Origin of the sequence: Vibrio sp. 10N.222.47.A9, assembly GCF_963872585.1 — a bacterium.
In the GTDB taxonomy this organism is placed as follows: Bacteria; Pseudomonadota; Gammaproteobacteria; order Enterobacterales; family Vibrionaceae; genus Vibrio; species Vibrio splendidus.
In genome coordinates this window covers 124986-182656 of sequence record NZ_CAWNBB010000022.1, presented here as the reverse complement: position 1 = coordinate 182656, position 57671 = coordinate 124986, and the positions used below count along the sequence as shown (strand labels likewise).

Annotated in this window: 48 protein-coding genes and 1 other RNA gene (2 of these 49 cut by a window edge); 10 read left to right on the top strand and 39 right to left on the bottom strand. The window is 45.2% G+C overall.

Annotated features, from left to right (window positions below; translation table 11 throughout):
- A protein-coding gene (locus AACT19_RS05900; RefSeq protein WP_017080246.1) for a LysR family transcriptional regulator crosses the window boundary here: on the top strand, positions 1–160 show its 3' end. The gene continues 686 nt to the left of window position 1, outside the view; only the last 160 of its 846 coding nucleotides appear in the window; its start codon lies beyond the left edge, outside the window; it ends in the stop codon at positions 158–160.
- Here AACT19_RS05900 and AACT19_RS05895 read toward each other — a convergent pair.
- The 22 genes from AACT19_RS05895 to rsmI form a co-directional block, all read right to left on the bottom strand.
- Entirely contained in the window at positions 111–890 is a 780-nt protein-coding gene (locus AACT19_RS05895; protein WP_017080245.1) for a TSUP family transporter, read from the bottom strand. The genes AACT19_RS05900 and AACT19_RS05895 overlap by 50 nt on opposite strands.
- Positions 891–1110: 220 nt before the next feature.
- A complete protein-coding gene (gene carB, locus AACT19_RS05890) occupies positions 1111–4341 on the bottom strand; it encodes a carbamoyl-phosphate synthase large subunit (protein ID WP_017077692.1) in 3231 nt (1076 codons plus the stop codon).
- 16 nt (positions 4342–4357) lie between these two features.
- Positions 4358–5530, bottom strand: a complete 1173-nt coding sequence (carA, locus tag AACT19_RS05885; RefSeq protein WP_076645703.1) for a glutamine-hydrolyzing carbamoyl-phosphate synthase small subunit — start codon at positions 5528–5530, stop codon at positions 4358–4360.
- Positions 5531–6033: 503 nt separating this feature from the next.
- Positions 6034–6858, bottom strand: a complete 825-nt coding sequence (gene dapB / locus AACT19_RS05880) for a 4-hydroxy-tetrahydrodipicolinate reductase (RefSeq protein ID WP_004734972.1) — start codon at positions 6856–6858, stop codon at positions 6034–6036.
- A gap of 92 nt (positions 6859–6950) precedes the next feature.
- Complete coding sequence (gene mutT, locus AACT19_RS05875) at positions 6951–7349, bottom strand: 8-oxo-dGTP diphosphatase MutT (protein ID WP_076645701.1); 399 nt, start codon at positions 7347–7349, stop codon at positions 6951–6953.
- A 306-nt stretch (positions 7350–7655) separates the two neighbouring features.
- Positions 7656–10382, bottom strand: a complete 2727-nt coding sequence (gene secA / locus AACT19_RS05870) for a preprotein translocase subunit SecA (protein ID WP_017077687.1) — start codon at positions 10380–10382, stop codon at positions 7656–7658.
- 388 nt (positions 10383–10770) lie between these two features.
- Complete coding sequence (lpxC, locus tag AACT19_RS05865) at positions 10771–11688, bottom strand: UDP-3-O-acyl-N-acetylglucosamine deacetylase (RefSeq protein WP_017080243.1); 918 nt, start codon at positions 11686–11688, stop codon at positions 10771–10773.
- Positions 11689–11784: 96 nt separating this feature from the next.
- Complete coding sequence (gene ftsZ, locus AACT19_RS05860; RefSeq protein ID WP_061024523.1) at positions 11785–13014, bottom strand: cell division protein FtsZ; 1230 nt, start codon at positions 13012–13014, stop codon at positions 11785–11787.
- Positions 13015–13045: 31 nt separating this feature from the next.
- A complete protein-coding gene (gene ftsA, locus AACT19_RS05855; protein ID WP_004729844.1) occupies positions 13046–14314 on the bottom strand; it encodes a cell division protein FtsA in 1269 nt (422 codons plus the stop codon).
- Positions 14307–14999: a cell division protein FtsQ/DivIB gene (locus tag AACT19_RS05850; RefSeq protein WP_004729846.1), complete on the bottom strand. Its 693-nt coding sequence runs from the start codon at positions 14997–14999 to the stop codon at positions 14307–14309. The genes ftsA and AACT19_RS05850 overlap by 8 nt, the downstream gene beginning before the upstream one ends.
- Before the next feature lie 278 nt (positions 15000–15277).
- A complete protein-coding gene (murC, locus tag AACT19_RS05845; protein WP_017084769.1) occupies positions 15278–16738 on the bottom strand; it encodes a UDP-N-acetylmuramate--L-alanine ligase in 1461 nt (486 codons plus the stop codon).
- Between the two features lie 13 nt (positions 16739–16751).
- Positions 16752–17813 carry an undecaprenyldiphospho-muramoylpentapeptide beta-N-acetylglucosaminyltransferase gene (gene murG / locus AACT19_RS05840; protein ID WP_061024519.1) on the bottom strand — a complete coding sequence of 354 codons (1062 nt, stop codon included), beginning with the start codon at positions 17811–17813 and terminating at the stop codon, positions 16752–16754.
- A 12-nt stretch (positions 17814–17825) separates the two neighbouring features.
- Positions 17826–19022, bottom strand: coding sequence for a cell division protein FtsW (gene ftsW / locus AACT19_RS05835; protein ID WP_017091317.1), 1197 nt, complete (start codon positions 19020–19022; stop codon positions 17826–17828).
- 22 nt (positions 19023–19044) lie between these two features.
- A complete protein-coding gene (gene murD / locus AACT19_RS05830) occupies positions 19045–20355 on the bottom strand; it encodes a UDP-N-acetylmuramoyl-L-alanine--D-glutamate ligase (RefSeq protein ID WP_076645698.1) in 1311 nt (436 codons plus the stop codon).
- A gap of 57 nt (positions 20356–20412) precedes the next feature.
- Positions 20413–21495 (bottom strand): phospho-N-acetylmuramoyl-pentapeptide-transferase, encoded by a 1083-nt coding sequence (gene mraY, locus AACT19_RS05825; RefSeq protein WP_004735991.1) that lies wholly within the window; start codon positions 21493–21495, stop codon positions 20413–20415.
- Positions 21492–22865: a UDP-N-acetylmuramoyl-tripeptide--D-alanyl-D-alanine ligase gene (locus tag AACT19_RS05820; RefSeq protein ID WP_076645696.1), complete on the bottom strand. Its 1374-nt coding sequence runs from the start codon at positions 22863–22865 to the stop codon at positions 21492–21494. Before AACT19_RS05820 ends, mraY begins: the two co-directional genes overlap by 4 nt.
- The gene (gene murE, locus AACT19_RS05815; protein WP_076645694.1) at positions 22865–24349 is read right to left on the bottom strand and encodes a UDP-N-acetylmuramoyl-L-alanyl-D-glutamate--2,6-diaminopimelate ligase; all 1485 of its coding nucleotides are present in this window, start codon (positions 24347–24349) and stop codon (positions 22865–22867) included. Before murE ends, AACT19_RS05820 begins: the two co-directional genes overlap by 1 nt.
- A gap of 18 nt (positions 24350–24367) precedes the next feature.
- Positions 24368–26125, bottom strand: a complete 1758-nt coding sequence (locus AACT19_RS05810; RefSeq protein WP_017091313.1) for a peptidoglycan glycosyltransferase FtsI — start codon at positions 26123–26125, stop codon at positions 24368–24370.
- Positions 26122–26439: a cell division protein FtsL gene (gene ftsL, locus AACT19_RS05805; protein ID WP_004735995.1), complete on the bottom strand. Its 318-nt coding sequence runs from the start codon at positions 26437–26439 to the stop codon at positions 26122–26124. Before ftsL ends, AACT19_RS05810 begins: the two co-directional genes overlap by 4 nt.
- Positions 26440–26442: 3 nt before the next feature.
- On the bottom strand, positions 26443–27393 hold the full coding sequence (gene rsmH, locus AACT19_RS05800; RefSeq protein WP_004735996.1) for a 16S rRNA (cytosine(1402)-N(4))-methyltransferase RsmH: 951 nt from the start codon (positions 27391–27393) through the stop codon (positions 26443–26445).
- A gap of 228 nt (positions 27394–27621) precedes the next feature.
- Positions 27622–28061: RNase P RNA component class A (gene rnpB / locus AACT19_RS05795), an RNA gene on the bottom strand.
- 196 nt (positions 28062–28257) lie between these two features.
- On the bottom strand, positions 28258–29124 hold the full coding sequence (gene rsmI, locus AACT19_RS05790) for a 16S rRNA (cytidine(1402)-2'-O)-methyltransferase (protein WP_004735998.1): 867 nt from the start codon (positions 29122–29124) through the stop codon (positions 28258–28260).
- A 61-nt stretch (positions 29125–29185) separates the two neighbouring features.
- Between rsmI and AACT19_RS05785 the strand changes: the two genes are divergently transcribed.
- The 4 genes from AACT19_RS05785 to AACT19_RS05770 are packed head-to-tail and all read left to right on the top strand — an operon-like array spanning position 29186 to position 32603.
- Entirely contained in the window at positions 29186–31003 is a 1818-nt protein-coding gene (locus AACT19_RS05785; protein WP_076645692.1) for a penicillin-binding protein activator, read from the top strand.
- Positions 30990–31388, top strand: a complete 399-nt coding sequence (locus AACT19_RS05780; protein ID WP_017084761.1) for a YraN family protein — start codon at positions 30990–30992, stop codon at positions 31386–31388. Before AACT19_RS05785 ends, AACT19_RS05780 begins: the two co-directional genes overlap by 14 nt.
- Before the next feature lie 2 nt (positions 31389–31390).
- Positions 31391–31981, top strand: a complete 591-nt coding sequence (locus tag AACT19_RS05775; protein WP_004729817.1) for a phosphoheptose isomerase — start codon at positions 31391–31393, stop codon at positions 31979–31981.
- Positions 31982–31997: 16 nt separating this feature from the next.
- A complete protein-coding gene (locus AACT19_RS05770) occupies positions 31998–32603 on the top strand; it encodes a BON domain-containing protein (RefSeq protein WP_076645690.1) in 606 nt (201 codons plus the stop codon).
- A 91-nt stretch (positions 32604–32694) separates the two neighbouring features.
- Here the strand turns inward: AACT19_RS05770 and sspB are convergent, their stop codons facing one another.
- The 8 genes from sspB to zapE form a co-directional block, all read right to left on the bottom strand.
- Positions 32695–33189, bottom strand: a complete 495-nt coding sequence (gene sspB, locus AACT19_RS05765; RefSeq protein WP_017087501.1) for a ClpXP protease specificity-enhancing factor — start codon at positions 33187–33189, stop codon at positions 32695–32697.
- Between the two features lie 6 nt (positions 33190–33195).
- Positions 33196–33831 carry a stringent starvation protein SspA gene (gene sspA, locus AACT19_RS05760; protein WP_010434700.1) on the bottom strand — a complete coding sequence of 212 codons (636 nt, stop codon included), beginning with the start codon at positions 33829–33831 and terminating at the stop codon, positions 33196–33198.
- 97 nt (positions 33832–33928) lie between these two features.
- Positions 33929–34666: a cytochrome c1 gene (locus tag AACT19_RS05755; protein WP_004729828.1), complete on the bottom strand. Its 738-nt coding sequence runs from the start codon at positions 34664–34666 to the stop codon at positions 33929–33931.
- Positions 34663–35928 carry a cytochrome b gene (locus AACT19_RS05750; protein ID WP_004729830.1) on the bottom strand — a complete coding sequence of 422 codons (1266 nt, stop codon included), beginning with the start codon at positions 35926–35928 and terminating at the stop codon, positions 34663–34665. Before AACT19_RS05750 ends, AACT19_RS05755 begins: the two co-directional genes overlap by 4 nt.
- The gene (gene petA / locus AACT19_RS05745) at positions 35928–36518 is read right to left on the bottom strand and encodes a ubiquinol-cytochrome c reductase iron-sulfur subunit (RefSeq protein WP_017072804.1); all 591 of its coding nucleotides are present in this window, start codon (positions 36516–36518) and stop codon (positions 35928–35930) included. Before petA ends, AACT19_RS05750 begins: the two co-directional genes overlap by 1 nt.
- Before the next feature lie 331 nt (positions 36519–36849).
- Entirely contained in the window at positions 36850–37242 is a 393-nt protein-coding gene (rpsI, locus tag AACT19_RS05740; protein ID WP_004740758.1) for a 30S ribosomal protein S9, read from the bottom strand.
- Positions 37243–37257: 15 nt separating this feature from the next.
- Entirely contained in the window at positions 37258–37686 is a 429-nt protein-coding gene (rplM, locus tag AACT19_RS05735; RefSeq protein ID WP_010434689.1) for a 50S ribosomal protein L13, read from the bottom strand.
- Positions 37687–37932: 246 nt separating this feature from the next.
- Entirely contained in the window at positions 37933–39036 is a 1104-nt protein-coding gene (zapE, locus tag AACT19_RS05730; protein ID WP_076645688.1) for a cell division protein ZapE, read from the bottom strand.
- A 219-nt stretch (positions 39037–39255) separates the two neighbouring features.
- On the opposite strand from zapE, the gene zapG reads away from it, so the two are divergent.
- From zapG to degS, 3 genes are all read left to right on the top strand, one after another.
- Positions 39256–39711 (top strand): Z-ring associated protein ZapG, encoded by a 456-nt coding sequence (gene zapG / locus AACT19_RS05725; RefSeq protein WP_004736002.1) that lies wholly within the window; start codon positions 39256–39258, stop codon positions 39709–39711.
- 126 nt (positions 39712–39837) lie between these two features.
- Complete coding sequence (locus AACT19_RS05720; RefSeq protein ID WP_004736003.1) at positions 39838–41193, top strand: Do family serine endopeptidase; 1356 nt, start codon at positions 39838–39840, stop codon at positions 41191–41193.
- Between the two features lie 158 nt (positions 41194–41351).
- Complete coding sequence (degS, locus tag AACT19_RS05715) at positions 41352–42416, top strand: outer membrane-stress sensor serine endopeptidase DegS (protein WP_004736004.1); 1065 nt, start codon at positions 41352–41354, stop codon at positions 42414–42416.
- A gap of 199 nt (positions 42417–42615) precedes the next feature.
- On the opposite strand, the gene parC is transcribed toward degS, so the two are convergent.
- The 6 genes from parC to nudF form a co-directional block, all read right to left on the bottom strand.
- Positions 42616–44874 (bottom strand): DNA topoisomerase IV subunit A, encoded by a 2259-nt coding sequence (gene parC / locus AACT19_RS05710; protein ID WP_017080241.1) that lies wholly within the window; start codon positions 44872–44874, stop codon positions 42616–42618.
- Positions 44875–44877: 3 nt separating this feature from the next.
- Positions 44878–46758 carry a DNA topoisomerase IV subunit B gene (gene parE / locus AACT19_RS05705; RefSeq protein ID WP_017077669.1) on the bottom strand — a complete coding sequence of 627 codons (1881 nt, stop codon included), beginning with the start codon at positions 46756–46758 and terminating at the stop codon, positions 44878–44880.
- Positions 46759–46997: 239 nt separating this feature from the next.
- Positions 46998–47603, bottom strand: a complete 606-nt coding sequence (gene yqiA, locus AACT19_RS05700) for an esterase YqiA (RefSeq protein ID WP_017087495.1) — start codon at positions 47601–47603, stop codon at positions 46998–47000.
- Between the two features lies 1 nt (position 47604).
- Entirely contained in the window at positions 47605–48429 is an 825-nt protein-coding gene (gene cpdA / locus AACT19_RS05695) for a 3',5'-cyclic-AMP phosphodiesterase (protein WP_076645686.1), read from the bottom strand.
- Positions 48430–48488: 59 nt separating this feature from the next.
- Positions 48489–48929 (bottom strand): DUF1249 family protein, encoded by a 441-nt coding sequence (locus tag AACT19_RS05690; protein WP_004736016.1) that lies wholly within the window; start codon positions 48927–48929, stop codon positions 48489–48491.
- Between the two features lie 4 nt (positions 48930–48933).
- Entirely contained in the window at positions 48934–49563 is a 630-nt protein-coding gene (gene nudF, locus AACT19_RS05685) for an ADP-ribose diphosphatase (protein ID WP_017061425.1), read from the bottom strand.
- 227 nt (positions 49564–49790) lie between these two features.
- On the opposite strand from nudF, the gene tolC reads away from it, so the two are divergent.
- Positions 49791–51101 carry an outer membrane channel protein TolC gene (gene tolC, locus AACT19_RS05680; RefSeq protein WP_017067235.1) on the top strand — a complete coding sequence of 437 codons (1311 nt, stop codon included), beginning with the start codon at positions 49791–49793 and terminating at the stop codon, positions 51099–51101.
- Between the two features lie 129 nt (positions 51102–51230).
- Here the strand turns inward: tolC and hldE are convergent, their stop codons facing one another.
- The 3 genes from hldE to AACT19_RS05665 all read right to left on the bottom strand — a co-directional run bounded on the left by hldE (position 51231) and on the right by AACT19_RS05665 (position 57142).
- Positions 51231–52661 (bottom strand): bifunctional D-glycero-beta-D-manno-heptose-7-phosphate kinase/D-glycero-beta-D-manno-heptose 1-phosphate adenylyltransferase HldE, encoded by a 1431-nt coding sequence (gene hldE, locus AACT19_RS05675; RefSeq protein ID WP_017087492.1) that lies wholly within the window; start codon positions 52659–52661, stop codon positions 51231–51233.
- 121 nt (positions 52662–52782) lie between these two features.
- Positions 52783–55632, bottom strand: coding sequence for a bifunctional [glutamate--ammonia ligase]-adenylyl-L-tyrosine phosphorylase/[glutamate--ammonia-ligase] adenylyltransferase (gene glnE / locus AACT19_RS05670; RefSeq protein ID WP_076645684.1), 2850 nt, complete (start codon positions 55630–55632; stop codon positions 52783–52785).
- Between the two features lie 253 nt (positions 55633–55885).
- The gene (locus tag AACT19_RS05665) at positions 55886–57142 is read right to left on the bottom strand and encodes a methyl-accepting chemotaxis protein (protein WP_017084751.1); all 1257 of its coding nucleotides are present in this window, start codon (positions 57140–57142) and stop codon (positions 55886–55888) included.
- Between the two features lie 97 nt (positions 57143–57239).
- Here AACT19_RS05665 and AACT19_RS05660 point away from each other — a divergent pair, with 97 nt between their 5' ends.
- Positions 57240–57671 carry the 5' portion of a potassium channel family protein gene (locus AACT19_RS05660; RefSeq protein WP_076645682.1) on the top strand. 318 nt of this gene lie beyond the right edge of the window, so the window shows 432 of its 750 coding nt (coding positions 1–432); the start codon lies at positions 57240–57242; its stop codon lies off the right edge, out of view.

Here is a 57671-nt window from a genome sequence, read left to right as displayed (position 1 = left end):
AAAAACACTCAATATTGAGCCTCAATACCTGTTTAGTTTTGCCGAATTGAAGGGATTGATTCGACCGATTCATATCTGTGTAAGGCCGAACAGCTATCAGTCTCCACGAGTTAAAATACTGATAGAATCCATTGTTGATGCTGTTCCCAAAGCAGTTTAGACGCCATTAACATCGACATCACGATCACAAGGGGGCGAATCCATTTCTGCCCTTTTGTCACCACGACTTTAGCGCCAAGCTGAGCGCCCATAAAGCCACCAACCGCCATCACTAAGCCTAATTCCCAAATTGGCAAACCAGCCAAAATAAAGAAGATTAAAGCTGCGATATTCGAAGTGAAATTAAGAACCTTAGTACGTGCCGTTGCATCCACTAAAGAGAAATGGCCGATAGCGACAAAACAGACGGTGAAAATGGAACCCGTTCCTGGGCCAAAGAAGCCATCGTAGAAACCAACACCGCCACCAATGCACAAAGCAAACACGGCTTCAGACATCTTTTGCTTACCTTCAGACGCTCTAGTTTGGGGTGCTAATAGGAAATAGAGAGAGATGGCGATAAGCAGTAAGGGGATCATGCTCGTCAATAAGCTCGCATCAATATGCTGCACTAACTCAGCGCCAATCGCAGAACCGATAAAGGTACAGAGAATGGCAAGACGCATCTCTTTTATGTTCACGATACCATTGCGTACGAAATACCAACTGGCAGAGAAACTACCAAAAGAACTTTGAAGTTTGTTGGTGGCCAGTGCCTGCGTTGGTGGTACTCCTGCCGCTAGCAATGCTGGTAGAGTCAATAATCCACCGCCGCCAGCCATTGCATCAATAAAGCCTGCCGCCGTTGCAACTACAAACAAGATAGCCAATATTTCTAGAGTGATTTCCATATACCCAACGCCTTAAATTCTCGTGAAGCGACAACTTACCACCGTGAGCAAACAATCAACAACGAAACACAAGATTGTAACCTATTCCAATTTTTCATCATTTAGCCATCACCAGATTTTAACTATTTAACCGACACCAGATGACAGACATAAAAAAGCCCACTCCGAAGAGTGGGCTTTGAGCATTTATATCCGCTTAGCAGCGATACACGTTAGTCAATTAAGCTAGAGAAGCTTTAACCTGTGCGTGCAGTTCTTGAACTGAAGTTACTGACGTTTTCGCGTCTGCAGTGTGCGCCATACAAGTCGCAAATGCAGCATTTAGCGTAGTCGTGTAGTTCACTTTCTCAGCCAATGCGCCACGACGAAGAACTTTCGAATCTTCAATCGCTTGACGGCCAGCAGCAGTGTTCACGATGTACGTGTACTCGTTGTTCTTGATACGGTCAAGAATGTGAGGACGACCTTCGTGTACCTTGTTTACTAGACGTGGGTTGATACCCGCTTCACCAAGGATAACCGCAGTACCGTGTGTTGCGTCTAGCTGGTAACCAAGCTTAGATAGCTTAGATGCTAGGTCAACAACGCGCTCTTTGTCGCCTTCGCGAACAGAAAGAAGTGCACGGCCGCCTTCTGGGTAGATGTTGCCACAACCCAATTCGGCTTTAGAGTATGCTTCAGCAAACGTTGCACCAACACCCATAACTTCACCAGTAGAGCGCATTTCTGGGCCTAATAGTGGGTCAACACCAGGGAATTTGTTGAACGGAAGAACAACTTCTTTCACTGAGTAGTATGGTGGGATAATTTCTTTCGTAAAGCCTTGAGACTCTAGCGATTGACCCGCCATAACACGAGCTGCAATCTTAGCGACTGCTGCGCCTGTTGCTTTCGATACGAACGGTACTGTACGTGCTGCACGAGGGTTAACCTCGATTAGGTACACTTCGTTGTTCTTAACAGCAAACTGCGTATTCATTAGACCACGAACACCCAACTCGAACGCTAGCTTTTCAACTTGCTCACGCATTACGTCTTGGATTTCTTGGCTTAGCGTGTAAGCAGGAAGAGAACATGCTGAGTCACCTGAGTGAACACCTGCTTGCTCGATGTGCTCCATGATACCCGCAATAACAACGCGCTCACCGTCACAAATCGCATCAACGTCGACTTCAATTGCATCATCTAGGAAGCTATCAAGTAGCACTGGAGATTCGTTTGAAACACTTACAGCTTCGTTGAAGTAGCGACGTAAGTCTTGCTCGTCGTATACGATTTCCATCGCACGACCGCCAAGAACATAAGAAGGACGAACAACTAATGGGAAGCCGATTTCGCGAGATTTCTCTACCGCTTGCTCCATTGTTGTTACTGTCGCGTTTTCTGGTTGTAGAAGACCAAGACGGTCAACAGCAACTTGGAAACGCTCACGGTCTTCTGCACGGTCGATTGCGTCAGGGCTAGTACCAATGATTGGTACGCCAGCAGCTTCAAGCTCACGAGCCAGTTTCAGTGGTGTTTGGCCACCGTACTGAACGATAACGCCTTTTGGCTTCTCAACACGAACGATTGCTAGTACGTCTTCCAGAGTTACTGGTTCAAAGTACAGACGGTCAGACGTATCGTAGTCTGTCGAAACTGTCTCAGGGTTACAGTTAACCATGATTGTTTCGTAGCCATCTTCACGTAGTGCTAAAGATGCATGTACACAACAGTAATCGAATTCAATACCTTGGCCGATACGGTTTGGACCGCCGCCTAAGATCATGATTTTCTCTTTGTCTGTTGGGTTCGATTCACATTCGTCATCGTAAGATGAGTACATGTAAGCCGTATCAGAAGAGAACTCAGCCGCACACGTATCTACGCGCTTGTAGACTGGGTGAATATCGTATTGGTCACGTAGACGACGAATTTCACTTTCAGCCACACCTAGAATCTTAGACAGGCGAGCATCAGCAAAACCTTTACGCTTAAGCTTCATTAGCTCGTCTTTATTCAGACCAGCAAAGCCTTTCGCTTTAAGTTCTTGCTCTAGTTTTACGATGTCTTCGATTTGAACTAGGAACCAACGGTCAATTTGCGTTAGGTTGAATACACCATCAACTGACATACCAGCACGGAAAGCGTCTGCGATGTACCAAATACGGTCAGAACCAGCTTCTTTAAGCTCATGGCGAATCGTCGTTAGAGCGTCAGGTGCGTCTAGGTCAACCATTTCGTCAAAACCAGTTGCGCCAACTTCTAGACCGCGAAGTGCTTTCTGTAGAGATTCTTGTTGGTTACGGCCGATAGCCATAACTTCACCAACCGACTTCATTTGCGTCGTTAGACGGTCGTTAGCACCTGCAAATTTCTCGAAGTTAAAACGAGGAATCTTAGTTACTACGTAGTCGATTGTTGGTTCGAATGATGCTGGTGTTGCGCCGCCAGTGATGTCATTCATTAGCTCGTCTAGCGTAAAGCCAACAGCCAGTTTCGCTGCAATCTTAGCGATTGGGAAACCTGTTGCTTTAGAAGCAAGTGCAGAAGAACGAGATACACGTGGGTTCATCTCGATGATAACCATACGGCCATCTTTCGGGTTGATACCAAACTGTACGTTTGAACCACCTGTTTCAACACCAATCTCACGCAGTACCGCTAGAGAAGCGTTACGCATTAGTTGGTATTCTTTGTCTGTCAGCGTTTGAGCCGGAGCCACTGTGATCGAGTCACCAGTGTGAATACCCATTGGGTCAAAGTTTTCAATCGCACATACGATGATGCAGTTGTCGTTCTTGTCGCGAACCACTTCCATCTCGTACTCTTTCCAACCGATAAGTGATTCATCGATAAGAAGTTCGTTAGTTGGAGATAGGTCCAAACCACGACGACAGATTTCTTCAAATTCTTCTTTGTTATAAGCGATACCACCACCTGTACCACCCATCGTAAACGATGGACGAATGATACAAGGGAAACCAACCATTTCTTGAACTTTGTAAGCTTCTTCCATCGTTTTCGCTGTATCAGCCGTTGGACACTCAAGACCAATCGATTTCATTGCTTTATCAAAACGAGAGCGGTCTTCAGCTTTATCGATAGCGTCAGCCGTTGCGCCAATCATCTCTACGCCGAACTCTTCAAGTACGCCGTATTTTTCTAAATCTAACGCACAGTTAAGTGCAGTTTGGCCGCCCATTGTCGGTAGAACTGCATCTGGCTTCTCTTTAGCGATGATGTTACGAACCACTTCCCATTGGATAGGTTCGATGTAAGTCGCATCAGCCATGTCTGGGTCAGTCATGATTGTCGCTGGGTTCGAGTTTACAAGAATAACTCGGTAACCTTCTTCGCGAAGTGCTTTACAAGCTTGAGCACCAGAGTAATCAAACTCACATGCTTGACCGATAACAATCGGACCAGCACCTAGAATTAGAACACTTTTAATGTCAGTACGTTTTGGCATTATCTACTACTCCGGATTACGCTTTGTCTTGTTTGTTTGCAACAGACTGGTTAATTAATTCAATGAAGTGGTCGAATAGCGGTGCCGCATCTTCTGGACCTGGGCTTGCTTCTGGGTGACCTTGGAAGCTAAATGCTGGCTTATCTGTACGGTGGATACCTTGTAGAGAACCATCAAATAGAGACTTATGAGTCGCTCGTAATGTCTCTGGAAGCGTATCTTCGTCAGCAGCAAAGCCGTGGTTTTGTGAAGTAATCATCACAACATCACGATCTAAATCTTTAACCGGGTGGTTTGCACCGTGGTGACCAAACTTCATCTTCACTGTCTTAGCGCCTGACGCAAGAGCAAGAATCTGGTGACCTAGACAGATACCAAAGATTGGTAAACCTTTTTCTAGGAACACTTTTGTTGCTTCAATTGCGTAAGTACATGGTTCTGGGTCACCAGGGCCATTTGAAAGGAAAACACCATCAGGGTTCATAGCGAGTACTTCTTCTGCTGAAGTTTCAGCAGGAACAACCGTTAGGCGGCAGCCGCGGTCAACAAGCATTCGTAAGATGTTTCGTTTTGCGCCGAAGTCATAAGCAACAACGTGGTATGGCAATTCAGAGTCTGCTTTCGCTTCAGGAAGTCCACCCGTAAGCGTCCACGAACCTTGTTTCCATTGATACGCTTCTTTTGTTGTAACTTCTTTCGCAAGGTCCATACCTTTCAGGCCAGGGAATTCTTTTGCTTTAGCTAGAGCCAAAGCTTCGTCTAAATTTCCATCGTTTACTGAAGAGCCAGCTACGATACAACCGTTTTGAGCACCTTTTTCACGAAGAATACGCGTCAGCTTACGAGTATCGATATCAGCGATACCAACAACGTTTTGCGACTTAAGGTAATCAGAAAGGGATTGTTCATTACGGAAATTAGAAGCGATTAGAGGGAGATCGCGAATCACAAGGCCTTGAGCATGGATTGAAGAAGATTCTTCATCTTCGGAATTGGTTCCGGTATTGCCAATGTGAGGGTAAGTAAGGGTAACGATTTGCTGAGAATAGGAAGGATCAGTGAGGATTTCTTGGTACCCCGTCATCGAGGTATTAAAAACGACTTCACCAACTGCAGAACCTACAGCGCCAATGGCTTCACCGTGAAATACTGTCCCATCTTCTAGGACGAGTAGTGCTGACTTCTTCAAGACAACCTCCAGAAATAAAAATGCATTAAAATTGATTTAATTTGCAAATCTACCTTCCTGCAACACCAAAAACTGCGTGTTTATGGAAATTAGACAAATTGGCGGTATTTTAGTGATCTGCGTGATACGTGTCAACATTTAACGCAAAAGAAATTAAACATTTGTAAGAACTAATTCAATTTCCTTTACCAAAGCTTCAAAAGTTCAACTTTCATACTCAATTAATAGGAATATTACGATTTTCTAATTTTCACCCGTCATTTTAGCTAACCATAGAGTGCCAAAAATATCAGCAACAAAACGCAATCGATAAATACCAAGAGAAAACATGATAATTTAAAGATCTAAAACAAAAAACACACTAAAGCCTGCATAAATAGCATAAAAATAGAGGGAAAATGGCGATAAGAAGAAAGTAGAAGGAAGATTGTAGAAGAGAGATTATTAAGGAAAAGCCACCAAATAAAGAAAGCGCCGGCAATTGCCAGCGCATAAATATCTATTTACAGGTCATTCAAACCAAGCACATCCGTCATGGTATAAAAGCCTGCTGGCTTATCATTTAGCCAAACAGCTGCCTTTATCGCACCATTAGCAAAGGTCATTCTATCCGTTGCTTTATGGGTAATTTCAACGCGCTCACCAATATCAGCAAACATTGCGGTATGCTCGCCAATGATGTCACCGGCACGAATCGTCGCAAAGCCGATCTCATCTTTGGTACGCTCGCCAGTAATACCTTCACGTGACCATACAGCGACATCGTTTAGATCATTGCCCATCGCACCAGCAATCGCTTCGCCCATACCAATCGCAGTGCCTGACGGCGCATCGACTTTATGGCGATGGTGAGCCTCAACGATCTCAACATCACAATAATCGCCCATCACTTTAGCGGCCTTTTCTAGCAGCTTGAACACTAGGTTTACACCAACGCTGTAGTTAGGAGCCATTACGATAGGCATCTCTTTTGACGCCGCATCAATCACCTGTTTCTCTTCTTCAGAGAAACCTGTCGTACCGATAATTAGCTTCTTTCCGTGACGTTTACAAAGTTCAATATTCGCTAATGTGCTCACAGGTGCGGTAAAGTCGACGATCACGTCAAACTCTTCAATCGCTTTCGAAAGGTCATCGACTAGAGCTACATCAAAACGGCCTTCACCGCATAACTCGCCAACATCAACACCGACCAAAGATGACTCTGGGCGCTCTGAACCAGCGCCAACGCTTGCTTCTGAATTTTGGTGAGCGGCTTTCACCAAGTTACGACCCATACGGCCAGCTGCTCCTGCAATTGCAATTCTTACCACTGCGAATATCTCCATTGTTTTGGTTACCGTCACTGCTCATCTGTCGCAGCAACGTTCATTCGATTAATCTCTTTAAACTAACAACAATCTCAAACTCAGGCTAGCAATTACGAAAACTCTTTTATTACTCGCTCTAAAATGGGCAAATTCGCTTCAGGGAATGCGTATTGGCTCAATGATTCAAGATCGACCCATTCACCTTGTTGCCCTTCTTTACCATAAGGCTGTTGCTCGAAATCAGTCACAAGAATGAAATCAAACTTAAGCGACTTGTCACTGTAATCAAATTCAAGGTGCTCAAACAGAGACTGCTCTGTCACCTTGATGCCAATCTCTTCATCAAGTTCACGAGCCATCGCCTGCTCAATGGTTTCGCCCGCTTCTACTTTACCACCAGGGAATTCCCAGAAACCGCCTTTGTGCTTGTCGTCTGGGCGTTTAGTGATAAAGACCTGTGACTTATCTTGGTTAAAGATAATGCCCGCTACAATATGGACTCTTTTCATTGATGGTGTTCCTTTCATGTCCCCATCGTCATTCCCTACAATGAGGAACGAATTAGATAGGGAATCTGCTCTTCTGTTAGTTCGAAAGATCCCCGACTCGCTCGTACCTCACTCTCGAGGATGACGCTATCAAAACCTTATTATTTACATACAAAAAGAGCCGCCTAAGCGACTCTTTTTAATATCAATAAGTTTTATGAAGCTAAGCTGTGACGTGGTGAGTGCAAGGAGGTGGCACGGAGCTTACGTTAGTAAGTGAGTACCTCCGACACTGCAATCATCCGTTACAGCAACGATTCACCAAACTTAGTCAATTTTACCGTGACACTGCTTATACTTTTTACCGCTTCCACATGGGCATGGTTCGTTACGACCCACTTTACGCTCATCGCGTACTACCGTTTGTGGAGATGCCGCATCCGCTTCATCGTCAGCTAGCTGGTTTTCAGCCGTTGCATGTTGTGCTTGTGCACGACGCGCTGCTTGTTCAGCTTGAGCTTGACGTTGAGCTTCCATCTTTTCAACTTCTTCTTGTTGCTGAACGCGAACTTTAGAAAGGATGGTCACAACGTCTGTTTTCAGTACATCTAGTAGGCCTTCAAACAGTTCAAACGACTCGCGCTTGTACTCTTGTTTCGGGTTCTTCTGAGCATAACCACGTAAGTGGATACCTTGGCGAAGGTGATCCATCGCAGCCAAGTGCTCTTTCCAAAGACCGTCTAGCGTTTGTAGCATCACAGACTTCTCGAAGTTACGCAGTACTTGAGCACCAACCACTTCTTCTTTCTGTTTGTACGAATCTACCGCCATACCAAGAATACGCTCACGCAATGCTTCTTCATAAAGCTTGTCGTCTTCGTCTAACCAACCTTGAATATCAAAGTCTAGGTCGAAGTCATTCTTCAGACGATCTTGCAGACCCGCGATATCCCACATGTCTTCAAGAGATTGAGGAGCGATGTATTCATCAATGACTGACGCCAGTACATCTTCACGGTTGTGTTCGATCATCTCGCTGATGTCATCAGAACTCATCAGTTCATCACGTAGCTCATAAACAACCTTACGTTGGTCATTGGCTACATCATCGTACTCAAGAAGCTGCTTACGGATGTCGAAGTTACGACCTTCCACTTTACGTTGAGCTTTTTCAATTGAGCGAGATAACATCTTAGATTCAATTGCTTCGCCTTCGTCCATACCACTTTGGATAAGACCAGCCATACGATCAGACGTAAAGATACGTAGTAGAGAGTCTTCCATTGATAGGTAGAAACGAGAAGAACCTGCATCACCTTGACGACCAGAACGACCACGTAGCTGGTTATCGATACGGCGAGATTCATGACGCTCAGTACCAATGATGTGCAGACCACCTGACTCAAGAACTGTATCGTGGACAACTCTCCAGTCAGCTTTGATCTTGTCGATCTGCTCTTTCGTTGGATTATCTAGCTTCTCAATTTGTGCCTGCCAGCTACCACCTAACACGATATCGGTACCACGACCTGCCATGTTAGTTGCGATAGTTACCGCACTCGGCATACCAGCTTGCGCAACGATCTCAGCTTCCATCTCATGGAACTTAGCATTTAGTACGTTGTGCTTAATTTTTGCTTTTTTCAGTGCGTTAGACAGCAGTTCAGATTTCTCGATAGAAACCGTACCAACCAGTGATGGCTGACCAGCCGCAACACGGTCTTTGATGTCTTCAATGATCGCATTGAACTTGTCTTCTTCAGTACGATAAACCACATCTGGCATATCGTTACGAACCATAGGCTTGTTGGTTGGGATAACCACCGTTTCTAGGCCGTAGATAGACTGGAACTCGAAAGCTTCAGTATCAGCAGTACCTGTCATGCCTGACAGTTTTTCGTACAGTCGGAAGAAGTTCTGGAATGTAATCGATGCTAGCGTTTGGTTTTCATTTTGAATCTTCACACCTTCTTTAGCTTCAACAGCTTGGTGTAAACCTTCAGACCAACGACGACCTGGCATAGTACGACCAGTATGTTCATCAACGATAACCACTTCGCCTTCTTCAGTAACGATGTAGTCGACGTTTTTCTCAAACAATACGTGTGCACGAAGCGCAGCATTCACATGGTGTAATAGGCTGATATTGGTTGGAGAGTAAAGTGTGTCACCCTCTTCCATCAAGCCGTTTTTGACCATTAGTTCTTCTACAAATTCTTGACCGTTTTCAGTCAGGTGAACCTGTTTTGATTTTTCGTCCATGGTGTAGTGACCTTCACCACGGTACTCTTCTGAATCTTCTTTATCTTGACGCTCTAGAGAAGGAATTAGAGTGTTAATGCGCGTATAAAGGTCAGAACTATCTTCAGCTGGGCCAGAGATAATTAACGGAGTACGAGCTTCATCAATTAAGATTGAGTCAACCTCATCGACTACAGCGAAGAAGCGCTCACGTTGAACTCGGTCTTCAGCACGGAAAGCCATGTTGTCACGAAGGTAATCAAAACCAAACTCGTTGTTTGTTCCGTATAGGATGTCAGCTTGGTACGCTTCTTTTTTCTCTGGCGGAGCCATGTTTGCCACATTCACGCCAACCGTCATGCCAAGGAATTCAAATAATGGACGGTTTGTTTCCGCATCACGCTTCGCTAGGTAATCGTTCACCGTTATTACGTGAACACCTTTGCTTGGTAGCGCGTTTAGATAAGCTGGTAGGGTTGCGGTAAGTGTCTTACCTTCACCAGTACGCATCTCTGCAATTTGGCCAGCATTTAGAACCATGCCACCAATCATTTGCACGTCAAAGTGACGCATGCCGTAAACACGCTTAGACGCTTCACGTACCGTAGCGAAAGCTTCAGGTAGAAGTTGATCTAACGATTCACCTTTATCTAAGCGCTCACGAAACTCAACCGTTTTTGCTTTTAGCTCTTCATCAGAAAGTGCTTCAAACGTTGGTTCGTAGTTATTAATTTCTTTTACAATTTTTCTAAGGCGGCGCAGTGTTCTGTCATTGCGACTGCCAATTACCTTTGTCAGCAGCTTAGTAATCATGTGCTTGGAATCTCTTCGTTCTCAGATCGTCCGCGATCTATTTTAAATGCCGTCAGTCTCTACTAGCTATGAACTAGTCTTCAGTTACTAACCAAGGATACTGAGATAAATCTAGTATCTTTGATATTGTACTTGAGAGTAGAGTTTTCAAGGCTTGAGTTAAAATTAATGCCCTTTAGTGTAAGTAATTTTCACACTAACGACCATTTAGAACACCATTTGTTTGATGTGCTTGGAACTTTTCTTTCTAATTGCTGATGGATTAAGCAGACAGCAGCCCATTAGCCAGCAATTTCCGGAGGTTAACGACACTGTATCTGGAAAATAGATACAAAAAAACCAGGCCAATGGCCTGGTTTTTGAAATCTTATATTGTTGTAAACAACAATTACGCTAGAACCATACCCGGTTCTGCGAAAGCAACTGGAGAGCCAGCTTCTTCTTCGAATGTTGCCCATTCCCAAGCTTCGGCGTCAGCAAGAACTGCGCGTAAAAGTTGGTTATTTAGGCCGTGACCTGATTTGTATGCACGGAACTCACCAATAATAGCGTGTCCACACATGTAAAGGTCACCAATCGCATCCAATACTTTATGAGTTACAAACTCATTGTCAAAACGAAGGCCTTCTTCATTAAGAATTCGGTATTCGTCCAGTACGATAGCATTATCAAAGCTACCGCCAAGTACTAGGTTTTGAGACTGAAGGTACTCAATATCGCGCATGAAACCGAAAGTACGAGCGCGAGAAATCTGCTTCACAAAACCTTGTGATGAGAAATCAAACAACAAACGTTGCTCATCGGATTCAATTGCAGGGTGGTTAAAGTCGATCTCAAAGTCCATACGGAAGCCGTTAAATGGAACAAACTCTGCCCACTTATCGCCATCTTCAAAACGGATAGGCTTTTTGATTCGAATAAAACGTTTCGCTGCATTCAGTGTTTCTACACCCGCTTGCTGTAGCAAGTATACGAATGGGCTTGCGCTACCATCCATAATTGGAATTTCTGGAGCATCGACTTCAACAATAATGTTGTCGATACCCATTCCAGCTAGAGCTGCGTTAAGGTGTTCCACTGTAGAGATACGTATGCCTTCGTCATTAACAAGAGCAGTACATAACATAGTGTCACGAACTGATGCTGGATCAGCTGGGAAATCTACAGGTGGATTGACATCTGTACGACGATAAACAATACCTGTATTTGCAGCTGCCGGGCGAAGAGTAAGTGTGACTTTACGACCAGAGTGGAGACCCACACCAGTTGTTTTCACAATTTCTTTCAGAGTACGTTGTCTGATCATCTGCTTGCCTCGTTATCAGTGCTACAAATCACGGTCAGTATTTACCAACCGCGAATTTTACCATTAATTCGACGATAGTCAAATTTTGGGTATTTGTTAATCAGCCTGACGTCGTAAAAATGCTGGAATATCTAAATATCCGCTCTCTTTCTCAGCTTTAGGTGCTGCACTCTGGCTAGCGCCTGTACCCGAAGAAACAGGTGACGTTGTTGGCTGTGGTTTAACTTGAGGTTTTACCTCAGTTTTTTCCTGCAATGGTTGTGCCACTTTCTCTTCCACTTTTGCTGCTGTTTGAACAGCAACTTGAGGTTGAGGCGTTGACGCTACTTTTGCTTTACCACCAGCAACTAGAGTAATGTCTGGTTTTTTCTCTGTGCCGATACCTGTTGCAACAACAGTTACACGGATTTCATCCGTCATATCAGGATCTAGAGAGGTACCAATAACAACCGTTGCGTTATCAGAAGCGAATGCCTTAACTGTATTACCCACAGTTTCGAATTCATCTAAACGCATATCTAGGCCTGCAGTGATGTTCACAAGAACGCCACGCGCGCCAGCTAGGTCGATGTCTTCTAGTAATGGGCTAGAAATTGCCGTTTCAGCAGCTTCTTCAGCACGGTCTTCACCTTTTGCGATACCACTACCCATCATTGCATGACCCATTTCCGACATCACAGTGCGAACATCCGCGAAATCGACGTTAATCATACCAGGGCGAGTAATTAGCTCAGCGATACCTTGTACAGCGTTTTTAAGTACATCATTTGCACTTGCGAAAGCTTCTAGCAGTGTTACGCCACGGCCAAGCACTTTAAGTAGCTTTTCATTTGGAATCGTAATTAAAGAATCCACATGTTTAGAAAGCTCTTCGATACCTTGCTCAGCAAACGCTAAACGCTTTTTGCCTTCAAAGCTAAATGGCTTAGTTACAACAGCAACCGTTAGCACACCCAGCTCTTTCGCAACTTCAGCAATAACTGGAGCAGCACCTGTACCTGTACCACCGCCCATACCAGCTGCGATAAATACCATATCGGCGCCAGTTAGAACTTCTTTAATTCTTTCTCGATCTTCGAGAGCTGCATCACGGCCTACTTGTGGATTTGCACCAGCGCCCAAACCTTTAGTGATATCACCACCAATTTGGATCACGCTGCTCACGCTCGTTTTACGAAGGGCTTGTGCATCAGTATTAACACTGATGAACTCTACGCCTTCGATCGATTCACGTACCATGTGCTCAACAGCATTACCGCCACCGCCACCAACTCCAACGACTTTAATTACTGCATCGTCAGACATTTCCATCATCGGTTCAAACATGTGTTATCTCCGTTTTTTCCTGCAACTCAGGTTAAAACTCTTTTTGTATCCAATTACGCAATTTACCAAACAAGCCTGACATAGAAGGTGCTGAACGCTTAGGTTCGCTGTAATCACCCTCATCACTTATCTGACAATCTCTTGCGTAATGAAGTAAACCAACCGCCGTAGAATGATACGGCTCTTTAACATAGTCAGTTAAGCCACTAACTTCTAACGGCTTACCAACTCGAACTTGATTGCGGAAAACACGTTCCGCACACTCTACCAATCCGTCAATTTGTGCCGCTCCACCAGTGAGAACGACGCCAGCTGCAAGGTGGTGTTTAATACCTTCATCTCGTAGCTGTAATTGAACCGTATCAATAGTTTGGTTAACGAGACCCATAAGTTCAGTGTAACGTGGTTCAATCACTTCCGACAAAGTTTGTCTTTGCAAACTTCTCGATGGACGGCCACCTACACTAGGGACGTTAACAGAATCATCCTTGCTTACGAGTTCACTCAGAGCGCAACCGTGGTTTACTTTTATCTCTTCAGCATCGCTCACTGGCGTGCCGAAAGCGAAGGCAATATCACTGGTTACTGCATTTCCTGCGTAGGAAAAGACTTCTGTGTGTCGCAATGCGCCGCCAGTCCAAATGGAAATATCCATCGTACCAGCACCAATATCAACAACACATACTCCAAGCTCTCTCTCGTCGTCAGTAATTACCGCATTGCTTGAGGCAAGTCCTGAAAACACGATTTGTTCTACAGTGAGACCACATCGTTCAACAGCTTTAATAATGTTTCTCGCCATGTCGCTGTGGCAAGAAATGAGATGAACACTGACTTCCATTCGAACACCAGATAAACCAAGTGGATTCTTGATCCCCTCTTGATAATCGATGGTAAATTCTTGTGGAATCACGTGCAGAATTCTCTGCTCATCACCTATTTTAATTGATTTCGCGGTATGGATCGCTCGATCCATATCGTCTTGAGACACCTCTTCATCAGAAATAGTGCCCATGCCTTTTTCAATTCGGCTTGCGATATGTTTGCCCGATAGCGAGATAAACACATTGCTGATTTGGCATTCCGCCATCAACTCTGCTTGATCAATGGCTCGCTGAACTGACTTCACTACCGACTCTAGGTCGTTTACACCACCTTTATCCATACCTCTGGATGGGCTTTGCCCTGAACCAATGATATTGATTTGACCATCAGGCAATATTTCACCAACTAGAGCTGATATGGTCGCAGTGCCTATATCAAGACCAACGATTATGTTGTCATCTGCGGTCTTAGTCATCTGTGCTCTCTTCTAACTCTTGCTCTGGAAACCAGCCTACAGCGGCTCCCGTATCATACCTGAGGTCGATGTAGCTCACTTGATTCGCTTTACTACCAAGTTCGTTGTAAAGCGAAATGAAGCGTTCAACACGCTCATCTAAAGAATCTTTACCTAGTTCTAAACGGATACCGTTATCTAGGATTATTTGCCAAGCGCGACGCTCATTGAGAACGAGCGAGGTAACGGTTAACCCTAGATTGTTAATCAAAGGAGTTATTTGTCGCCACTTTTCTATCACTTTTTGGCTGGTGCCGTCTGGGCCGTAAAGCTTGACTCTATCGCCCTTCAAAAGACCGATATCACCATTAAACACCTGACCATTGTCATTCAACAGCATGTTACCGTTCCAGATTGCTGCTGCATGATATTCAGTCAAAAATACTTTTATTGTGTCTGGCCACTGCTTACGAATGGACACCACTGAAACCCAAGGTAACGCTTCTAAACTGTCTTGCAACACACCGATGTCTTGCGACATGAACGTTCCAATATGCTCTAGCTCGCCAAAGGCATGTTGAACATCACCAGCAGTTACGTAAGTTAAGTCGCCTTGAAGTACTATTTTGGAGAGAGGCAATCGCTGATCGTCCCACATCCAAGTCAGTGTGGTATAGAAAAGAAATCCAATGAATAGCAGTACCATGACAAAAAAAGACCCGCCTACAGCGTGTTTCTTTAGCGATGGTAAACTGAATAGGTGGCGGTTTTCGCTAAAAGTACTTTCTACCAAAGCCCGCATTCCCTGTCGTTGGTTCGCAATTCTATTCCCTATCTTCGTAATAGAGGTAAAAGCACTTACTTTAACCTATGAATTATACTGAGCAAAATCAAACTATCAAACGTTGATAATAAGATTTTTGGTCAATTTTAGGTCAATCGCAAGAAGTGAGCGATCAACCACAGTCTGTATACAGTATTCTGTTACGCGTTTTGCATCTTATTAATGTCTAATTGTAGCGATTCAAGTTGCTTCGCTACACGACCAACATCACCAGCACCCTGTGTTAAAACAAGGTCTCCGCCTTGAATAACGTTGGCTAAAACCGACGGCAGCGTGTTGATATCAGCAACAAAGATTGGATCAATCTTACCACGCCCACGAATAGTTCGACTTAACGAGCGTCCGTCAGCCCCTGCAATAGGTTTCTCACCTGCAGAATAAACATCTAACAGAATAAGCACATCAACCTGCTCAAGAACGTTCGCGAAGTCATCATACAGATCGCGAGTGCGGCTATAACGGTGCGGTTGGAAGATCATCACAAGACGTTTATCAGTCCAACCACTTCGTGCAGCTTGAATGGTGACATCAACTTCGGTTGGGTGATGGCCGTAATCATCGACCAGCATTGCAACACCCTTACCCGTTTCATATTCACCAAGGTGATCGAAACGACGGCCAGTGCCTTCCGTTCCAGCCATCGCTTTTAGAATCGCTTCATCGCTGATGTCATCTTCCGTCGCAACCGCAATCGCCGCAGATGCGTTCAGTGCGTTATGGCGACCGGGAATGTTCAACGTAATATCGAGATTGGCTTTACCTTTGCGAACAACCGTAAACTTGCCTTGCTGACCTTGTTGTACATAGTTTTCAATGCGGATATCAGCGTCTTCTGAGAAGCCGTAGGTAATCACTTGACGGCTAACCTGAGGAATAAGCTCACGTACTACCGGATCATCAACACACATCACAGCCTGACCGTAGAATGGCAGATTGTGTAAGAAATCAATAAACGTCTGCTTTAGCGTTTCAAAATCGCCGCCGTAGGTATCCATATGATCCGCTTCAATGTTAGTCACAATACTAACCATTGGTTGCAGGTGTAAGAATGACGCGTCACTTTCATCGGCTTCAGCGATAAGAATACGACTCGAACCTAAGCGAGCATTGGTACCAACACTTTTTACCAAACCACCGTTTACGAAAGTTGGATCTAAACCCGCTTCCGAATATATTTGTGTCACTAGCGCGGTCGTAGTGGTTTTACCGTGCGTACCTGCCACAGCAATGCCATGACGAAAACGCATCAGCTCAGCCAGCATTTCTGCACGACGAACGATAGGTGTACGCGCTTCACGAGCAGCAATAATCTCTGGGTTTTCTTCGTTGATAGCGGTTGAAACCACCACCACACTTGCATCAGCAACGTTACTTGCTTGGTGGCCGATGTAAACGGTAGCACCCTTGCTAACTAAACGATCGGTCACTGGGTTTTGAGCAATATCAGAACCCGTGATCTGGTAGCCTTCATTAAGCAAGACTTCAGCAATCCCGCTCATTCCTGCGCCACCAATACCGATGAAGTGGATAGATTTAACACGGCGCATCTCTGGCACCATTGCACGGATTTGCGCTAAGTCTTGGGTATGTTCAATCGTCATCAATTCAATCTCATTATTTTGCTAAAGCTTTAATCGCTTCAGCGACGGTCACATCAGCATCAAGCTTGGCTGCTTGACGAGCTTTTGTTGCCATCATTTTTAATTCATTTCTATCAAGCTGAGCAATCGTGTTCGCTAGCTTATCAGCCGTTAGTTGAGGCTGTTCAATCATTAACGCTGCGCCACATTCAACTAGGTGATCGGCATTCAACGCTTGCTGTCTGTCTTTATGCATAAACGGAACGAAGATAGAACCCACACCGGCTGCAGACACTTCTGATACGGTTAATGCACCTGAGCGACACACTAATAGATCTGCCCACTCATAAGCTTGCGCCACATCATCAATAAATTCAGTCACTTGAACATTATCTACAGAATGTGATTTGTATTGTTCAATCACTTGCTGTTGATTGTTTTTACCGGCTTGGTGCATCACAGTAAAACCAGCGCCTAACTGAGCCAAAGTCACAGGCAGAGTATCGTTAAGAATTTTAGCACCTTGGCTGCCACCCATAACTAGGATACGAATATCGCCGTCACGCTCTGCCATGCGTTGCTCGGGTTCAGCTAAGCCAACAACATCTTCACGCACAGGGTTACCAACAACGTCAGCCGTTGGAAAAGCACCAGGGAAAGCTTGGAATACTTTTTTAGCAATTTTAGATAGCCATTGGTTGGTTAAACCTGCCACTGCATTTTGTTCATGCAAAACTACAGGAATACCGGATAACCATGCCGCGATGCCACCGGGGCCACTCACGTAACCACCCATTCCAAGCACCACATCTGGTTGCCATGCTTTGATGTGCTGTCTTGCTTGAAGTATGGCATTAATAATCTGGAATGGCGCTTTAATTAGCTTGCTAATGCCTTGACCACGCAGGCCTTTCACCTTAATGAAGTCGATCTCAATACCATGCTTTGGTACCAGATCCGCCTCCATTCTGTCTGCGGTTCCTAACCAGCGAATTTCCCAACCTTGTTGCTGAAGCTTTTTCGCCACCGCTAACCCTGGGAAAACATGACCGCCAGTTCCACCAGCCATCACTAAAAGTTTTTTGTTTTGTTTCATCACGTTAGATTCTTATTCTACTAATTCGTTTTGATTGTCGGCTTGTTCTTTTTGTTGCATTCGGCATTCGTGATCGATACGCAGCAGCATAGAAACCGCGACTGACATGACGATAAGGCTTGAACCACCGTAACTGATAAGCGGCAGGGTTAGACCTTTGGTCGGAACAATACCCGATGCAGCACCTACGTTAACAAGCGTCTGAAAAGCAAACCAAATACCAATACCAAAGGCAAGATAACCACTGAATAACTGGTCGTTCTCGAAGGCTTTTTTGCCAATTAAAATGGCTTTAAGCACCAAACTAAAAATAAGGACCAGCACTAAGGTCACGCCAACAAAACCCAACTCTTCAGCCAATACCGCAAACACAAAATCGGTATGTGCTTCTGGTAAATATTCTAACTTCTGAACCGAGTTTCCAAGGCCTTGCCCCATCCAATCACCACGACCAAATGCCATTAGCGATTGAGTTAACTGGTAGCCACTGCCAAACGGGTCATTCCACGGTTCCCAAAATGAGGTAACACGTCGAACACGATAGGGCTCAATAACAATCAAGCCGACGACTGCAGCAATACCCGCGACCATCAAGGCAATAAACTGTGAAAGCTTGGCGCCCGCGATAAATAGCATGCCAAATAAGGTCACCAGCATTACAACTACTGTACCTAAATCGGGCTGGCCAAGTAGTAACACAGCAAAAGCACCGAATACCATGATCGGTTTACCAAAGCCACCGAAGAAGGTTTTTCTCACTTCGTCTTGTTTACGAACTAAATAACCCGCCATAAAGATAAACAGCGACAACTTAGCGACTTCAGCGGGTTGTAAGTTAAATAATCCAAGAGGGATCCAGCGCGATGCACCGTTAACCGACTTACCGACAGCCAATACCACGACCAGCAAAAAGAAGGATAAACCCAATAAGTACATACTGTATTGAAACCAACGTTTCATTGGAATTTGCAATATGACGCTGGATACGATTAACGCCAACACAAGGAAAATGGCATGGCGGAACATAAAGTGAAACGGCTGATCAGTTAAACGAGCACTGATTGGGAACGAAGCAGACGTTACCATCACCAATCCGGTCAGCATCAGTCCAAGAGCAATCCATACCAGCTGACGATCGTAGAGCGCCTCTGGTGTGGCACGGTTTAGCCATTGCCAAATGGATTGATTAATCTCTTTCACTCTTTGCACTGAATGTTAGTCCTTCAACACGTTAGGCATACTCATGGGCAAGGTCAGTGAACGCATCACCTCTCGCCATGAAGTTATTAAATTGATCGAAGCTCGCACACGCTGGAGACAACATCACCATATCACCGGCAACTAACTGCTTCGAGACACTCTCGATAATGTCACGCATGGTATCAAACGTCTTAGCCGATGGATGCAATGGCATAAATTGCGCGGCATCTTCACCGAAGCAACACAGTTGAACACGCTCTAGCTGTGACAACACAGGTTCAAGCTCACTAAAATCAGCGCCCTTACCTACACCACCAACCAGAAGATACAAGGTGCCTTGATATTCTAAGCCCGACAGAGCCGCTAATGTACTGGCTACGTTGGTTGCTTTCGAGTCGTTAACCCACTTAATAGAACGCTTATCAGCCACCACTTGGCAACGATGCGTTAAACCATTGTAGGCCTTCAGAGCTTCAAGGCTTTTGCTGTAATCAATACCGACTTGTTTAAGCAGTGCTAGCGAGACTAGCGCATTTGCCACATTGTGACGTCCAACCAATGTTAAATCTTGAGTAGGAAGTACTGGCTTGCTGTTATCCACCAGCCATTCAGTACCATCAATCGTCGCCACACCAAACTCTTGGTCGTCGAGTCCGAATGTCACTAATGGCATACTGTGGTCAGGATAAGTCTCTTTGTCTTCGCGGTTTACAATCGCGTACTGAGCGTTGTTAAAAATTCTTAATTTGGCGTCACGGTAATCGGCCATGCCTTGATAGCGATCCATATGATCTTCTGACAAGTTCAAAAAGGCCGCCGCTGCAAGGTTTAGACTGGATGTTGTCTCTAGCTGAAAGCTTGAAAGCTCAAGGACATATAAATCAGCATCAAGCTCAAGAAGGTCTAAGGCAGGAATACCGATGTTGCCACCAACACCAACGTTAAGACCAGCAGCCTTTGCAAGTACACCCGTTAGATCGGTCACTGTGCTCTTACCATTGGAACCTGTGATAGCCACAACAGGTTTGTCTACCGCCCAGCCAAACAGTTCAATATCGCCAACAACCGGAGTTCCTGCTTGAATAACATCTTGTATTTCAGGCGTCGCTAAGGCGATACCTGGGTTAGCAATCACCAAATCAGCTTCCGCTAACCATTGGCTATTCCAACTTCCAGAATGCAGTTCTACCGATTCAGGTAAAGATTCCTTTCCTGGTGGTAGCTCTCGAGTATCAATCACCTTCACATGAGTATGATATTTTACGAGATGTTTAACGACAGAGAGCCCGGTAATACCGAGCCCCACAACCACTACATTTTGAATATTTTGCCAACGTTCCATTTAAACAAGATGCTCTTAATAGTTTTAAAGAGCCTCTAATCAGAGGCTCACATAAGATTAACGAACTTTCAGTGTCGCTAGGCCAACCAGTACTAATACCATTGAGATGATCCAAAAGCGCACGATTACGCGCGGCTCTGGCCAACCTTTCAGTTCATAGTGGTGGTGAATCGGAGCCATACGGAAAATACGCTGACCACGCAATTTGTAAGAGCCCACCTGCAGAATAACTGACAAGGTCTCCATTACAAACACACCGCCCATGATAACCAGTACCAACTCTTGGCGAACTAACACCGCGATCACACCCAGTGCACCACCAAGCGCTAGTGAGCCAACATCGCCCATGAATACTTGCGCTGGGTAAGTGTTGAACCATAGAAAGCCAAGTCCAGCACCGACGATAGCAGTACATACAACCACAAGCTCAGAAGTGTATGGGATGTATGGAATGTGTAGATATGCTGCAAAGTTAACGTTACCTGTTGCCCAAGCAATCACAGCAAAACCAGCAGCAACCATAACCGTTGGCATAATGGCCAAGCCGTCTAGGCCGTCTGTTAGGTTCACCGCGTTACTGGTACCCACAATAACAAAATAAGTCAGTACGATGTACAATAAACCTAATTGTGGCATCACATCTTTAAAGAAAGGAACCACCAATTGAGTTGCTGCAGTATCGTGCCCGTGAGCATACAGAGCAAATGCCACAACCAATGCAATAGCCGATTGCCAGAAGTACTTCCAGCGAGCAATCAAGCCATCGGTGTTCTTACGAACCACTTTACGGTAGTCATCAACAAAACCGACCGCGCCATAACCAGCAAGTACAACTAATACAGCCCAAACATAAGGATTGGAAAGATCAGCCCACATCAATACCGTAATAATGATCGCAGCTAGGATCATCACGCCACCCATGGTTGGTGTACCACGTTTGCTAAAGTGAGATTCAGGGCCGTCATTACGAACAACTTGGCCAATTTGTAGCATTTGCAGACGCTCAATTAAACGAGGTCCCATCCACAGCGACAGACATAAAGCCGTCAAAATACTCGCGATTGCACGAAACGATAGGTATTCGAACAAACGGAAAAAAGAAAGGTGTGGCTGTAGTAGCTCTGCAAGCCAAATTATCATGAAAAGTTCTCCTTTAAAGCAGCGGCTATTTTACTCATTCCTGCACTATTCGCGCCTTTTACCAACAAGGTATGTGACGCGTTTTCTGGCAAGCGTAAGTGCTGCTCTATGTGCGCGATCATCGCTTGATGCGTTGCAAAGTGGGTACCGTTACAGACCTCACTAATCACCTTGGTATCATCACCGTAAGTGAGTACATGCTCAAAAGCGAATGGGGCAGCATATTCACCGACTTGACGGTGAAGTGCAAGACTTTCGTCGCCTAATTCAGCCATATTGCCTAAAATCAACCAACGTTGACCTTTGAAGCTCGACAGCAGTTTGGCTGCCGCCTTCATCGCGGGTACGCTGGCGTTATAACTGTCATCTATCAGCTTGATATTCTGACTTAATTGTTGAACCTCAACTCGTCCTTTAACCGAGATAAGATTCGCTAAACCACTTTTTATTTCATCAAGCGTTGCGCCAAATTGAATGCTCAACGCTGCAGCCGCCAACGCGTTCGCCACGTTATGCTGACCAATAATACCAAGTTCAACAGCCGTAGCACCTTGTGGTGTTTGCATATCAAAGCAAGCTTCACCTTGGTCGTTGATTTCGATATTTTCAGCAAAATAATCGGCTTCACGACTACCTTCAGAAAATGTCAGCACCGCTTTATCCGCAAGTACTTCATTCCAAAAATCACCACCGTTGCTCTCTAAATTAACAATAGCAGTATCACCAGCAGCAAGCCCCTGAAAAATTTCACCTTTCGCTTGTTTCACACCATCAATAGAACCAAAGCCTTCTAAATGAGCCGCGGCTACATTATTAACTAAGGCAACTTGTGGCTTCACTAGCTGAGTGGTGTGGGCAATTTCACCAATATGGTTAGCGCCTAATTCGATCACAGCATAGTCATCACTTGATTCACTGCGTAACAAGGTCAAAGGCACACCAATATCATTATTGAAGTTACCCGCCGTAAACAGCACCTTGCCACGTTGCTGTAAAATGCTCGCCACCATCTCTTTAACGGTCGTTTTGCCACAGCTACCTGTAATCGCCATCGTTGGCACGTCACATTGTTTGTGAATCCAAGCACTTAGTTCACCTAAAGCAAGTTTAGTGTCTTCGACAACAACTTGAGTAATATTTAGGTCAAGTTTTCGTTCGACTAACAACGCGCTCGCGTTTGCTTCAACGGCTTGATGGCAAAAGTCATGCGCGTCGAAACGCTCTCCAACGATAGCGACAAACAAGGCGCCTTCTTCAACGGTACGAGTATCCGTTGAAACTGCATTGATTACGTTATTGTTCGAGTTGCCCGCTTTAATCAGCTCACCACTGACCACGGAGCAGATTTGCTCAAGTGATACATCAATCATTATGAAATACCTAAAAGTTGAAGCGCAGACTCTCGGTCTGAGTAATGTACCGTTTTATCTTTCAATACTTGGTAATCCTCATGGCCTTTACCAGCCAGAAGAATACTGTCATCGCTGCCTGCCTGCTCAAGCGCAAACTTAACGGCTTGATAGCGATCGTGTTCGACAAACGCAGCTTCAGGTTTACTTAAGCCAGCCAGCATGTCTTTGACTATCAGTGCTGGTTCTTCGCTACGAGGGTTATCATCTGAAATAATGATTTTATCGGCGAACTGCTCTGCGGTCGCAGACATCATTGGGCGCTTACCAGTGTCGCGATCTCCACCACAACCAAAGATTGCCCACAGTTTACCGGAGCAATGCACGCGCAGTGCTGCCAATGCTTTCTCTAGCGCATCGGGCGTATGAGCATAATCGACAACTACTTTTGCTTTGTTGGGAACTTGGAAAAGCTCCATTCGGCCAATCACAGGTTGAAGCTGAGGCGCAGTGTCGACCAAGATTTGCTTTTCGATACCCAAAGAAAGCAAAGTAGCAAAAGCAACCAGTACGTTTGATGCGTTGAACTGACCAATCAGTGGAACAGAAAGCTTCCCTTGTCCCCAACTACCATCGAAAGAGAGCTTGATACCAGTTTCTGCATAAGCGACATCAGACGCCCACACCGACTGTTGATAGCCCGTTAGCGGTAACAGTGAGACTGCAATGGCATTGGATAAATCCGGCATCCAAGCTTTACCTACTTCGTCATCCACATTGATCACTGCGTGCTTGCATTTGTGTTGAGTAAACAAGCTCTTCTTAGCCAGAGCGTACTCTTCCATCGTGCCATGGTAATCAAGATGATCACGACTCAAGTTAGTAAATACACCAACCTCAAAGTCCAAAGCCTTTACTCGACCTTGCACCAAACCATGAGAAGATATTTCCATTGCGGTATAAACCGCTTTTTCTGCAGCTAACTCACTCAGTGTGCGCTGTATTTCGATGGCACTGCCTGTGGTGTTCGCTGCGGTTTTTAGATTGTCTAAGAAACCATTACCTGTCGTGCCCATTACCGCTGAGCGTTGACCGACGAGATCAAGCCATTGAGCAATCAGCTGGGTGATGGTGGTTTTGCCATTGGTGCCGGTAACACCAATCAACTTAGTCGCTTGAGACGAGTAAACACGACCAGCTAACTCAGATAGCACCAAGTTAAGGTTGTTAATGTAAATAACAGGGACAGTATCCAACCATTCAATCAGACCATGAGGCTTTTCAGCATCGGCCTGTGCAATAACAGCATGAGTTCCCAGTGCGACCGCTTTGTCGATAAAACGACGGCCATCAACAGCATGTCCGACTACGGCAACAAAAATATCACCTTCCTTGATGGCTCGGCTATCTAGCTCCAATTGCTCAACAGCAATAGACTCCAGTTCAGGTGAACCAAAGTCTCCCCAAGGAGAAAGTAAAGATGACAGCGTGAGGCTATTACTCATATTGAATCCTGATTAACTCTATTCTTGAAACTTATTTTCATCAGCAGGGACGTTCATTATTTGCAGTGCGCCCTTCATGATTTCAGAAAAGACGGGGGCTGCGACTGAACCACCATAGTAAAGGTCGCCTTGAGGCTCATTGACCACAACAACCAATGCCACTCTTGGATCACTAACTGGAGCAAAGCCTGCGGTAACCGCGATGTATTCATCACTGTAGCCGCCAGCTTCAGCCTTACGAGAGGTACCCGTTTTGGCTGCAACGCGATAACCCGGAACGGCAGCTCTTGTCGCCGTACCGCCTTTTTGAGTCACCCCTTCTAGCATATTCAAAACCAGTTCAGCGTTCTCGCGCTTGATGATTTGCTTAGAAAAATCTTGGTCGTTACTCTTAATAATATGAATCGGCTCATACAAACCTTTATTAGCTAACGTCGCATAGGCATGTGCCAACTGCATCGGCGTAACAGACAAGCCATAACCGAACGCTAAGGTGGCAATTTCAAACTTTGACCAACGACGGCGATTCGGGAAAATACCGCTCGTTTCACCAACCAAATTCAGCCCAGACATCTCGCCTAGACCAACTGAACTGTACATCCCAAGCAAGGCTTCAAGTGGCATGTTAAGCGCCAATTTAGCAACACCGATGTTACTCGACTTCTTGAGGATCAGCGCTAAGTCAGCCTTACCGACTTTAGAAGAGTCTCGTACGCGGCTGCCACCGATCTGCATAATGCCATTGCCAGTATCAATCACGATATCTGGGTCTGCAGTGCCGTTCTCTAGCGCCGCCAAAACCACAAAAGGTTTCACGGTCGAGCCAGGTTCCATTGCATCGGTGAGCACGCGGTTACGCATTTTGAAGCTTTGTAAGTCAGCGCGGTTATTCGGATTATAAGAAGGGGCATTAACCATGGCTAACACGGCACCCGTTTTCACATCGAGTAATACCGCAGAGCCTGAAGTCGCCTTGTGATCGGCCACGGCCTGCTTAATCGCTCGATAAGCAATGGCTTGTAATCGTTGATCGATCGTTAATTCGAGTGGTTTGCCTTCTTCACGCTCTTCTAAAGCAATGTTTTCAACAACGCGTCCATAGCGATCTTTACGAATCGTCCGCTTACCTGCTTCACCCGTGAGCCATTTGTCATAGCTGCGTTCAACGCCTTCTAAACCGTGCCCGTCAATTCCGGTAACACCGATAAGGTGTGCACTGACTTCGCCTGCGGGGTAGTAACGTCGAGATTCCGCTTTCAGGCCAACACCCACCAGCTTTAGTTCACGAATATACTTAGCCATCGCTGGGCTAACTTGTCTTTGTAGGTAAACAAATCGGCGGGATTTGTTGCTAGAGATCTTGTCGATCATCGATTGTCGTTCTAAGCCAAGTACATCAGCTAACGCATACCAACGATCAATCTGGGCCATACCATTTTTATCGAAAATCGTTTTCGGGTCGGCCCATACCGCCTCTACTGGAACACTCACAGCAAGCGGTTCGCCATTGCGGTCTGAGATAATGCCACGGGCGGAAGGAATAGCCTTAACACGTACCGAGCGAAGATCGCCCTGACGGATTAAGTTATCTGGTTCAATAATTTGGATGTAAGCCACACGACCAACGAGTGCAGCAAAGGCAAGAAACACGAAAGCAATAACGACGTTGAAACGCCATTTAATAAGAATTGGATCCGAATCCTTTTCGCTCTTCACTCGCTCTTTCGTTGATTTATTAACGGGTTTGGCGGGTGCTTTTTCCTTTTTACCGGTCATTTCAGTGTGATCACAACTTCTTTGTCAGAGTCTGGACGTTTCATGTCTAGCTCTCGTTTTGCCGATGCTTGAACGCGGCTATGTTCAGCCAAAGCCGTCTCTTCAAGCATTAAATTTCGCCACTCATCATCAAGCTGTTCTCGTTCCACTAATGCCATGTCTTTTTTCGTGATCGCCTGACGTGAATTATGTGTCGTAAGAACGACCCCCATCGCACTCGCAAAGATACAGATAAGAAGTACCAATGGAACCTTGCCCACGGAGATCAAATCAAAAAATATTATCTTGGCTAAGTTAGGCTTGGAGGTCTTCATTGACTATAGCTTTTCTGCGATTCGTAGTACTGAACTACGCGAACGAGTATTCTCATCCACTTCATCTTTAGAAGGCTTGATCGCTTTACCAATTGGTTTTAGATCGGCACTGCCTAAAGCTTTAATTTGATCTTCTGTTAGCGGTAAACCGTGAGGAACTTGTGGCCCTTGGCTCTCTTTACGGATAAAGCGCTTCACCATACGGTCTTCAAGCGAGTGGAAACTGATAACAGAGATACGACCTTGAGGAGCAAGAATGCTTGCTGCGCCTTTCAGTGCGGTATCGATCTCTTCAAGTTCGCTGTTGATGTAGATACGGAATGCTTGGAAAGCACGTGTCGCTGGGTGCTTTTTCTCTTTGAAGCTCTTTGGAGCGACGTCAGAGATAAGCTTAGCCAGTTGACCAGTACGCGTTAGCGGTTCGTTCTCTTCATTCTCTTGATAAGCGATGATGCCTTTCGCGATACGACGAGCGTGTTTGTCTTCACCGAACTCACGAATAACCCATGTAATGTCATCAAGATCCGCTTCAACTAACCACTGAGAGACAGGAACACCTGTTGTTGGGTCCATGCGCATATCCAGCGGACCATCTTTCATAAAGCTAAAGCCACGTTCAGCATCATCCAACTGTGGTGAAGAAACACCTAAATCCAGCAATACGCCATCCACTTGACCGACTAAGTCATAACGCTCTGCATATTCAGCCATACCCGAAAATGGACCATGGATAATCGTAAAACGAGGATCATCAATCTTCTGAGCTTCAGCAATCGCTTGTGGATCACGGTCGATACTAAAGAGTCGTCCATTCTCGCCCAGTTTAGACAGGATTGTACGGCTGTGACCACCACGGCCAAAAGTACCATCAATGTAGGTACCGTCAGGTTTGATCGCAAGTCCGTCAATAGATTCGTTAAGCAATACTGAAATATGTTTGAATGCTTCTGTCATAGTCTTCTCAGTGAGTGGATTGAGCCATTAGTTCGGCAATAATTTGTTCTATTAACGTTTTAGTGTACTGATTTCACGCCGTATCTCCACCATATTGTGTATAGGCTTTGGGAATTTTTGACCCAAGCTCATATCAGGGTGAAGGATTCTAAGGAAATCTAAATCATTTACGTCAATATAAAGCAAAAAACCCATCACTACCGTTAAGTAATGATGGGTTCTTTATATAGGTGGAGTTGACACATACGCCGGGTTCTGTTCCGCTTGCGCGGCGGTAACCATTCGTCTAGGCCTGCAATCGCTCACAGGCTCAAGCAATCTACCCGCCCCCATACGCGAGCAGCGCAATGCGAGGGCCTATTTGATCTTGCTCCGGGTGGAGTTTACCTTGCTACGAACTGTTGCCAGTCGCACGGTGCGCTCTTACCGCACCCTTTCAGCCTTACCTGTGCCTCTTCCGAAGAAATGAGGCCATCGGCGGTCTTCTCTCTGCTGCACTTGTCGTGGGCTCGCGCCCCCCAGACGTTATCTGGCACCCTGCTCTATGGAGCCCGGACGTTCCTCCCCTCTACCAGTCTCCCGAAGGACTTCAACGTCAGTTTCCCGAAGGACCTCAACGTCAGTCTCCCGAAGGACATCAGCAAAGCAGCGATTACCCGTTCAACTCCGAGGGCGGATTGTATAGAGATTAGAGAGCAGTGTCTAGCGAGATCACAAATATGCTGCAAACCTCTAATCAAATGCATGATTTTCACACAATCTAGACAAAAAAAGAGGAATAACGGTAATACCATCATTCCTCAGAAGCTTTTTCAATAAAGGTTATCTACTCTATAAAGAGGTATCTAGTCTATAAAGAGCTCTCTAGTTGTCTAGATGCTCTAAGCCCCATTTGTATAAAGCGTTCTTTTTCAGATTGTAAATTTCTGCTGTCATCGCCGCCGCTTTTTTAAGGGGTAGCTCTTTGGTTAGAATGCCGAGTGTGCGAGTTGCTTCGTCTGGCAGATCGGTGCTCGCTTCTTCACGGTGACCATGGATCAGCAACACCATCTCACCACGTTTGCGGTTCGAGTCTTCTTCTATCCATTCAATCAACTCACCTAATGGTAATCCTTGAATGGTTTCGAATGTCTTGGTTAGCTCACGAGCCAACACGACCTCACGGTCGGGTCCTAAGATCTCTAGCATGTCCTGCAAAGAATCCGTAATACGGTGCGGTGATTCGTAGAAAATACATGTGCGCTCTGCTTTTGCAATCTCTAAGAACTTGTCTTTGCGACCCTTGCTCTTTGGCGGTAAGAAGCCTTCAAAGCTGAAACGATCCGACGGTAAACCTGACGCACTGAGTGCGGTAATCACAGCACAAGCACCAGGAAGTGGCACAACTCTCACACCCGCTTGACGACATTGTGAGACAAGATGGTAACCTGGATCACTGATTAAAGGAGTACCCGCATCAGAGACTAATGCGATAGACTGACCTTCTAATAACCTTTCGACTAGAACTTGCGCTTTAGTTTGTTCATTATGATCATGTAAAGCGAACGTTCTGGTGGATATATTGAAGTGAGCAAGCAGCTTACCCGTGTGGCGTGTGTCTTCGGCTGCAATAACATCGACACTTGATAAAATTTCAATTGCTCTTTGAGTGATATCTCCCAAATTTCCGATTGGGGTTGGCACAATGTAGAGAGTTGGGCTCTCTGTGAGCAAGGTTTTGTTATCTGTCATTTGTTTACCATCACTTCAACGATTAATATAGATACAAATTTATACGGAATTTAAAGAACTCATGGCAACGATGAACCATAAGAGACTCAGTGTACCACGCTTACTAACTCCAATTGCATTAGCAATTACATTGGCGGCTTGTTCTTCAGGTCCTCAAGCACCAACGCGTGTTGATATTACACTAGATCCAGCGCAATCAACTGAAAGTTACATGATGCAGGCGGATAGTAGCAAAGGAAGTCTACAAAACGACTGGTTAATCATGGCACTTAAGGCTTCTGTGCAAGCTGGAAAAACCGATCAAGCGACTCTGCTTATCAAGCGCTTAGCCAAACAAGAGCTGAGTGAAGTTCAACAAGCAGAATGGCAATTAGCTCGCGCTCAACTGCTGGTGAATAACTCGCAACCACAGCAAGCGTACAGCCAGCTGAACTTTCAGCCTTGGTGGAAGCTTCCGAACGAGCAGTGGAAAGATTATCACGAGCTACGCGCTAACATTTCTGAAATGCAAAGCGAGTATTTCGAAGCGAGCCGTGAGTTAGTCCTTTATTCAGAATACGTAGACGCTGATGACGAAAGCCAACAGATAACTGCCGACCGTATTTGGCAGAACCTGAATAGCTACTCTCAATATGAGATTCTAGAACTTAAGACTTCTCCGACAGAAGACGTTCTAGCAGGTTGGTTACAGCTGGCTATTTATATGAAGACGCTGAACTCTAACCTTCCAAACCTACAGAAAACTCTGTCTGATTGGCTGGCTGAGAATCCTCGTCATCCTGCAGCAACCTACACACCTCAGGCGATCACTGACATATTGGCGCTAGAGATCAGTAAACCAACCAGCACTGCGCTATTACTGCCGCTCACGGGTAAGTACGGCAAGCAAGCACAGCTTGTGCGTGATGGTTTCATCTTTGCGATGATGAATGACAAAGAGCGCGAAGAAAACGCAACGCTAACGGTTATGGACACCAACGTACAAAGTGCTGCTGAAATTAAAGCGACACTGGAAGAGAACAATGTAGATTTCATCGTTGGCCCGCTGATTAAGAGCAATATTACCAAGCTTCAGCAAGCGCAGAAAAACCACGAAAATTCGATTCCAGCTTTAGCTCTAAATATTCCGACGCAGCTAGAACCTGATACCAATATTTGCTATCTCGCTCTATCGCCAGAGCAAGAAGTCGCTCAGGCAGCGAAACACCTTTTTGCTCAAGGCTACAAGTACCCGCTTATTCTGGCGCCAAAAGGGCGTTTAGGTGACCGCGTTAAGCAAGCGTTTGAGAAAGAGTGGAAAAAATACAGCAACAACGAAGTCGCGATTACCTTATTCTCTGACAAGCGCCAACTTCAGCGCAATGTGAATCAGGTATTCGGCTTACAAGAGAGCCAACAACGTATCGCTCAAATGGACGGGCTACTTAACCTAGACCTAGAAACTGAACCGCGCAGCCGTCGTGATATCGACTCTGTTTACATTGTGGCGAAGAACTCAGAGCTTACGTTGATTAAGCCTTTCATTGAAGTCGCGATTAACCCAGATGCTGACCAACCAGCCTTGTTCTCAAACTCACGCAGCAACAGCGGTGACAAGCAGTACGAAGATCTAACGGGTGTGTTCTACAGTGACATCCCACTATTGGTTGAGAGCAAGAACGAGCTTAACAAAGAGCTAAACGACCTATGGCCTACACATTCAAACGGCCAAAAACGTCTGCAAGCACTGGGGATGGATGCCTACTACCTAATGGATGCATTGCCACAGATGAAAGCCGTACAGGGTTACAGCATTCCAGGTGAAACCGGCGTGTTAACCATCGACAACAACTGTGTTGTTCAACGTGAAATCAGCTGGGCAGAGCATGGGGCTTTTTAGCCGAAAGTTCCTGTCCAAACCAACAATCACCCACAAACAAGTGGGTGATAAATACGAGACCGTGGCTAAAAATTATTTAGTTGGCCACGGATTATCGTTAATTCAAGAAAACTTCATAGCTAAATGTGGCGAGATTGATCTTATAATGCGCCATAACAATACGGTTGTGTTTGCTGAGGTAAAATACCGCAAGCAAACCCGCTACGGACATGCCGCCGAAATGGTGACAGCAAAGAAGTCACAGAAGCTGCTCAAAACAGCCAATGTTTGGCTTATGCAGCAAGGCTTGTCGGTGCACTCTACAGATTTCAGGTTTGATATCGTTGCCATAGAAGGGCCGAATGACAATATCGACTGGATTCAAAACGCGATTACCCAAGGATAAACATGCTAGACAGCATTAAAGAAAGTTTTACAGAAAGTATTCAGATCCAAATTGCGGCTGCAGAAGCACTGCCAGACGCAATTACGCATGCCGCTCAAGCAATGGTTGCGACCTTGCTTAACGGAAACAAAATTCTTTGTTGTGGTAATGGTGGTTCGGCGTCGAATGCTCAGCAATTTGTATCGTGCCTACTTAATCGCTTTGAAACCGAGCGCCCTAGCCTGCCAGCAATGGCTCTCACAGCAGACAACACCACGCTAACGGCAGTAGCCAACGACTATCACTACGAAGAGATTTTCTCTAAGCAGGTACGTGCGTTTGGTCAAACTGGCGATATTTTACTGGCTATCTCTACTAGCGGTAACAGCAAGAACATCATCAAAGCAATGGAAGCAGCGGTAACACGTGACATGACGATCATCGCCTTTACGGGTAAAGATGGTGGTGAAATGGCAGGCTTACTTGGCGAACACGATGTAGAAATTCGTATCCCTTCACACCGTACAGCACGCATTCATGAAGTACACATGGTGACACTGCATTGCCTATGTGACCTAATCGATCAAGTACTCTTCCCTGCTCACGAAGAGTGATATACGGAGCATCACAATGAAATCATTAACCTCTATGAGGCTGTTTAAGCTGATTAGTGTTTCGCTACTTACACTGTCCCTGTCTGGTTGTGCTGGCATTTTCATTGCTGGTGCTGCAACCACAGCGAACTTAGTCACTGACACACGATCCACCAAACAAATCTGGAACGATAACAATATCGAATTTGAAGTCGCAGCCATCACCAACAAGCAGCCATATCGTGGCAACGTTCGTATCACAGCGAGCTCTTACCGAGGTTCGGTTGTATTGATGGGGCAAGCGACCACTGACTCAGAGCGTCGCGCGTTTGAAAACCAAGCCAAAGAAGTGGCAGGCGTAGAAAGCATCCATAATCAGGTGCGAGTAAAAGAGCCATTGACCATCAGTGCTATTAGTAACGATAGCTGGATTACTACCAAGGTGAAATCAGCTCTTCTAGCAAACGCAGATCTCAACGGCATCAAGGTTAAAGTCATCACTGAAGATTCAGAGGTGTTTTTACTTGGGTTAGTATCTCGAGAGCATGCTGATATCGCGACAGAAGTTGCGCGTAATGTTTCAGGCGTAAAGCAGGTGATTCGAGCGTTTGAATATGGCGAAGAAGAGACGGCCGTTAACTAGCCTTAAGCAAGCCAATTAAATGCTATTTAGCAGAAAAGAAAAAGCAGCGACGAGTCGCTGCTTTTTTATTTGAGTCGTTATTTAGCTAACGTTATTTGATAACACGAAGGCTTGGGCGACCTTTTGCTGGACGAGGAGGCTCAGGATCTGAGTCAGGCTCTTCAGCATCTACGTCTGCCGTTGCTACGCTCAAAGATGGGCCTTTCTCTTGTTCTTCAAAAGGACTTTCTTCAATCCCTTCTTCAAAAGATTCCATGTAAGCCTCTTCAGGTTCAAACATGGTACCAGCACCATTCTCACGAGCATAAATCGCTTGTACTGCGTAAAGCGGCACGATCACAGAGTGTGGACGACCACTAAAGCGAGCACTAAACGTCACAGCTTCGTTACCCAGTTCAAGTTGTCCAACCGCACGAGGCGCGATGTTCAGAATGATCTGACCATCTTGAACAAACTCTTCTGGAACTCTTACACCCGGTAATGTTGCTTCAACAACAAGGTGTGGAGTTAATTCGTTATCAACCAGCCATTCATAAAATGCACGAAGCATATATGGTCGGCGTGGAGTCATATTTGAAATATCCATAAACGCTTAGCGAACGAGTCGCATCTCACGCTCAGCTTCAGTTAGAGAAGCTAGGAATGAATCACGTTCGAATACGCGGTTCATGTAAATCTTAAGCTCTTTAGAACCAGGGCCAATTAATTCGATACCAAGCTCAGGTAAACGCCATAGTAGCGGAGCTAGGTAACAATCAATTAGGCTAAATTCTTCGCTCATGAAGTATTCATACTCAGCGAAGATAGGAGCAAGAGTCAGTAGGTCGTTGCGCAGTTTAACGCGAGCTGCTTCAGATTCTTCAGCGTTGCCTTTAACGATCTTCTCTGCAACTGAATACCAGTTACGCTCAATGCGGTACATCATTAGACGACTATTACCACGAGCAACCGGGTATACAGGCATCAACGGTGGATGAGGGAAACGCTCATCTAAGTACTCCATAATGATCTTTGAGTCATATAAAGCAAGCTCACGATCAATAAGAGTAGGTACTGATTTGTACGGGTTCAGTTCAACAAGCTCTGCTGGTAGATTTTTTTCATCAACCAACTCAACTTCAACACTTACGCCTTTTTCAGCAAGAACAATGCGCACCTGATGGCTATACATATCAGAAGCACTTGAGAAAAGAGTCATTACAGAACGTTTATTGGCAGCTACAGCCATGGAGCCCTCCAGTACACTTTAAATAAAAACAATGGAGGCCTAAAGCCTCCATTGAACATTAACATAATTTGGGAATTAGCACGGTATTATAGCACAATTAGTGCACATCACGCCAATACTCTTTCTTCAGCAAAATCACAATGATAGTGAAGATTACTAAGAAGGCCATTACCCACCAACCCATTGCATGACGCTCAAGTTGAACTGGGTCGCCCGAGTAAACCAAAAAGTTAACAAGGTCACGAACGGCTTCGTCGTATTCACCAGCACTTAATTCGCCAGAACCGTCAGTTTCAGTACCAACAACAGTTGTCACTTCCTCGCCATCTACCATATGAGTATCGTAGATTGGTGTTGGAATACCTTGCAGCTCTTCAAGAACGTGCGGCATACCAACACTTGGGAAAACAATGTTGTTCACGCCAAACGGACGAGATGGGTCTTCATAGAAGGTACGAAGGTACGTGTATAGCCAATCTGCGCCACGAACACGAGCAACCAAAGTTAGATCTGGTGGCGGAGCACCAAACCAACTTGCCGCTTGATCAGAGGGCATAGCATTAACCATCAAGCTACCGATTTTCGCTTCAGGGTCGAAAATCAGGTTTTCCTTCATTAGATCTACAGGGATCTCTAAATCATTCGCAACACGTTCATAACGCTGGTACTGCGTTGAGTGACAAGCAAAACAGTAGTTCATGAACATCTTAGCGCCATTTTGCAATGAGGCTTTATCTGTTAAATCATTGTTTGCTTTGTCTAATGGTACGCCTGCACCCGCTGCCATCGCCAGTGATGGCAACATAGCAAATAAAATTACAATCCACTTTTTCATTTGAATGTCACCCTTTCTGGTAATGGTTTCGTCGCTTCATTTTTACTGTAGAACCACAGTAGAACGAAGAACATGAAATAACCTAAGCTAAAGATCTGAGCCAGTAGCGTATACGTTGGCGTTGCTGGAAGCGCACCAAGTACACCAAGCGCAATAAAGCTTATTGTGAATTGGATGATGTTAATCAAATGCAGTTTGCTACGGTAACGGTAAGAACGCACTTTACAACGGTCGAACCATGGCAGTAGGAATAGCACAACAATAGATGCACCCATTGCAACTACACCGATCAGCTTATCAGGAACAGCACGAAGTACAGCGTAGAACGGCGTGAAGTACCAAACTGGAGCAATATGCTCAGGTGTTTTCAGTGGGTTAGCAGCTTCGAAGTTAGGCGGCTCAAGGAAGTATCCACCCATCTCTGGGTTAAAGAACAGCACGTAACAGAACAAGAATAGGAAACCAGCAACACCGACCATATCTTTCACCGTCCCGTATGGGTGGAAAGGAACAGAGTCAATGATGTCGTATTTCTTAGTGTAATCCTTATGGAATGGGAACTGAGTTTTGTAGTCGTCGCCCATTGTGCCTTTAGGAAGCTTAGTCTCGATACCGTCTGGGTTGTTCGAACCCACTTCGTGCAGTGCTAGTACGTGAAGTACGATAAGCAGCAGAAGTACGATTGGTAGAGCGATAACGTGCAGTGCGAAGAAACGGTTTAGCGTTGCACCAGAGATGATGTAATCACCACGGATCCAAAGCGTTAGGTCATCACCAATAACAGGAATCGCACCAAACAGAGAAATGATTACCTGAGCACCCCAGTAAGACATTTGCCCCCATGGTAGTAAGTAACCCATGAAAGCCTCAGCCATAAGCACTAAGAAGATCAGCATACCGAAGAGCCAAAGTAGCTCACGAGGCTTTTGGTAAGAACCGTAGATTAGACCACGGAACATATGCAGGTAGATAACCACGAAGAATGCCGAAGCACCTGTCGAGTGCATGTAACGCAGTAACCAGCCGTATTCCACATCACGCATGATGTATTCAACAGATGCAAATGCGCCATCACCAGACGGAACGTAGTTCATTGTTAGCCAAATACCTGTAAGGATTTGGTTAACCAGTACCAACATTGCCAAAGAACCGAAAAGGTACCAAAAGTTAAAGTTCTTAGGCATTGGGTATTCAGATAAATGCTTTTTATAAGCATTCATTGCGGGTAGACGTTTTTCTACCCAATCAAGCAATCCTTGCATTATGCGTCTCCCTCGTCCACACCGATCATGATCTTAGTGTCACTCAAATACATATGCTTTGGCACTACAAGGTTCAATGGGGCTGGTACGCCTTGGAATACTCGACCTGCCATATCAAACTTTGAACCATGACAAGGACAGAAGAAACCAGACTTAACGCCCTGAACTTGTTCTGCAAAAGAATCTGGCAGGTAAGTTGGAGAACAACCTAAGTGCGTACAGAAACCAACAGCAATGAAGAACTCCGGCTTAATAGAACGAAACTCGTTCTGTGCGTAGTCTGGTTGTTGTTCAGTTTCAGATTGAGGGTCACGAAGTTGACCACCGATCGCTTTTAGGTTCTCTAGTACCGACTCAGCACGGCGTACAACCCATACAGGTTTACCTTGCCACTCGACACGAACCATTTGTCCCGGTTCTAACTTACTGACTTCCACTTCCACCGGCGCGCCCGCAGCTTTCGCTTTGGCACTCGGGTTCCATGATTTAATAAAAGGCACGGCTACAGCAGCTGCTCCCAAACCACCAACAACGGCTGTTGTTGCGGTTAAGAAACGCCTGCGACCGTTATTTAAAGGCGCGTTGCTCATCCAAACATTCTCCCATTTGCTCCTTATGGATTGAAATAATTCCGATTAAAGAGCATGGCTAACAAAATATGTATTTAGTTCTATTTATTGACGGCAAATGATAAATAAAACCCTACTTTTTGACAAGATAAAGCTACCTTTTTGTAACAATCATGAGGCAAAGCGCACATTGGGTTACAAAAGCTTTCAAAATATAAGAATTTAGGAATAAAACGAGGAGGGGGAAGCGTTTAGCGGGGGCCAGAAAGACAAAAAGCCCGGCATATAGCCGAGCTTTGAACCACAATTCCAGTAATAAAACTGGTCGCGTGTATTTTTCGGTAAGGAAAAATTAACGCTTAGAGAATTGAGGTTTACGACGTGCTTTACGTAGACCAACTTTCTTACGTTCAACGCAACGAGCGTCACGCGTAACATAGCCAGCTGCACGTAGAGCAGGACGTAGAGTTTCATCGTATTCCATAAGAGCACGAGTGATACCGTGGCGGATTGCGCCAGCTTGACCTGAAATACCACCACCAGAAACAGTGATGTAAAGGTCAAGTTTCTCAGTTAGTTCAACTAGCTCAAGAGGTTGCTTAACAACCATACGAGAAGTTGGACGACCGAAGTAAACATCAAGGCTACGCTTGTTGATTACGATCTCACCAGAGCCTGGTTTGATGAAAACACGAGCTGCTGAGCTTTTGCGACGACCAGTGCCGTAGTATTGATTCTCTGCCATTGTCTTAATCCCCAATTAGATGTCTAGTACTTGTGGTTGTTGAGCAACATGGTTGTGCTCAGTACCAGCGTATACTTTAAGCTTACGGTACATCGCGCGGCCTAGAGGACCACGTGGAAGCATACCTTTAACTGCTAGTTCAAGAACCATTTCTGGTTTCTTAGCAATTAGCTTTTCAAAAGTGATAGTCTTAAGACCACCTGGGAACTCAGAGTGACGGTAGTAAACCTTACCCTTAGCTTTGTTACCAGTCACAGCTACTTTCTCAGCGTTAACAACGATGATGTAATCACCAGTGTCTACGTGAGGAGTGTATTCTGCTTTGTGCTTGCCGCGTAGGCGAGAAGCGATTTCACTTGCTAGACGGCCAAGAGTTTTGCCTTCAGCGTCTACAACATACCAGTCGCGTTTTACAGTTTCTGGTTTAGCAACGAAAGTTTTCATGCTAATAATTACCTATTTAAAAAATTTACACTTAAGGAATACTCGCGTATTCCCACTGTCTAAGAGTTACCATCATCACCCCTTCGAGTGTTGGAAAACTCTTGGCATAACGTGATTTTACTCATCGCTAGAGGCCCGCAGTAACGGTAGGTCGCAGGATTATAGAGAAGAGCGAAGAAAAAATCACCTCTTTTTGAACAAAATCACGATTTTTTTAATTCTCTTTCTTATTCGAGATAATCAAAGCTAACTTAAGTGTTCTTTTGCCAAATATTCATGGCTCTGCATTTCGATTAAACGCGACTGACAACGTTTAAACTCAAATTCTAACTGACCATGGGCATATAGCTTTTCTAGCTCCACTTCCGCTGAGATAATCAACTTCACGTTACGCTCATAGAACTCATCAACTAACGCAATAAAGCGTCTTGCTGCGTCATCTGAAGTCGCGCCCATTTGCAACACATCAGCCAGCAGAACCGTGTGATAAACCCTAGACAGTTCAATATAGTCATTCTGGCTGCGAGCCGACTGACAAAGCTGAGCAAACGTGCCATGTAATACACCATCGCTTGCTTCGACTACATCCAGTTGACGGTGATTGACCTCAATCTGTTTGAGTTTCTCTTTATCTTCACCAACGAGCTGCGCGTAATATGTTTCGAGGTTGATGCTCGCTTGGCTATCCAGCGGGTAATGATAGATCTCAGCCTGCTCTAACGTACGAAGGCGATAATCGATTCCGCTATCGACATTAAGAATATGGCAATTGCCTTGAATAAGCTTAATCGCGGGTAAGAAGCGAGCTCGCTGCAACCCGTTACGATACAAATCCGCAGGTGGAATATTAGAGGTCGCGACTAAGATAACGTTGCGAGCGAATAACTCTTGGAACAAAGTTCCTAAGATCATGGCATCCGTGATGTCTGAAACAAAGAATTCATCAAAACAGATAATATCCGCTTCTTCTTTCAACTTATCTGCGACTAAAGGCAACGGGTCGCTAACATTACCTAGCGCCCTTAGCTCATCATGGACTCGATACATAAAGCGGTGAAAGTGAACACGCATTTTTTTTGTGGTCGGTAAGGCATCGTAGAACGTATCCATTAAGTACGTTTTACCGCGCCCGACACCACCCCAAAAATAGAGGCCTTTTGGTGGCTCTGGCAGTTCTGGCTTTTTGCCCATTAATTTCTGGAATCGAGTCAGTTGAGGAATAGGCGTATTCATGTAATCTTGGAATTGATGAAAGAGTTCATCTAAAGATTTAACGGCTTGCTCTTGTGCTGGATCTCTTTGAAATCCATGTTCTTTTATATCTTGTTCGTATTTTTTAATGGGATTCATGACGACATTTCCACAATGAAAGCAATATCAGACAGCAAATAAAAATGAGCCCAAACAGTACGAGATATGTCGCTATGCGGTGAATAATGCAGCATCAAACTGCTAACTAGCGCACACGCATTTCTCTTTATACTGCGGCTTTCTCATAGTACCATGGAGCCGTATCACGTGTAACTAAGCAGTAACAAACATGTTAAAAAACAATAATAAGGAGCTGTTATGCCTTGGATGTATGCCGTTGCCGGTTTACTAGTCGGAGTTATTTTAGGGGTCGCTATTTCTCGTCTCATGACACCTGAATACAAAAAACAAAAGAACGTACAGAAAGAATTAGATAGCGCAAAGTTTGCCCTTGAACAGCAGCGACAAGAGCTAGCTGACCACTTTGCGAAATCAGCAGAAATGTTGGACACCTTAGGTAAGGACTACACAAAACTGTACCAACACATGGAAAAAACAAGCTCAGAGCTGATCCCTAATCTGCCAGAGCAAGATAATCCATTTGTGAAAACAGCCGCAGCCCATTCGGATAAACCACAAGACAAGCCTTCAGTTAAAGAGGCGACACTTGAAGAACAACCGAAAGATTACGCTAATGGCGCAACCGGTTTATTTACAGAGCAGAAGAAAGAAATCATGGATGCTCCCGATGTTGTAACCGCAAAAGCATCGTAAACATTTAACACTTCTGTGAACTTTACAAAGGTTTTTGAGTCATAACTTTCACTCAGGTCATTTGAAACTTCTCATACTTATTAAACGTATAAGAGGGTTAAGACCTAAACTAGAGAGGAGTTTATGATGAAAAAACCTTTGCTTGCTTTATCAGTACTGACTTTAAGCTTAAGTTCAATCATCACCCCCATTCAAGCAACGGCCGCACTGCCATTAAGTGTGGGTAATGAACAATTACCAAGCCTTGCACCTATGCTTGAACAAGTGACCCCCGCTGTGGTTAGTATTGCCGTAGAAGGCAAACAGGTACAACGTCAGCAAATCCCTGAACAATTTCAATTCTTTTTTGGTCCAGAACAAACACGAGAACGCCCATTCCGCGGGCTAGGTTCTGGTGTGATCATTGATGCCAAGAAAGGCCATATTGTCACCAATTACCATGTCATCAATGGTGCCGACGATATCAAAGTAAAACTTCATGATGGTCGAGAGTACGATGCCGAGCTCATCGGCGGCGACCAGATGTCGGATATCGCGCTATTAAAACTCGAAACAGCCAAGAACCTTACCCAGATAAAAGTCGCAGACTCCGACAAGTTAAGAGTCGGTGATTTCAGTGTCGCTATCGGCAACCCATTTGGACTCGGTCAAACCGTGACATCCGGGATCGTTTCTGCACTCGGTCGTAGCGGCCTAAATCTAGAGAACTTTGAAAACTTCATTCAAACCGATGCCGCTATCAACAGTGGTAACTCTGGAGGTGCGTTAGTGAATCTCAACGGTGAGCTGATTGGTATCAACACGGCTATCCTTGGCCCTAACGGAGGCAATGTCGGTATCGGCTTTGCAATCCCATCCAATATGATGAAAAACCTGACAGAACAAATTCTCGATTTCGGTGAAGTAAAACGCGGCATGCTGGGTGTTCAAGGCGGAGAGGTCACCTCTGAATTGGCGGAAGCGCTTGGTTATGAATCCAGCAAAGGTGCTTTTGTTAGCCAAATTGTACCCGACAGTGCTGCGGACAAAGCCGGACTGAAAGCGGGCGATGTTATTGTCTCTATTAATGGTAAGCGTATTGATACTTTTAGCGAGTTAAGAGCCAAAGTCGCAACCCTCGGCGCAGGCAAACAGATCGAACTTGGTGTCGTTCGTGACGGAAAGAATATGACCTTTGATGTGACTCTGGGTGAATCCACCAATAGTAAGACACAAGCTGAAAAGCTCCATGAAGGACTTGCCGGTGCAGAGCTCACCAACACAACCGACAGCGACTCAACGACAGGCGTCAAGGTATCAAGTGTCGCTCAAGGTTCGCCAGCAGAAGCCTATCAACTTCTTAAAGATGACATCATCATCGGGGTAAACCGCCAACCCGTTAAGAACCTAGCTGAATTTAGAAAGATTCTTGAAAAACAACCTGGCGTGTTGGCGCTTAATATCCAAAGAGGCGACAGGACTATCTATCTAGTTATTCGATAGTCATACGTCAGCGCAATTACAGGGAGGCTCAGTAAGTTTGCTTTAAACTTACTCAGTCTCCCTTTTCTTTAGATCAATCAAAATGCTATGCTTCACTCGTAATCAAGTCAGTCATCCATTGACGGATGCTCCATACCTTACTTGTTGAAGAGGGAAACATGCTGTCCTTTCTATTTCGTTCTATTTCCCTTGGACTCGTTTCAGCGGCACTTATTCTTCTCGCATTTCCGAGCTTAAGGCCAGCTATAGTTTCAGATGTCACTAGTCCTCAAGTCGATAATATTGGCTCTCTTCAAATCTCATTTAACCAAGCGGTGCGACGTGCTGCACCCGCTGTGGTCAATATTTATAGTCGTAAATACGCAGAAAGCGATCGCAATAAGCTACTGACTCAAGGTTTGGGTTCAGGAGTCATTGTTAGCGAAAAAGGCTACATTATTACCAACTTTCACGTTGTTGCTCAAGCCGACCAAATAGTTGTGGCACTTCAAGACGGACGAGTAGCCGCCGCACAGCTTGTCGGTTCAGACAAGCGCACCGATATCGCGATACTCAGAGTCAGCGGTGACAACTTACCAGTGATTCCACTGAACCAAGATTACACTGCAAATGTCGGAGATGTGGTTCTCGCTATCGGTAACCCGTATAACCTAGGTCAAACCACAACCTTTGGTATTATCTCGGCAACAGGTCGCTCTTCAATCAGTGCAGATGGTCATCAAGCCTTTATCCAGACCGATGCGGCAATCAATGAAGGTAATTCCGGTGGTGCACTTGTCAATTCACAAGGTGAGTTAGTCGGTATCAATACCGCGTCTTTCCAACAAGCTACCGACATGGAAACCTACGGGATTTCATTTGCTATCCCCTACCCATTAGCGAATAAAATCATGCAAAAAATCATCGCTGATGGTCGTGTGATTCGTGGTTATATTGGCATAGACGGACAAGACATCAACTCGGTGACGTCACGCTTACTCGGCAATAAGAATATCGGCGGTATTGTGGTACTAGGGATAGACCCTAACGGCCCTGCGGCTGATGCAGGCTTTGAAGCACAAGATATTATTGTCAGCATCAATAATACCCAGATTAGCGGACGACAGAGCGTAATGGACATTGTTACTGACCTGCGCCCAGGTACTGTCATTGATGTTGGTGTATTACGCAAAGGTGAAAACAAGACCCTCAAGGTGACTATCGCTGAAGATACACGCCTGTAGCCTATATACGTATGTTGATTGCTAACATGAAGTTAGCGACCCCACACTGTTAAACTTCCAGACACAAAAAACCCAGCTCTTAAGCTGGGTTTTCTTTTATCAATCAAAGCGAATTATAAACTCAATTAAAACTGACTATATAACTAAGCGTCATAGCTAAGTGTCATAGCTAAGCGTGTCATAGCTAAGCGTGTCATAGCTAAGCGTCGCTAGGTTCATCGATATCAATGCGCGTCACTCGTTGTAGTCCTCTAGGTAGTAAACCACCACGACGACCACGTTCACCACGGAAATTTTCAAGATCCGCAGGTTTCAAGCCAAGTTTGCGTTTACCCGCATAGATTGTCAGAGTCGCATTCTCTGGGATAGCCATTAGATGCGAGACAAACTCTTCACGCTCTTTTGCTTTCGCAGAAGGAATGTTGATGATCTTGTTACCCTTACCTTTGCTCAACTGAGGTAGGTCTTTAATCGGGAACAACAACATACGACCTTGGTTAGTAATCGCCAGAATCTGGTTAGTATCCAAGTCAGCAATCGGGCTTGGCAACATCACTTCAGAAGCTTGTGGCAAGTTAACCAGCGCTTTACCGCTCTTGTTCTTAGACAGCAGATCGCTACCTTTACAAACAAAACCATAACCCGCATCAGAACCGACTAACCACAGCTGTTCATTCTCTCCCATCACCACTTGGCGAATAGAAGTACCAGGGCTGACGTTCAAGCGGCCTGTAATTGGCTCACCTTGGCTTCGTGCCGATGGCAGTGAGTGAGATTCAAGGGAGTAGCTTCGGCCATCACTGCCGAGGAACACCGCTTGTTGGTTACTCTTACCCTTAGTGCTTGCTAAGAATTTATCACCTGATTTGTAGTTCAAGCCTTCAGCGTCAACTTCATGCCCTTTAGCATGACGAATCCAACCTTTCTCAGACAACACAACCGTAATTGGTTCGCTTGGTACTAAGTCACGTTCTGTTAGCGCTTTCGCTTCAGCACGCTCAATCAACGGTGAGCGACGATCATCGCCGTATTTATCTGCATCTGCTTGGATTTCTTTTTTGATCAGGGTATTCAAGCGACGCTCTGAACCGAGTAGCTTTTCAAGCTTTTCACGTTCAGCTTCAAGCTCTTCTTGCTCAGCTCGAATTTTAAATTCTTCTAACTTAGCTAAGTTACGAAGTTTAATATCAAGAATAGCATTAGCTTGAATTTCAGAAATGTTGAAACGGTTCATCAAAACAGGACACGGCTCGTCTTCTGTTCGAATGATCTCAATCACTTCATCGATATTGAGGTAAGCAGCGAGTAAGCCTTCTAAGATGTGCAAACGAGCCAGTACTTTATCTAAACGGTACTGTAAACGACGACGAACGGTCGTACGACGGAACTCAATCCACTCTTTCAGGATTTGAACTAAGCCTTTAACTTGAGGACGGTTATCTAAACCAATCATGTTCAAGTTAACGCGGAAGTTTTTCTCTAAATCCGTCGACGCGAATAAGTGACTCATCAGTTGGTCACAGTCGATGCGGTTTGAACGAGGAACCACGACGATACGCGTTGGATTCTCGTGATCTGATTCATCACGCAGATCGTCAACCATAGGCAGCTTCTTAGCTCGCATCTGGTTAGCGATTTGCTCAAGTAACTTCGCACCTGACACTTGATGAGGTAAAGACGTGATAACGATATCAGAGCCTTCCTTGTGCCATACCGCGCGCATCTTGATACTGCCACGGCCTGTACGGTAGATCTTTTCGATGTCCGACTTCGGCGAAATAATTTCAGCTTCTGTCGGGTAATCTGGGCCTTGAATGAAACCCATCACATCTGGAAGTTCAGCTTTCGGCGTATCAATCAAATGAATCGCCGCGTTCGCCACTTCACGGACATTGTGAGGCGGGATGTCGGTCGCCATACCAACCGCAATACCTGTAATGCCGTTAAGCAAGATATGAGGAAGGCGTGCAGGCAACATCTGAGGCTCTTTCATCGTGCCATCAAAGTTGGGTTGCCAATCAACGGTTCCCTGACCTAATTCACCGAGCAGAACTTCCGCAAACTTTGACAGTTTTGCTTCGGTATAACGCATCGCAGCGAACGATTTCGGGTCATCCGGTGCACCCCAGTTACCTTGACCATCCACCAATGGGTAGCGGTAAGAGAAGGGTTGCGCCATCAGTACCATCGCTTCGTAACAAGCAGAGTCACCGTGTGGGTGATACTTACCTAATACGTCACCAACGGTACGTGCTGATTTTTTATATTTCGATGCAGCGGATAGGCCCAGCTCAGACATCGCATAGATAATACGACGCTGTACTGGCTTCAAGCCATCACCGATATACGGCAATGCACGATCCATGATCACGTACATTGAGTAATTTAAGTAGGCATCTTCGGTGAACTTGCGCATTGGCAACTGTTCAACGCCATCATATGTAATTTCGTTAGACATCCATTATACCTCGGCCATATCACCGTTAGTCTGTAGCCATGTACGGCGATCATCTGCACGTTTCTTACCAAGCAGCATGTCCATCATCTCGTTGGTCGCGTCGTTGTCATCAATCGTTAATTGGACAAGACGACGAGTATTTGGATCCATAGTGGTTTCACGTAACTGAAGTGGGTTCATTTCACCCAGACCTTTAAATCGTTGCACGTTGATTTTGGCTTTCTTCTGCGATAGTCGCTCAAGCACACCATCTTTCTCTGAGTCATCGAGTGCGTAGAACACTTCTTTACCGCAATCGATACGATACAGAGGAGGCATTGCCACATAGATATGACCCGCTTCAACCAAAGCATGGAAATGACGAGTAAATAGTGCACATAACAGTGTCGCGATATGAAGACCATCCGAGTCCGCATCGGCAAGGATACAGATCTTACCGTAACGCAGGCCTGACAAATCATCGTTATCTGGGTCGATACCCAGAGCAACTGAAATATCATGTACTTCTTGTGAAGCCAGTACTTGGTCTGCTGACACTTCCCACGTATTTAGGATCTTACCGCGAAGTGGCATAACCGCTTGGAACTCACGATCACGTGCTTGTTTAGCAGAACCACCCGCCGAGTCCCCTTCCACGAAGAAGATTTCGGTACGGCTTAAATCTTGAACCGAACAGTCGGTTAGCTTACCCGGCAGTGCTGGACCAGAAGCAATCTTTTTACGTACAACCTTTTTGCTTGCGCGCATACGACGATGTGCGTTAGCAATACAAGCTTCTGCAAGTAATTCTGCTAGTTGAGGCTTTTCATTCAGCCACAAGCTGAAAGCATCCTTCACTACACCAGAAACAAACGCAGCAGTTTGACGAGAAGATAAGCGCTCTTTGGTTTGACCCGCAAATTGTGGATCTTGCATCTTCACCGATAGAACGTAAGAACAACGGTCAAAGATGTCATCACCCGTCAACTTAACGCCACGAGGGAGAAGATTACGGAATTCACAGAACTCACGCATTGCATCAAGCAGACCCTGTCGAAGACCGTTTACGTGTGTACCACCTTGCTTAGTTGGTACTAAGTTCACGTAACTTTCGGTGATCATATCACCGCCTTCTGGCTGCCAAATGATCGCCCAGTTCGCCATTTCCGTTTCAGCAACGAATTCGCCAACATAAGGTTCTTCAGGCAGTAAGGTGTAACCTTTCACGCCTTCGGCAAGGTAGTCTTTTAGACCGTCTTCATAGAACCATTTATGTTCTTCACCGCCAACCTTGTCGATAAAGGTGATTTCTAAACCCGGGCAAAGTACGGCTTTAGCTCGCAGGTTATTAATAAGGCGTAAAACAGAGAACTTAGAGCTATCGAAGTACTTTGGATCTGGCCAGAAATGCACGGTAGTACCGGTATTGCGATGACCACAAGTTCCCGTAACCGTAAGGTCGGTTACGGCATGACCACCCTCAAGGGCGATTTCATGTACCTGACCGTCACGACGAACCGTTACTTCAACACGTTTTGACAGCGCGTTTACCACCGAGATACCTACCCCGTGCAAACCACCTGAAAACTTATAGTTGTTGTTTGAAAATTTACCGCCTGAGTGGAGCTTAGTTAAAATCAGCTCAACACCCGAGATGCCTTTTTCAGGGTGGATATCAACCGGCATACCACGGCCGTCATCGGTAACTTCTAACGATTGGTCAGCATGAAGCACAACTTTAATTTTCTTAGCGTGTCCCGCTAGTGCTTCATCGACCGAGTTATCAATGACTTCTTGGGCAAGGTGGTTTGGTCTTTCTGTCTCTGTATACATTCCCGGGCGGTGTCGCACGGGATCGAGACCTTCAAGTACCTCGAGGTCTTTTGCATTATATTGTTCAGTCATAATACGGAGTTTACTCAAAAAGTTTGCGTCTGTTCGCTGGCTCTAGTTTCACTAAAGCAGAATCATTACTATGAACCTTCATAGTAGAGCGAACGAGCGAAGTATTGGGGAATATAGTCTGGAAGCTGAGTAATGATGTCAAGCTAGTTCAAAAACTAAGACATCAAACTATGATATTTCACCATTGATAGATGAAATAACAGGCAAACAAGAGAAAATCACTCTGTTGATGAAACAGATTAGAGGTTTAGAAAAGTGACGATTTGTTGTGGGTAACGTTCAAAATCAACAAAGCTATGATCCCCGCCCTCTTCTACTGTCTGTGTCGCACCTTGGTACTTCTCTACCGCTTGTCGGTAATCCAGAACTTCGTCTTCCGTTTGCTGAAGTAACCAGAAGTCACTCGGCTTAGCGATAGCCGGAACCTCTAACGCCTTCAGTTCATCGATATGCTTTGTTTCCAGCACATATCGTTCATCTGTGTATGGGTTTACTTGCTCACCTAAATAATCAGCAAGAAGCTCATACGGCTTCACGGCTGGATTTACAACCACCGCCTTGAAACCATAATGACTATTTAACCATGTTGAAAGATAGCCCCCCAAGGAACTACCGACTAACGCGATCTGATATTGATCTTTATATTGCTCCACCAGCTGCTGTAAATGCAGAGCTGCTTGCTGAGGGAAGCTCGGTAGTTGAGGCGTTACGACTTTAATATCAGCGCGATGCTCCGCACAGTAATCTGCCATCACATTCGCTTTGTGAGAACGTGATGAACTGTTAAAACCGTGAATATAGAGAAGCAGCGATGGCTTAGCGGCTTGCTGATTAAAGTCCGGCATATTAGTAACCACCTGCATCAAAGTCTGGCGAGAACTGCCCATTAGGCAAGCGGCGAACCTGCGTAGTTACCGAACCATCTTGGTGCAATTCAATCTCTCGCCAGCCTGGAGATAAAGTATCAACCGCAAAGTCGTTCGAGTTTGGTTTGAATTGAACACAAGTCGATGGGGTTGCCATGACTTGTACACCATGATGATTGCGATTCATATCTTGATGAACGTGACCACAAAGTATCGCTTTCACATTGGTGTGCTGTTGAACCACATCCCAAAACTGCTCAGCATCTTTCAGGTTATGTTGATCAAGCCACGCACTACCGACCAGTAAAGGGTGGTGGTGCAGCAAAACCAAGGTGTTACGATCAGGGAATTCAGTCAGCTTTTGTTCTAGTAGATCAAGTTGTTGATCACTAAGGCGCCCGTGAGGTACACCCACCACTTGCGAGTCCAGCATAACCATCTGCCAGTCATCGCCAAGCAAGACATGCTCAACACACTGTATTTGTGGTGATGGTAAAACACTGCCCATATTAGGCTTGAAGTCATGATTCCCGGGTAGCCAGTAACATGGCTTTTCCAAAGGCTTTATCCCTGACTCAAATTTCTGGTACGACTCAGCACTGTGATCTTGAGAGATATCACCAGTTGCTAGAATCGCTTGATAGTCAAAGCCCTGACTAACAATGCCATCGACTACAGCACGAAAGCTATCTTGAGTGTTGATGCTTAATAAGCTGCCATTGCTCGGCGCAAATAAATGCGTGTCCGTTAGCTGCACAAGCTTAATAGTGCTCTCATCAAATTTTGAAGTGTGTGATAATTCCAAAATAACAAATCCAGATACGTTACTGTTTAGACTTTAAAAGTGTTGTTAAATAGGCTCAATTAAAAGGTAATTGGGGTTCGGCTGATACCCGTTTTTAAACAAAACGTTAACCATTCCCCAAGAAATTTATTCAATTGAAATTTCTCGTCCTTTTGCAAAAGCTTAGTGTTGGGGTAGTCATATTTCGCTTTGACTCGCGAAAAATCCCCGCTAGCGCACACTTCTGCAACTCGAGCGTCGTGATATAGCCTGACAGACATTTTTGGCAAAGGAAACACTGGCATCGCGTCACTCTGACATATATCTATTAAAGTGGTGTATTTTGTGACCTCATTCACTGTCAATTGATACACCATATTAACGGCTTGGTAACAGCGAACGTCACCAACCTCATGCCCAACCGGTAACAGAGCGTTAAGTTTGGCATAGTTAGTCTCGTAAACTCGCATCAATTCAGCAAGATCAACATGATACGGTTTTTTGACTGCTATATTTGGCATGACGTTAATCTATCCACTCTGACTGTAATTCTTGGTAGTTCAATTGTAGCCACTGTAGCGCAATGATCGTGGCGCCATTTTCAAACACACCGTCTTTTACCAACTGATAAGCCGCTTCACGACTCATCACTTGCACACGAATATCTTCACCTTCGTAGTCCAATCCGTGTACCCCTTTGGCTGTCGTTGCATCAACACAGCCAACAAAGACATCGAGCTTTTCTGAGCAACCGCCAGATGAAGGGTAATACGAAGTAATCGGCAATACAGATCCGACTTCGACTCCAGCTTCTTCCATTGCTTCACGACGAGCGACATCTTGCGGTGATTCATCGGTATCAATGATCCCAGCAACAATTTCGTATTGCCATGGGTTCTCATGCTCTAGAGCACCGACACGAATCTGCTCGACGATCACTACTTCGTCACGCACAGGATCATAAGGTAACAAAGCGGCAGCATGTCCACGCTCAAACATCTCTCGTTCTATTGGTTGGCTCCAGCCGCCCTCAAACAGTCTATGTTTAAATGTGTACTTAACCATTTTGAAAAAACCACGAAACAGCGTCTCTTTTGAGACTATTTCCACATCTTGCGGAGTAAACTCATGTCGTTGATTGTCATACTGTTGCATTTGGTACCTCACTAAGTGATCTTTATAGTTTACTCATTGTCCGAGTTAACTACCAAGGATAAGGTTCAACTTTTTATATAAAGTTTATAATTAAAGTTAAGTTTTAAAAAATAAATATTGCACAAGTGGACAGTTAACTGTAAAAAAGTGCAAAGTTTCGAGTAAATTACCACCAAACTGGGTTAAACTCTTTTGAAGAAAATTCCATTAAAGGCAGGAATAGGAAAATGAAAAAACTGCTTCCACTATTTATCAGTGCAGCAATCGGCAGCCTGAGTTCGTCAGCTTTTGCTGATACGCTAGCTGAAGTTTACGACCAAGCAAAACAGAACGATCCACAACTTCTTCGTTCCGCAGCGCAGCGCGATGCCGCTTTTGAAGCAGTAACGTCAAGCCGTAGTGATTTGCTACCACAAATTGATTTAAGAGCTAACTACGATATCAACCGTGGTGATTTAAGCGATAAAAACAATGACAATAACCAATGGGGAGCTGGGATTTACTTTTCTCAAGAGCTCTACCAACGCTCTTCATGGATCACGCTAGACACGGCAGAGAAAACTGCTCGTCAATCTGATTCAGCGTACGCGGCAGAGCAACAAGCTCTTATCCTGCGCGTTGCGACAGCGTACTTTGAAGTACTTCGTGCTCAAGATAACCTAGAGTTCGTTCGTGCAGAAAAAGCAGCGGTTGCTCGTCAACTAGAGCAAACGAAACAACGCTTTGAAGTCGGTCTTTCAGCAATCACCGATGTACATGATGCACAAGCTCAGTACGATGGCGTTTTAGCTGATGAAGTTTTAGCTGAGAACACTCTGATTAATAACTACGAAGGTCTACGTGAGATTACAGGTCAGGAACACTCTAACCTAAGCATCCTAGACACTGATCGTTTCTCAGCAAGCAAATCTTCTGAATCTGCTGCTGCACTGGTTGAGCAAGCAGAGCAAAAGAACCTGAGCCTTTTAGCATCTCGTATTTCTCAAGATGTAGCAAAAGACAACATCACACTAGCAAGTTCTGGTCACCTACCAAGCTTAACGTTAGATGGTAGCTACTCTCTTGCAGATCAATCAAACAGCTCAAATGATTACGACCAAGACAACCTAAACCTAGGTTTGAACTTAGTTGTGCCTCTATATACAGGTGGTAACACGACTTCTTTGACTAAACAGGCAGAATACAACTACGTTGCTGCAAGTGAAGATCTAGAAGCAACTTACCGTAGCGTTGTAAAAGACGTACGTGCATTCAACAACAACATCACAGCTTCGATCGGCGCTCTACGTGCTTACGAACAGTCTGTTGTTTCTGCTCAGTCAGCTCTAGAAGCAACAGAAGCAGGTTTTGATGTCGGTACTCGTACTATCGTTGACGTACTAGACTCAACTCGTCGTCTATACGATGCGAACAAAAACCTTTCAGATGCTCGTTACAACTACATCCTAAGTGTACTTCAGCTTCGTCAAGCCGTCGGTACGCTAAGCGAACAAGACATTGTTGATGTAAACGCTGGTCTAAAAGTAGCAAGTAAGTAATTCTTAATTACTCAGTTACCGTTACAAAAATGCCGCTCATTGAGCGGCATTTTTATTATCTATTGAAAGCTAATTCTCAATCTAACTCAAAGGTTAAGCCTTGAGACTAGAAAACGAGAAGGCTAAGAGTTAGCCTCGACCACCTTTAATCGCTTTAATGATTTCAGTCGTAGAGCAACCATCTTCAAAGTTAAGTACTTTCACTTCACCACCAGCCGCAATCACTTCTTCACCACCAGCAATCTCTTCAGGTTTGTAATCACCACCTTTCACTAGAATGCTAGGTAGAACCTCAGAGATCAAACGTTGAGGTGTATCTTCAGAAAACGGAACCACCCAATCAACCGCGCCTAAGCCAGCCAATACCGCCATACGACGATCAGTTGGGTTCACAGGGCGACCTGGACCTTTCAAACGTTTGACTGATTCATCAGTATTCACTGCAACGATCAAACGATCACCCAGCTCAGCCGCGTGGTTCATGTAAGAAACATGGCCGGCATGCAGAATATCAAAGCAACCATTGGTCATAACTACTTTCTCGCCTTTCGCACGAGCACGTTTCACCGCTTCAACCAGTGCCGCTTCAGAGATCACGCCGTAGTCAGTGTCTTGGCTACCATGAATCGCTTCCGCTAACTCAATCGTAGACAACGTCGATGTACCAAGTTTGCCAACTACCACACCTGCAGCAGCGTTCGCTAATGCACACGCTTCATCTAATGGCTTACCAGCAGCAACAGAAGCCGCGAGTACCGAGATAACCGTATCGCCCGCACCTGTCACGTCATACACTTCTTTCGCTTGAGTCGGCAAGTGGAATGGCTCCAAACCTTTGCGAAGCAAAGTCATACCATGTTCGCTGCGCGTTACCAACAAAGCCTCGAAATCAAACTCTTCGATTAACGCGAGTCCTTTTTCGATCATTTCTTCTTCAGATTTTACTTTGCCCGCAACCAGCTCAAACTCAGCCATATTTGGCGTAAGCAAAGTCGCACCACGGTAACGTTCAAAGTCTGCGCCTTTCGGGTCAATGAATACCGGAACCTTTGCCGCACGTGCTTTTTGAATAAAACTTTGCACATGCTCCAAGGCACCTTTTGCGTAATCAGATAGGATTACCGAACGTACATTAGGAAGCGCTTGCTCCATGCGAGACAAAACAAGCTCGGGATCCGTGTTCTCAAATTTGTCTTCAAAATCAAGGCGGATTAGCTGTTGTCCTCGGCTCATCACTCGCAATTTAGTAATAGTTGGATAGTCTTCTAACTCAACGAAATCACATTTAACTTTTAGTGCACCTAGGGTGTTTTTTAACACCTCAGCAGGCTCATCTTTTCCAGTCAAACCAACGATATGAGCATGCCCACCAAGAGAGGCAATATTCATTGCTACGTTGGCAGCACCACCAGGACGCTCTTCGTTATTTTCTACTTTCACAACGGGTACAGGTGCTTCTGGTGAAATACGGCCAGTTGGGCCATACCAGTAACGGTCAAGCATTACGTCACCGACAACAAGAACGCCTGATTGGCTGTAGTCAGGTAGAATTGGTTTCATTATGGATCTCCAAAAATCGAATCTGGCTAGAGTCTAGCACACTGATTACAGTGGCTAAACTATAGATAAATGAGTAAAAGCCGATCAAGATAGACACATCAGTCACTACGTTATGACTTGGTTAAGCTTCCATCCATTGCTTCCATGCTTGAACAACATGTTCTCTTTCCATCTCAAACTTCTCAATCGCCACATCCGCATCAAGGTTGAGTAGATTACGGTGATGGATTTCATCTCTTAACGTCGTATAGACGTTGGTTAATGCCATGCCTTGCTGCTCGTCCATAATCCCCTGTGACAACAGGCTTTCAAAGATTCGTACATTGTCACACCAACGGGTGAGCTTAGGTTTTTCGTTGCTGTATCTCAGCACTAAGTATTGCGCCAAGAACTCAATATCAGTAATACCGCCCGCATCTTGTTTCAACATGAATCGATCGGCTTTCTTACCGCCTAAATGACCGCGCATTTTTTCACGCATATCCACAACCGACTTTTTGAGTGTTGCCTCATCACGAGCCAAGCACAGGACCTCATGGCGAGTTTTGTTGAATGCCGAAGCCAATAAGTCATCGCCGTAAATCATGCGAGCGCGAGTCAAGGCTTGGTGCTCCCACGTCCATGCGTCATTGTGCTGATACTCATCAAACGCATCGGTTGGGCTAACCAACAGACCAGAGGCACCTGAAGGGCGCAGACGAGTATCGACCTCATACAAAATACCAGAAGCGGTTCTGGTCGAGAAAATATGGATGATGCGCTGTGCCAATCTTAGATAAAACTGGCGTCCATCAATCTCTTTCTTACCATCAGTATAGATGTGTACCGGACAGTCGTGCATGAAGACAATATCAAGGTCTGAGTTATACCCCAACTCCCAACCGCCGACCTTTCCATAGCCGACAACCGCAAAACCACGACCTTCACGATCTTTGACATGAGTCGGTTCACCAAACTTGGCCGATACTTGTAACCAAGCTTGGTTAATACCCGCCTCAACAATCGCTTCGGCTAAATAGGTCAGGTGATCACTGACCTTCATGACAGGCAGAGCACCTGCAATATCCGCGGCAGCAATCCTCAAGATACAAGTCTGCTTAAACTGACGCAGACCTTCCATCTGTTGCTCCATATCATCTTCAGGAATACGAGCTAGGTAATCTCGTAGCTCAGTCTTGTAAGACTCTAAAGGTACTGGATTATAGAGTTGCTGAGGGTCAATAAGTTCATCTAATAGAATAGGATAACGGCCAAGCTGCTCCGAAATCATCGGGCTCGCAGTACATAAACGAACTAACTGAGTTAACGCGGCTGGGTGTTCATCCAATAGCTCAAGGTAAGTGGTGCGCGTGACTATTTTATGGAGAAGGTGCAACACTCGAGATAAACCAAACTCTGCATCCTTGGCGGTGTACAACGCTTGGAACACTTTAGGCATCAAGCGATTTAAAACCTCCCGTCCACGTGGGCCAAGAGTTTTCTTCGCTAAATCCGCTTTAAATTGGATAATGGTTTTCGCCGCTTCCAGCGGGTTAGCAATCGCGATGTCATGCTCAAGAACCTGCTCAATCACGTCTTGTTTATGGGCCATATCCCACAGTTCACTAAAGTGACTCGCGATTGGATTGGCGTCATCTTCATCGACACCAATCAGATCTTCGAAAACAGTATGTACATTCGCCATATGAACACGAGTTGCCGTAATCAAACTATCCCAATCAGCAAATTGCATTGCGACAGCGAGCTGCAGTTGCTCGAACTCACCATCTGGTAAGGTTTGAGTTTGCTTGTCAGACATCGCTTGCAATAGGTTTTCAAGGCGACGTAAAAACAGGTAGGCCTCACGTAAATGACCGACTTCTTTGGTCTCTAATAAATTGAGAGACTCAATAGCACTTAACGTTTCTAGTAACCCTCGACCACGCAGGCTAGGCTCGCGCCCGCCACGAATCAATTGAAAAACTTGCGCAATAAATTCAACTTCACGAATACCACCAGAACCAAGCTTGATGTTATTAGAGAGGCCACGACGGCGAACTTCACTGCTGATCATCGACTTCATTCGACGCAGAGATTGGATCGCACTGAAATCGATATAACGACGAAACACAAACGGGCGCAACATCTGGCGAAGCTCTTGATATTCAGGATACATTTCACTACCCATCACTCGCGCCTTAACCATCGCGTAGCGTTCCCAATCTCGGCCTTGTTCTTGATAGTAATCTTCTAGCGCAGCGTAACTCATGACCAGTGGACCACTCTCACCGAATGGACGCAAACGCATGTCTACTCGATAACAGAATCCATCAAAGGTTTGCTGATCAAGCGCCTTGATAATCCGTTGCCCTAAACGCGTGAAAAATTGGGCGTTGGCGATACTTCGTCGTGCACCTTGTGTTTCACCATTCTCAGGGTAAGTAAAAATCAGATCGATATCAGAAGAGAAATTAAGCTCACCGCCACCAAGCTTGCCCATACCGATGATCAACATCGGCTGCGCTTCACCCAGATCATTACAAGGTGTGCCCCACTCTTTACAGCAAATATCGTACTGCCACTGATAGGTCTCGAAGATCATCGCCTCTGCCAACATCGATAGATGGCTTAAGCTCTGCTTTAGCTCCCACGCACCCAAAAAATCACGCCAAGCAATGTAGGTCATTTCTCGATTACGGAATTGACGCAGCACACGCTGGCCACTCATTTCATCGGCGCAACTTGAAAGTAACTCGACTAATCGCTGACGATACCCTTCAGCACGCTCTTCACATGCCAGCATATCAGGTAAGGAGTTGGATAAAACCGTATCACGCTGTAAGCAATCAGCAACGAAACAACTTAAACCGAGTACACGTTTAAGATCTTCAATCATTGGCTCTGGCCAAGCATTGATGGCTTCACTTTGATGCTCTAATAATTGCTCAAAAGCAGACTGGGAATGCGTGGTGAGTTGAGAAGGCAATGGCATGTTTCTTCCTTGTGTAAGCTGCGCGCCGAACAATTGGTTCTGTTCTTTAGTAAATAGTTTTAACAGGCAAGTTTAACAACGAGCTTTGAGAACCCGTTTTAATATCTAAGGATAAGTTATACCAAAGTTACGCCAATAAAAAACGCCCACATTAGCAATGTGGGCGTTTTATCGGTTAACTTATCGAATCGTGCCTTTCCTAGCTATCGAATACTAGAAGTACTTCTGAGGAGTAAAGACCAAGACCCCATGATTAAACCTTAAATTGTTTGATCTTACCGTCCAGTTCTTGCGCGTTGGTTTCCATGAGCTGAGAAGTCTCTAACAGTTCACCAACGACCACTACAGAAGCTTCGACAAGCTCACGAACATTCGTTAGGTTGACACTCATCTCTTCAGCAACACTGCTCTGTTGGCCTGCAGCGGTCGCTATCTGGAAGTTCATATCATTGATTTGGTTGACTTGGCTTACGATGCCATCAAGCTCAGAACCAGCATTGGTTACTAGATCAACGCCTTCAGCCGCTTCTACAACACTCTTCTCCATCAGCTCTACGGCAGAATTAGCGCTGCTTTGTAGGTGACTGATCATGTCTTGAATCTCGACTGTCGCTTGTTGAGTACGCTGCGCAAGGTTACGAACCTCATCGGCAACAACCGCAAAACCACGTCCCGCTTCACCTGCACGCGCGGCTTCAATCGCTGCGTTCAGTGCCAGTAGGTTAGTTTGCTCTGAAATGCCTTGAATAGTGCCCACAACGCTGCCAATCGAATCAACGCGTTCTTCTACTTGGTTTACCGCTGCTGCAGATGCTGCGATATCTGAAGATAACTCACTCATCTTAGAAACTGAGCCTTGAACGAACTTCTGACCGGTCAATGCTTGGCCTGATGCCTGTTCAGTTAATGAAGACGCACTTTGTGCATGCTCAGCGACAGTTTGTACGGTCGAAGTCATTTCGCTCATAGCTGTCGCTAACTGATCGATCTCGTTGAACTCTTCTTGAGCCGAATCTTTGGTCTCTGACATGCTAATGGTCATCACTTCTGTCAGAGCAAATAACTCGTCTGAAGAAGCCACTTGAGTTTTGATCATGTCGTTCAGTTGGACGCGAGTTTTTTCAAGTTCGCGTGCCACATCGCCGTATTCATCTTTACAGTCCATTTCAATCGGCACTGATAGATTCTTATCGGCCATGGTTTTAATGGCGTCATTAAGGTACTGAGTTTGGCGAAGCATAACGCGCGCCGCCGCTAATAGAAGAACCACAAACACAATGATCATCAAGGCTGTTTGCCAAGCCACTTGAACTAGGTAAGTCTCGTAATGCTGCTGTGCAACTTGCGCATTATTGGTTACAGCAAGCAATGAATCGTAAAACGTACTTGCGTCCCATAACTGCTTCGAAATGATCAAGATAGTGCTGAATATCATCAGCATGACCATTTTTGGAACGAGACGAACGTCAGAGATTATCCTTTCCCACGGCTTGAATGACAGTTTAGTCATTGTCAGTTCTCCATTAATTCTTATATATTGATGGCTTCTATATCCGCGAGGTGGCTATGTCAGTCAAAGTTCGCGATTTATTTTGAGCCTCGTATGAATGTTGAATAATACCAAAGACGCCACCAAGCCGATGAGCTTATTGTCACTGATTCTCTCTTTCTTAGCGTTATTTGTGATCTCAGGCTTATTGTTCGTTCCGATTGATAAAGAATCAAAACAAGTTCTTATCGGCCTCGATTTTATAATCTGTAGTGTTTTTCTTTTTCAGCTCACGATTGATCTATTGAGATCACAAAATAAGAAAGAATATCTAAAAGTACACTGGATCGATTTCTTAGCAAGCATCCCAATGATCGAACCACTTCGTTTCGCTCGCATTTTTCAGATCCTGCGTGTCATTCTTGTGCTCCGCTCGGGTAAACGTGTTTTCAGAGAGCTGTTTCGTAATCGCAAAGAAACCACGCTCGCCTCGATTATTCTGCTGCTGGTTATTCTCCTAACCATAGGAGCTGGAACAATACTTCTGTTA

Bases quoted from the DNA above. Each gene is read 5' to 3' on its own strand.
- AACT19_RS05895 (WP_017080245.1), bottom strand. From the start codon at position 890: ATGGAAATCACTCTAGAAATATTGGCTATCTTGTTTGTAGTTGCAACG.
- carB (WP_017077692.1), bottom strand. From the start codon at position 4,341: ATGCCAAAACGTACTGACATTAAAAGTGTTCTAATTCTAGGTGCTGGT.
- dapB (WP_004734972.1), bottom strand. From the start codon at position 6,858: ATGGAGATATTCGCAGTGGTAAGAATTGCAATTGCAGGAGCAGCTGGC.
- mutT (WP_076645701.1), bottom strand. From the start codon at position 7,349: ATGAAAAGAGTCCATATTGTAGCGGGCATTATCTTTAACCAAGATAAG.
- secA (WP_017077687.1), bottom strand. From the start codon at position 10,382: ATGATTACTAAGCTGCTGACAAAGGTAATTGGCAGTCGCAATGACAGA.
- lpxC (WP_017080243.1), bottom strand. From the start codon at position 11,688: ATGATCAGACAACGTACTCTGAAAGAAATTGTGAAAACAACTGGTGTG.
- ftsZ (WP_061024523.1), bottom strand. From the start codon at position 13,014: ATGTTTGAACCGATGATGGAAATGTCTGACGATGCAGTAATTAAAGTC.
- ftsA (WP_004729844.1), bottom strand. From the start codon at position 14,314: ATGACTAAGACCGCAGATGACAACATAATCGTTGGTCTTGATATAGGC.
- AACT19_RS05850 (WP_004729846.1), bottom strand. From the start codon at position 14,999: ATGGTACTGCTATTCATTGGATTTCTTTTCTATACCACACTGACTTGG.
- murC (WP_017084769.1), bottom strand. From the start codon at position 16,738: ATGACGATTGAACATACCCAAGACTTAGCGCAAATCCGTGCAATGGTG.
- murG (WP_061024519.1), bottom strand. From the start codon at position 17,813: ATGAAACAAAACAAAAAACTTTTAGTGATGGCTGGTGGAACTGGCGGT.
- murD (WP_076645698.1), bottom strand. From the start codon at position 20,355: ATGGAACGTTGGCAAAATATTCAAAATGTAGTGGTTGTGGGGCTCGGT.
- mraY (WP_004735991.1), bottom strand. From the start codon at position 21,495: ATGATAATTTGGCTTGCAGAGCTACTACAGCCACACCTTTCTTTTTTC.
- AACT19_RS05820 (WP_076645696.1), bottom strand. From the start codon at position 22,865: ATGATTGATGTATCACTTGAGCAAATCTGCTCCGTGGTCAGTGGTGAG.
- murE (WP_076645694.1), bottom strand. From the start codon at position 24,349: ATGAGTAATAGCCTCACGCTGTCATCTTTACTTTCTCCTTGGGGAGAC.
- AACT19_RS05810 (WP_017091313.1), bottom strand. From the start codon at position 26,125: ATGACCGGTAAAAAGGAAAAAGCACCCGCCAAACCCGTTAATAAATCA.
- ftsL (WP_004735995.1), bottom strand. From the start codon at position 26,439: ATGAAGACCTCCAAGCCTAACTTAGCCAAGATAATATTTTTTGATTTG.
- rsmH (WP_004735996.1), bottom strand. From the start codon at position 27,393: ATGACAGAAGCATTCAAACATATTTCAGTATTGCTTAACGAATCTATT.
- rsmI (WP_004735998.1), bottom strand. From the start codon at position 29,124: ATGACAGATAACAAAACCTTGCTCACAGAGAGCCCAACTCTCTACATT.
- AACT19_RS05785 (WP_076645692.1), top strand. From the start codon at position 29,186: ATGGCAACGATGAACCATAAGAGACTCAGTGTACCACGCTTACTAACT.
- AACT19_RS05780 (WP_017084761.1), top strand. From the start codon at position 30,990: ATGGGGCTTTTTAGCCGAAAGTTCCTGTCCAAACCAACAATCACCCAC.
- AACT19_RS05775 (WP_004729817.1), top strand. From the start codon at position 31,391: ATGCTAGACAGCATTAAAGAAAGTTTTACAGAAAGTATTCAGATCCAA.
- AACT19_RS05770 (WP_076645690.1), top strand. From the start codon at position 31,998: ATGAAATCATTAACCTCTATGAGGCTGTTTAAGCTGATTAGTGTTTCG.
- sspB (WP_017087501.1), bottom strand. From the start codon at position 33,189: ATGGATATTTCAAATATGACTCCACGCCGACCATATATGCTTCGTGCA.
- sspA (WP_010434700.1), bottom strand. From the start codon at position 33,831: ATGGCTGTAGCTGCCAATAAACGTTCTGTAATGACTCTTTTCTCAAGT.
- AACT19_RS05755 (WP_004729828.1), bottom strand. From the start codon at position 34,666: ATGAAAAAGTGGATTGTAATTTTATTTGCTATGTTGCCATCACTGGCG.
- AACT19_RS05750 (WP_004729830.1), bottom strand. From the start codon at position 35,928: ATGCAAGGATTGCTTGATTGGGTAGAAAAACGTCTACCCGCAATGAAT.
- petA (WP_017072804.1), bottom strand. From the start codon at position 36,518: ATGAGCAACGCGCCTTTAAATAACGGTCGCAGGCGTTTCTTAACCGCA.
- rpsI (WP_004740758.1), bottom strand. From the start codon at position 37,242: ATGGCAGAGAATCAATACTACGGCACTGGTCGTCGCAAAAGCTCAGCA.
- rplM (WP_010434689.1), bottom strand. From the start codon at position 37,686: ATGAAAACTTTCGTTGCTAAACCAGAAACTGTAAAACGCGACTGGTAT.
- zapE (WP_076645688.1), bottom strand. From the start codon at position 39,036: ATGAATCCCATTAAAAAATACGAACAAGATATAAAAGAACATGGATTT.
- zapG (WP_004736002.1), top strand. From the start codon at position 39,256: ATGCCTTGGATGTATGCCGTTGCCGGTTTACTAGTCGGAGTTATTTTA.
- AACT19_RS05720 (WP_004736003.1), top strand. From the start codon at position 39,838: ATGAAAAAACCTTTGCTTGCTTTATCAGTACTGACTTTAAGCTTAAGT.
- degS (WP_004736004.1), top strand. From the start codon at position 41,352: ATGCTGTCCTTTCTATTTCGTTCTATTTCCCTTGGACTCGTTTCAGCG.
- parC (WP_017080241.1), bottom strand. From the start codon at position 44,874: ATGTCTAACGAAATTACATATGATGGCGTTGAACAGTTGCCAATGCGC.
- parE (WP_017077669.1), bottom strand. From the start codon at position 46,758: ATGACTGAACAATATAATGCAAAAGACCTCGAGGTACTTGAAGGTCTC.
- yqiA (WP_017087495.1), bottom strand. From the start codon at position 47,603: ATGCCGGACTTTAATCAGCAAGCCGCTAAGCCATCGCTGCTTCTCTAT.
- AACT19_RS05690 (WP_004736016.1), bottom strand. From the start codon at position 48,929: ATGCCAAATATAGCAGTCAAAAAACCGTATCATGTTGATCTTGCTGAA.
- nudF (WP_017061425.1), bottom strand. From the start codon at position 49,563: ATGCAACAGTATGACAATCAACGACATGAGTTTACTCCGCAAGATGTG.
- tolC (WP_017067235.1), top strand. From the start codon at position 49,791: ATGAAAAAACTGCTTCCACTATTTATCAGTGCAGCAATCGGCAGCCTG.
- hldE (WP_017087492.1), bottom strand. From the start codon at position 52,661: ATGAAACCAATTCTACCTGACTACAGCCAATCAGGCGTTCTTGTTGTC.
- glnE (WP_076645684.1), bottom strand. From the start codon at position 55,632: ATGCCATTGCCTTCTCAACTCACCACGCATTCCCAGTCTGCTTTTGAG.
- AACT19_RS05665 (WP_017084751.1), bottom strand. From the start codon at position 57,142: ATGACTAAACTGTCATTCAAGCCGTGGGAAAGGATAATCTCTGACGTT.